Here is a 57,671-nt window from a genome sequence, read left to right on the forward strand (position 1 = left end):
CTGGGTGACGCGGATGTCGATGTCGGTCGTGCCCTCGGCCGTCTTCGGCAGCTCGGCCGTCGCGGTCCAGCGCTGCGGCGCGCGGGTGCTGCGAGCGTCGTAGCCGACGTTGATGTGCTCGCGCGGGATCCCGCCGTTGAGCGGATCGTCGATCAGCGCCTCGACCTGGAGCGGCAGCTCGCTCTTCTCGTCCGGCAGCCGTTCGATCCGGATCTCGAACTTGGAGAGGTTGATGACGCTGATCGTGCCGATCACGTCGGGCTCGGGATCGGCGTCGACGTTGAGCTTCGTCGGCACCGCGACGAGCGCGAGCTGCTTGCGCACGATCTCGCCGCTGGGCGTCTTCAGCTTCGTCACGAACTGGTAGTCGACCGCGTTGTCGCCGCAGCCGATCGTCTCCAGCGTCCCCACCGAGGCGCCGAGCACGGGCTTCAGCACGTCGACCACGCCCTGGGTGAGCGGACAGGTGACGGTCTTGACCTCGTCGAAGGGCTGCTTCGCCCCGGTCAGCACGCCGACCAGGTCGAGCTTGGTCACGGCCGTCAGCGTCTCCGCCAACCCGAGGAACGAGCGCGGCCGGGCCGCGTCCGCTCCCGCTGGCAAGGCCAGCGTCGCTGCTGCGACCGCAGCCGTGGCTGCAGCCCAAGTCCTGCCTGGCATCAGAGGTCCCCCATCTCGCTTGACCGTCCGGCAGGCTAGTGCGGACGACCGAGGCCACGAAACGGTGAGCCGCCCCTAGGTTTACCCCGAACGCCGAACGGCCGGCCCGCAGGAAGCGCGGACCGGCCGTTGGGGTGTGGTCACCGGCCGTGGAGGCCGGAGGCGGTGGGGGATCAGCCGCAGACGTTGGTCACCCAGCTGGCCGCGGGGAAGATGTTGGTCGTCCCCAAGAGCGGCAGCTGGACGGTCGTCACCAGGTGCGACGCGCCGCAGTTGATCTTGTTCGTCGAATCCTCGATGCCGGGCGGCAGCGACAGGTCGGCGAGCATCGTGAACCGTGGCGGCAGACCGGGCGCCCGCGGGATCACCTTCAGCGCCTCGCCCTCGCGGACGTAGTTCGGGTGCGACCCCGTCCAGCCCGCGCGGATGATGTTGAGCTTGTCCGCGGTGGTGTTGCGGATGTTGATGTTGCGGGCCCGGATCCCGGTCGCGTCGGTGACGATGTGCAGCAGCAGCAGGTCGTCCTCCTCCGGACCGTCGCCGCTGCCGTTGCGCTGCGGCGTCTCGCCGGTGAAGACGCCGAAGGTCATGCTCTGGACCTCGAGCCGGTCGATCTCGACCCGGTTCTTGGCCGTGCCCTCGATGCACGAGTCATAGACGGCGCCGCTCGGCGTCCCGTGCTCGGTCGTCGGCACCAGGCAGATCTGACCGCTGATCTCGAACGGCTCGTTGGCCTGGGTGCGGACCGAGGTCGCCAGCGGCAGCTCGACCTGCTTCCCGTTGATCGGGAAGCGACCCATGATGTAGCCGTTCAGGCACTCCTGGCCGCCGGCGGCGCAGAAGAACGCCTGGGTCGGCAGGTCGGTGACGTCGACGTTGGTCCCGATCGCCTCCGTCGACACCCCCAAGTGGAGGTCGGTGCCCGGCTCGTTCGACGTCCAGTCGACCCGCAGGCCGTTGTGGTCGACGAACGCGAACTCCTGCTCCGTCTTGAGGTCGCTGGCCGTCAGCTCGACCCGCGACCGGTCGATGCCGATGCCGCTGCGCAGCACCAGATCGAGCGGCGCCGGGTTGGCCGCGAACTTCGTCTTCACCTTCAGCTTGCCCGCCACCGGACCGGTGCCGGACGGCAGCGTCAGCGTCGCCTCACGCAGGCCCGGCAGCAGCCGCCCCTGGATGTGGAGGCCGGTGCGCTTGTCGAACTCGAGCTTGTTGCGCCCGTCGGCCGGCAGCGCCGGACGCGGGGAGCCCGTGTCCCAGAGTTCGAAGTCGACCTGCCCGAGCGGCCCGTTCGGCGCGACGACCAGGTTCTTCAGGTCGACGTCGAGCAGGGTCGGGACGTCGGTGATCCGCGCCTTGACGTTCTGCGGCTTGCCCTTCAGGTCCTCGCCCGGCTTGCCCTGGGGCAGGTTGCGGGCGTCGACCACGACCTGCGGGATCTTCGTCGACGACGTGAACTTCAGGTGGTTCGCGTCGAGGTCGAGGGTCATGTCGTCGGGGATGTCGTCGATCCGGCCGGTCAGGTTGAGCGGCTGGTCGACGGCGTCGCCGGGCTTGTCGGCCTGGAAGTCCAGGTCGACGTCCTGGCGCTGGCCGCCGGGCAGCGCGCCCAGGTGCAGCTCGGCCGCGACCCGGGTCGACTTCTCCTCGGGCTTGGCGGGATCGGGCGCGTAGCTCTTCAGGCCCACGCGGCCGCCGGCGATCTCGTAGAGCTGGGCGGCGATCGCGAACTGGCCGGGCAGCTTGCGCAGCGCGACCTTCGCCTGGCCGTCGACCAGCTCGGGCGCGGCCGTCGCGCCGTCGGTGATCTTGGCCTTGATCCGCCCCACCCGCTCGTCGGTCGAGACGTCGACGCCGTCGTCGAAGCCCTCGGCCGGCTTGAACCCGACCGTCACCTTCTTCGGCAGCCGGTCGATCCGGGCGTCGATCTTCTTCGCGTCGCCGAACAGCGTCGTGCCGGAGTCGACCCGCGCGCCGAGGCTGTCGATCGGGGCACTGGCGTCGTAGGTGATCGAGCCGGCCGGGCGGTCGAACGTCACGTGGACGTCGTCCGGCACTGCGGTCAGATCGCCGTCGAAGCAGATCCCGGTCGTCGGTCCCGTGTTCGGATCCTCGTCGGCGCAGGCCGGATCGCCGGTGTAGCGGATCACCAGCGGCTGGGCGCCGACCTTCATCCGCGCGTCCAGCTTCTGCATCACGTCCTTGATCGAGCCGTCCTCCTGCTTGACCGGTGCCTTCTCGATCGCCAGCTTCGCGTCGCGCAGGCCGTCGATCCGGGCCTGGGCGACGAACGCGGCGTCGGTGTCGAGCACCGTCGCGCCGCGTTCACCGGCGGCCAGACCGCCGGCCGGACCGCTGCTCAGCAGCGCCTCGGCGCGGCCGATCGGCGCGCTCGTGCTCAGGTCGATCCCGCCGCCGCCGGGAGCGATGGTCAGGTCGGCCTTCGCCGGCAGGCCGCTGATCGCCCCCTCGATCCGGGTCGCGCGGCCGATCAGCGGCTTGCTGGCCGTGGCCTTGGCGGTGATCCGGTCGATCGTGGCGCCGTGCGCGTCGTAGGCGAACTTGCCCGTGCGCGGGGCGAAGCCGACGGTCACGTGCTCGGGCACGTCCTGGATCCCGGCGCTGGCGCTGATCTCATCGGCGGCGTAGCGCAGGACCACCGGCTGCTTGGCGATCTGGAGGTCGGCGTCGAGCTTCTGCAACTCGTCCTTGCTCTCGCCGCCCGGCTGCGGGACCGGCGCCTTGGCGACCGCCAGCGTCACCTCGCGCAGACCGTCGATCCGGGCGTGGGCGACGAACGCGTCCTGGCGATCGACGACGTCGGCACCGCGCTCGTCGGCCTTCAGACCGCCGTCGGGGCCGCTGGAGAGCAGCGCCTCAGCACGGCCGATCGGTGCGCTGGTGCGGAACGTGATCCCCGACGAGTCGGGGGCGATCGTCAGGTTCGCCTGCGGCGGCAGATCGCGGATCTCGCCCTCGACCCGCGAGGCCCGGCCGACGAGCGGCTTGCTCGACGTGGCCGCGACCGCGATCCGCTGGATCGTGTCGCCGTGGGCGTCGTAGTCGATCGTGCCCTTGCGGGGCGAGAACCCGATCTGGACGTGCTTCGGCAGGTCCTCGATCCGGGCGCTGGCCCGCAGGTCGTCGTTGCCGCGGTAGCGGAGCGCGATCGGCTGGGTCGACAGCTCCAGGTTGCCGCGGAGCCCGTCGAACTCGCCTTGGTCGGTCTTGTCGATCGCCACCTGGGCGGCGCGGAAGCCGTCGACCCGGCCGTGGGCGACGAACCGCTCGGTCGTGTCGACGATGTCGGCGCCGGTCTCGCCGGGGGCCAGGCCGCCGTCGGGGCCGCTGGAGAGCAGCGCCTCGATCTGGCCGATCGGCGCGGTGGTCCGCAGGTCGATGCCGCCGTTGCCGGGGCTGATCGTGACGTCGGCCTTCGGCGGCAGGTCGCGGATGGTGCCGTCGACGCGGGTCGCGCGGCCGATGAACGGCTTGTTGCCGGTCGCGGTCACCGAGATCCGTTGGATCGCCTCGCCGAAGGCGTCGTAGTTCACCGTGCCCTTGCGCGGCGAGAAGCCGATCCGCAGGTGCTTCGGCAGGTCGCGGACCTCGGCGCGGGCGTCGATCCCGTCGTTGCCGCGGTAGCGGAGGTCGATCGGCTGGGTGGCCAGCTCGACGTCACCCCGGAAGCCGTCGAACTCGCCCTGGTCGGTCTTGTCGATCTCGAGCTTGACCGCCTGCAGGCCCTTGACGCGGGCGTGGGCGACGAACCGCTCGGTCGTGTCGACGACGTCGGCGCCGAGCTGGTCGGGGGCCAGGCCGCCGTCGGGACCGGACGAGAGCAGCGCCTCGACCTGGCCGATCGGCGCCGTGGTGCGCAGATCGATCCCACCGCCGCCGGGGGTGATCGCGATGTCGGCCTTCGGCGGCAGGTCGCGGATCTCGCCCTCGACCCGGGTCGCGCGCCCGATCAGCGGTCGCGGCGCGGTCGCCTTGGCGCTGATCGCCTGGATCGTCTCGCCGAAGGCGTCGTAGTTGATCGTGCCGGTGGCCGGCGCGAAGCGGAAGCCGATGTGGCGGGGCAGGTCCGAGACCCGCGCGTTCACGTCCAGGTCGGGCGTGTTCACCACGGCGTCGAGCGGCTTGCGCGGCCCGTCACCCAGCTGCAGGTCGGCGACGATCCCGTCGGCGGCGTTGAAGCTGGCGCTGCGCAGGTCGTCGATCCGGCCGGCGAACGAGTGCACCGGGCCGTCGGTCTGGACGTTGACGTAGGGATGGTCGCGGTCGAGCAGCTGCGGATCGCCGTTGGCGAACCCGGCCTCGACCGACCCGAGCGTGCCGCCGCGGGCGGTGAAGCTGGCGCTGCGGGCGCTGGTCTGCTCGACGGTCATCCCGGTCGGCAGGCTGCGGGCCTTGGCCACGACCTTGGTCGTGACCGCGCCACCGACCGTGTCGGTGTAGGTGGCCGCCACGCGCTCGACCGGAGCGCTGGCCTCGTAGCCGATCGTGCGCCGGTCGGGGCCGAGGTCGTCGAGGGCGAAGGAGAGGGTCTCGGGCAGGGCGTTGAGCTGGACGCCGATGTCCTTGCGGCTGGTGCCGTCGTCGAGCACCGCCTCGGCGTCGAGCGCGGTCGGGGTGCCGGAGCCGGCGCGGACGACGGTGCGGGTGGGTCCGAAGCTGAGGCCGACGCGCGACAGCGAGGGGGCGGGCGAGAACTTCAGGCGGCCGCCCATCGGGCGCGTGCGGCGGTCGGCGGTGCCGTCGTAGAGGCCGCCGAGGGTGGTCAGCTCGGGGCCGGCGCCGGTCTGGGTGACGCGGATGTCGATGTCGGTCGTGCCCTGCGCCGTCTTCGGCAGCGTGGCGGTGGCGGTCCAGCGCTGTGGGGCGCGGGAGTTGCGGGCGTCGTAGCCGACGTTGATGTGCTGGCGGGGGATGCCGCCGTTGAGCGGGTCGTCGATCAGGGCCTCGATCTGGAGCGGCAGCTCGGCCTTCTCGCCGGGCAGGCGTTCGATCCGGATCTCGAACTTGCCGAGGTTGATGACGCTGATCGTGGCGATCACGTCGGGCTCGGGGTCGGCGTCGACGTTGAGCTTGGTCGGGACGGCGACCAGGGCGAGCTGCTTGCGGACGATCTCGCCGCTGCCGGTGCGCAGCTTGGTGACGAACTGATAGTCGACGACGTTGTCGCCGCAGCCGATCGTCTCCAGGGTCGCGACCGAGGCGCCGAGGACCGGCTTGAGCACGTCGACCACGCCCTGCGTCAGCGGACAGGTGACGGTCTTGACCTCGTCGAAGAGCTGCTTCTGGCCGGTCAGCACCCCGACCAGGTCGAGCTTCACGACCGCGGTCAGCGTCTCCGCCAACCCGAGGAACGACCGCGGTCGCGCCGCCTCCGCCCCCGCTGGTAGCGTCAGCGCGCCCGTCACCGCCGCCGCCGTCGCGGCTGCGACCCAACTCCTCCTGGCCATCTTGGTCCTTCCCCCCCGGTTGCTCGGTCCGGCGACCGTAGGCCGTCATTCGCTCGCGCGACCCCGACGATTGCCCCAGGGTTGGCGGACCGCCGGGAGGACGAGATCGGCCCGTACGGGGTCCGCGAACGGCGTCCGCCCCAGGCGCGAACGGCGCCCGTAGCCGGCGGCGCCTACGCCTTTCGGATGACGCGATGCCCGTGGGCTAGCCGTCGCCGGGGATCGCCGTCGGAGGGGCGTCGCCCTCCGGGAGACGGCCCGTCAGACGGTCCGCCAAAGCCGGTCGCCGAGCTCGTCGAGGACCGCCAGCAGCTCGTCGAGATGGGCGGTGCGGGTGCGGAAGTTCGTGAAGCAGACGCGCAGGCAGGTGGCGCCGTCGACCTCGGCGGCGGCCAGGTAGATCCGCCCGTCCTCGCGCGCGGCCGCGGCCAGCCGCGCGTTGTGGCGGTCGAGGTCGACCCCCGGCCGGAGCTGCCGGAAGCAGAGCGTCGACAGCTCCGGCTCGTGCAGCAGCTCGTAGTCGTCGCGTCCGCGGAGGGTCGCGGCCAGCGTCCGGGCGAGCGTGATCGTGTGGTCGATCCACTCGCGGTAGGCGGCGGCGCCGTAGGTCCGCAACGCGGCCCAGAGCTTGATCGAGTTGACCGGCCGCGAGTACTCCAGCGTCAGGTCGACCGGGTTGACCTGGCCGGCGTCGTGCGGCATGTAGCCCTCGCGGTGCGAGAACGCCTCGGCCAGCGCCGCCGGGTCGCGGACCAGCAGCAGCGAGCAGCTCTTCTGGACCCCCATCCACTTGTGGGCGTCGACGGTCGCCGAGTCGACCCGGTCGAGGCCGGCGAACGACGCCCGGGCCGCGGGCGCGGCGGCCGCCGGCAGCCCGTAGGCGCCGTCGACGTGCAGCCAGACCCCGCGCTCGCGGCAGACGTCGGCGATCGCGTCCAGCGGGTCGACGGCCCCGGTCAGGGTGGTGCCGGCGGTGGCGATCACGGCGACCGGCACGGCCCCGGCGCGACGGTCCTCGTCGAGCATCGCCGCCAGCCGCTCGGGCCGCATCCGCCGCCGCTCGTCGAGCGCGACCCGGCGGACGCCGTCGGTCCCGATCCCCGCCACCTCGGCGGCGCGGACGACCGACTGGTGGGCCTCGGCCGAGCAGTGGACGGTCAGCCGCGCGTCGCCGACCCCGCGCGTCCGCGTGCCCGGCCGGGCCCGCTCGCGGGCGGCCAGCAGCGCGGTCAGGTTCGAGGTCATCCCGCCGCTGGTGAAGATCCCGTGCGGGGTCGGGAAGCCGACGAACTCGGCCATCCAGCGCAGCGTCTGCCGCTCCAGCGCCTCGATCGCCCCGGCCTGCGAGGCCAGGTTGACGTCGTAGGTGGCGGCCAGCGCCGCCCCCAGCGCGCTCGCCTCCAGGCCGGTCGAGCCGACATAGGCCAGGTACAGCGGCCGGGCGGGGGAGACGCTGGCGTCGAGCACCGCGGTCGCCTCGGCCAGCGTCCCGGCCAGGTCGCCGGGACCGTCGGGCAGCGGTCGCTCCAGGTCGGCCCGGACCGCGTCGTCGAGCCGCGGCTCGGCCGGTCGCGGCCCGCGGAACGAGGTCCAGGCGTCGCCGAGCGCGTCGACCAGCAGCCGCAGCGCGTCGTCGCCGAGGGTGGTCGGTGCGCCCGCGCGCTCGTTCGGCCAGCTCATGCGGTCACCATCGCCGATCGGGTGCGGCGCCGGCGCCGTAGGCCGCTAGACGGTCTGGACCTGGACCAGGCTGGTGGTGCCCGGGGTGCCGCTGGGCAGGCCGGCGGTGATCACCACCCGGTCGCCGGGCCGGCACCAGCCCAGCTCGACCACCTTCGCCGCCGAATCCGCGATCAGCTCCTCGGTCACGCCGTGGTGGGCCATCATCGCGCCCTGCACGCCCCACATCAGGTTGCAGCGGGCGACCGTCTCGCGGCTCGGCGAGAGCGCGATCACCTTGCGGTCAGGGCGGTGGGCGGAGACCAGCCGGGCCGAGCGGCCGGAGAGCGACGGCACCACGATCGCCGCCGCGTCCAACTCCTGGGCGATGTGGACGGCGCTGCGGGCGATCGCCCAGGCCGGATCGGTGCTGTCGCGGCGCACGCGGCGCTGGTTCCAGTCGAAGGTCGGGGCGACCGCCTCGGTCTCGCGTGCGACCGCGGCCAGCGTCCGCACCGCCTCGATCGGGTAGCGGCCGACGGCGCTCTCCTGCGACAGCATCACCGCGTCGGTGCCGTCGAGGATCGCGTTGGCGACGTCGGTCACCTCGGCGCGGGTCGGGCGGGCGCTGCCGACCATCGACTCCAGCATCTGGGTGGCGGTGATCGCCGGCCGGGCGAGCGCGCCGGCCATCGCGATCAGCTCCTTCTGGACCCGCGGGACGCGCGCGATCGGCAGCTCGATCCCGAGGTCGCCGCGCGCGACCATGATGCAGTCGGAGACGCGGATGATCGCCTCGGCGTTCTCGATCGCCTGCGGCTTCTCGAACTTCGCGATCAGCGGACAGCGGGTGCGGGCGCGCAGGGCCTCGATGTCCTCCGGCCGGCGGACGAACGAGACGGCGACCAGGTCGACCCCCATCTGCTTGCCGGCGGCCAGGTGCTCCAGGTCCTCCTGCGGCACCGCCGGCAGCAGGTCGGCGGGACCCGACAGGTTGACGCCCTTGCGGCTGGAGACGGGCCCGCCCAGCTCGACCCGGCAGTCGGCCTCGCCCTCGCCCGCGCGGACCGCCTCGACCCGCAGCCGCACGATCCCGTCGGCCAGGTGGACCTCCTCGCCGGGCTCGACGGCGTCGGCGAAGCGGTCCCAGGCGACCACCAGCCGGCGGGCGTCGCCGACGTCGTCGACCGAGCCCGAGGCCAGGGTCACCGCGTCGCCCTCGCGCAGGTCGACCGGCTCGTCGGCCACCTGGCCGAGCCGGATCTTCGGCCCCGGCAGGTCCTGGAGGATCGCCACCGAGCGGCCGGCGCGGTCGGCGGCGGCGCGGACCCGCTCGACCGTGTCGGCGTGATCCTCGTGCGACCCGTGGCTGAAGTTGAGCCGGGCGACGTCCATCCCGGCGTCGATCATCCGGACGAGGATCTCGGGGTCGCGGCTGGCGGGGCCGATGGTGGCGACGATCTTCGTACGGCGAGCGGGCTGCGACACACCCTCACTCTAGGTCCCGGAGCGCGCGGCACGTGACCTGCCGGTGACGAGCGCCGGCCGTCCGTCGGGGGAGTGGCGCGTCGCCGCTCGCCGGTCAGCCGTCGCCGGCGGCCGAGCGCGCCGCGCCCGGCTCCAGCGCCGGCGGCTCGGGGACCGCCTCGCCGTCGACGTCGGCGACCGGCGTGGGGCCCGGCGCGCCGCCGTCGAGGGCCGGGCCGGACGCTCCGCGCTCCAGCTCGGCCGGGCGTCGCAGGCCGATCCGCTCCAGCAGCCGCCGCCACCAGCGCCTCAGCGGCCCCGGCTCGCGGCCGTCGGCGGATCCCCGCCAGCTGGCCGGCGGCGGGACGGTGGTCCGCACCAGCGCCACCCAGTCGTCGAGCGGCAGCGTGCCGCCGATCAGCCGCACCAGCCCGGTCGTGACCGGGGCCGAGATGCCGTGCCGCTCGAGCGCCGACGCCAGCAGCGGCACCGACTCGAAGGCCTCGACCGCCTGGCCGATCCGGGCCGGGATCTCGCCGGTCGGGACGCCGGCGGCCAGCAGCTCGCCGGCCCGCCGGTTGCGGCTCTGGGGTGCCAGTGCGGTCGCCACCAGGTCGCCGGTGCCGGCCAGGCCGATGAAGGTCGCCGGCTGGGCGCCGAGCCGCTCGGCCAGCCGCCAGACCTCGATGAAGATGTGGCCGGCCGCCGCCCCGGCCGCGTTCAGCCCCTGGCCCTCGGTGGCGCCGGCGGCCAGCGCCGCCGCGTTCTTGGCCGCGCCGGCCAGCTCGACGCCGACCGGGTCGTCGGTGTGCTCGCAGACGACCCCGGCGCGCAGGAAGACGGCGGCGATCGTGGCGGCCAGCTCCTCGTCGGCCGAGGAGGCGACCAGCCCGGCCCCCTGGGTGACCATCTCGCGGGCGTGGGCGGGACCACCGACGCAGGCCACCCGCTGGGTGCCGAAGCGCTCGGCCAGCAGCACCGTCGGCGGCACGCCGAGCGGCGGCACCAGGCCCTTGCTGAGCGAGACGACCTTCGTCCGCTTGTCCAGCCCCTCGCGCTCGAGCCGGTCGACGACGTCACCCAGCTGCGCCGACGGCACGCCCAGGAAGACGAACTCGGCCTTGCCCGGACCGGCGTCGATCGGCTCGATCCGCAGGTTCGGCGGCAGCGGCACCCCGGCCAGGTAGCGCTCGTTCTCGCCCGCCGCCCGCAGCTGCTCGGCCTGCTCCGCGGTCCGGGTCTGGAGCGTCGTCCGGAAGCCGCCGCGCGCCAGCAGCACCGCGACCGCGGTCCCGAACGAGCCGGCGCCGACCACCACGGCGCGGCGCCCGAGCGGGTTGGGCAGGTTGACGCCGCGCAGGGGCGCGGCGAGCGGTCGGGGGCGCTCGGACATCTCAATGGAAGTACTACCCGCCGGCCTCCTCACAGGTACGCCGCCAGCCGTTCGCCGGCGTCGGCGAGCGCGTCGAGGTCGCCCGCTTCGAGCACCACCTGGAGGTCCAGGATCCGCACGCCGAAGGGGTCGAGGGCGTGCTGGCCGACGATCGCGAAGCTCGGCACGCCGCTCTGACGGGCGTCGACGGCGATCTCGCCCGCGATCTTGCCCTCCAGCGTCGTGCGGTCGATCCGGCCCTCGCCGACGACCACCGCCCGCGCCGCCCGCATCCGCTCGCGGACGTCGAGCGCGTCGAGCACGAACCGCGCCCCGGGCTCCAGCCGCGCGCCGTGGGCGGCCCACAGCGCGCCGGCGATCCCGCCCGCGGCGCCGCTCATCGGGGTCCCGCGCGGGTCGCGCGGCAGCTCGCCGGCGATCCGCTCCATCCGCGCCTGCAGCGCGGGCAGCTGCTCGGGGGCGGCGCCCTTCTGGGGACCGAAGACGGCCGCCGCCCGCTCCCACGGGGTCCGCACGTCGCAAAGGCAGACCAGCCGCGCGTCGACCGCCCCGCGGCCGTCGAACCGCAGCCCGGCGTCGGCCAGCACCTCGAGCATGCCGGCGCCGCCGTCGACCGTCGCGCTGCCGCCGCAGGCCACCAGCACCACCGCGGCCCCGGCGGCGACCGCGGCCACGATCAGCTCGCCGGTGCCGTGGCTGGTGGCCCGCAGCGGGTCGGGCTCGTCCTCGGCCAGCAGCGGCAGGCCGCCGGCGGAGGCGACCTCGACGATCGCGGTGCCGCCGTCCTCGATCAGCGCGAAGCCGGCCCGGCGGGGGCGGCCGAGCGGGTCGCGGGCGGTCGCCGCCGCCGTCTCGCCGCCGAGGCCCAGCAGCAGCGCCTCGGCGGTGCCCTCGCCGCCGTCGGCGACCGGGCAGAGGTCGGGCGGGCGGAGGCCGGCGCGCTCCAGCCCGCGGCCGATCGCGCCGGCCACGCGGGCGGCGCCGAAGCTGCCCTTGAAGGCGTCGGGCGCGACCAGCACCGGCTGCTCCGGCACCGCCGCCGGGCGCGGACCGCGACGCGGCGCCGGCGGCGCCGGCGGGTCAGTCACCGCGGTTGGAGAGCAGGCTCCAGAGGACCCAGGCCGCGGCCAGGATCGCGGCGCCCACCAGCAGCGTGCTGACGATCGCGATCGTCGCGCCGATGATCCAGAACACCACCCGCACCAGCACGATCACGGCCACGATCGCGAGCACGATCTTGGCGATGTCGAGGGTGCTCAACCGGGGGTTGGACGAGGATCCGGGCGAGGCCACCGTCCTAGCGTAGTTCATCGGTCCGGCGTTCTCGGCCCCGTCCCAGCTCGGCAGTCGCCGGTGGGTACGATGGGGCCATGTCCCACCCGACCGCTGGCGAAGAGGAGTACCTCGAGACGCTCTACTGGCTGCACGAGGTTCAGCTGCCGCTGACCGCGGCCAACGTCGCGCGGGCGATGCTGCTGTCCGCCCCGACCGTCCACGAGATGGTCAAGCGGCTGGAGGGCGACGGGCTGATCACGCGCGACGAGCGCAAGCGGATCTCGTTCACCGACGAGGGGCTGTCGGTGGCGGAGAACGTCGTCAGCCGCCACCGGCTGGTCGAGCGGTTCCTCACCGACGTGCTCGGGATCCCGTGGCACGAGGTCCACGAGGAGGCCGAGCGGATGGAGCACGCGATGAGCCCCGCGATCGAGCAGGGCATGCGCGACGCGATCGGCGACGCCACGACCTGCCCCCACGGCCACCCGATCGCGGTCGGCCAGCGGGTGCCGGGCGCGCCGCTCGCCGACGTCGAGGTCGGGGCGAAGATCACGATCCTGCGGTTCGAGAACGAGGCCGAGCAGATCCTCCACTACCTCTACGGGGCGGGGATCACGCCGGGCCTGGAGGGCACCGTCGTCGAGCGCGACGACGACCACGTGGCCTTCGACGACGCCGACGGCGTCCGCCACTCGATCAGCCACAGCTCGGCCGAGACGGTCTCGGTCCGCGCCGACCCGTCGCCGCCGGAGCGGGTCGGGCTGCCGGCGGCCGTGGTCCTGGACCAGGTCGCGTTCGGCCGCTAGCGGGCGGCGCCTGGCGTCCGTGGACGCGTCGCATCTCGGGCCGGCCGGCGCTCGGCAGTACGAAGTACAGCTCTCGCGCCGTCCGACCCGACCTGCTCGGTCCACGAACACCAGGCATCCACCCGTGGGCGGGACGCCAGGCGCCGCCCGCTACCAGCGGCTGAAGAGCGGGTCGGTCAGGCCGGCGGGGATGTCCTGCCCCTGGTTGACCAGGTAGAAGAGGATCAGGGCCGCGCCGACGAGGGCGAGGTTCTTGTTGAAGTTGATCTGCTCGCCCTGCTTGGCCTGGGGCTCGTCGACCTTCCAGAAGGCGTGCATCATCACGCTGACCGGGATCAGGAAGACGACCAGCAGCAGCGCGCCGAGGTCGGTCCAGATGCCGAAGATCAGCGAGATCGCGGCCAGCAGCGCGATCACGCCGCTGCCGACCACGCCGGCCTTGGCGGCGGGCACGCCCTTCGACTGGGCGTACTGGGCCATGCCGTCGGCCTGGGTGAAGTGGCCGATGGCGGAGAGCAGGAAGATCGCCGCGAGCAGTACGCGGCCGACGAGGAAGACGATGTCCATGGGAGGGCTCCGAAGATCGTTGCGCGGTTGGCAGTTGCTGTTGCAACGAGCACCATAGCGCAAAAGCGGACCACGGTCCATTTCTCTTCCACGGCCCGGCCCTGAAACGGATCGCGCCCCGCCGGGAAGCCGGCGGGGCGCGAAGGTCCTGCGAACGTCGAGCCCGCCGCGGCGGCGGGCGCGGGGGATCAGCCCTGGGCGGCGGCGACCGCCTCGGCCAGGCGCCGGACGCCCTCGTCGATCCGGTCGGCGGTGACCGCCGAGTAGGCCAGGCGGAAGGCGTTCTGCCCACCCTCCAGCAGGAAGTCGGTGCCCTTGACGATCTGGACGCCGCGCGCGGCGGCCTCGGTGGCGATCTTCGCGCAGTCGTGGCCCTGGTCCTCGGGCAGCTCGACCCACAGGAAGTAGCCGCCCTCGGGCTGCACGAACGACGCCTGCGGCAGGTGCTCGCGGAGCGCCTGGCCGAGGGTCGTCGCCCGCTCCTCGAGCGCCGCCTTGACCGTCTGCAGCGCGGTCGGGAAGCGGTCGCCGGAGACGAACCGGTGGACGATCGCCTGGGCCACCTGGCTGGGGGCGATGTACGTGTTCGTCGCCCGGCGGACGATCCGGCCGATCAGCTCGGGCGGGCCGACCAGGTAGCCGACGCGGACGCCGGGGCAGACCGTCTTCGAGAACGACGACGCGTAGACGACGCGGGTCGCTGAACCGGCGCCCTCGCTCTCCAGCTCCAGCATCCGCGGCAGCGGCTCGCCGGTGAAGCGGACGTCGACGTACGGATCGTCCTCGAAGATCAGGAAGTCGTACTGCTCGGCCAGGGCCAGCAGCGCCCGCCGCTTCTCCAGCGAGAGGGTCGAACCGCCCGGGTTCTGGAAGTTCGGGATCACGTGCGCGAGCTTCGGGCGCAGGCCGCCCTCGAGCGCCTCGCGCAGCTCGTCGACGTCGATCCCGTCCGCCTGGAGGCCGATCAGGTGGACGTCGGCGCCGCGCTCCTTCAGGCCCAGCAGCGTGCGGTCGTAGGTCGGGCGCTCGACCACGACGGCGTCGCCGGCGGCGACCACCTCGTCGAAGAGGAACGCGTCGGCCTGCATCGAGCCGTTGGTGACCAGCACGTGGTCCTCGGGCACGCCGTGCTTCTCGGCGATCCAGCGCCGCAGCGGCACGTAGCCGATCGCGGTGCCGTAGCCGGCGATCCCGGCCGGGTCGGACTCGAAGGCGTCGATCGCCGCCTGCTTCAGCCCGTCGATGTCGACGATGTCGGCGGAGGGTGCCCCTCGGGCGAAGGAGATGGAGTCGGCCATGGGCCGAAGCGTAGAGGGCCGTTCGCCGCGGGCGCGTGCCGGCGCGGCGCCGCGCCCGACGCGTGGGGGAGGGCTCAGTCGCCGCGGCGACGCGCGCGGGCCAGGTCGCGCTCGTCCCCGGCCGGCGGCGCGGGCCGCTCGGGACCGAAGCTGCGCAGGTGGCCGCGGGCGGCGTCGGCGGCGCCGGCCAGCTCGTCGAGCGGGTGACGCGGCGCGGGAGCGCGGCGCCCTTCGAGCGCCGCCAGCATCCCGGCGAAGTCCAGCGAACCGGGCACGAACCACAGAGTAGGCGCCGCTCCGGCGGATCCCGCGGACGGCGCGCGCTACCCTCGCGCGATGGTCCCCTGGCCGGCGCCGACCGCGCGCGACGCCCGCGCCGCCGACGGTGCAGCGGTCCCGCCGGTGCGCGTCACCCGGGTCGCCTCCGGCGGCGGCTGGTGGGCGCTCCACGAGCGGGCTCCCGATCCGCGGCTGGCGCACCTGGTCCACGAGTACCAGGGCTACGAGGAGCACGGCGCCGGGCGGGTCGTGCGGCGGGCGCTGCCGGGCACGCGGATCCCGATGATCGTCAGCTTCGACGCCCCGTGGGAGATCGGCTCTCCCGGGACGGCGGGCGGCCGGATGGTGGCGCGCCGCGCCTTCACCGCCGGGCTCCACGACCGTTACGCGATCAACGCCTCCGAGGGCGACGTGGTCGGGATGCAGTTCGACCTGACGCCGCTCGGGGCGGCGACCCTGCTCGGGGTCCCGATGCACGAGCTGACCGGGCGGGTGGTCGACCTCGACGAGCTGCTCGGCGACGCGGTCGCGCTGCTGATCGAGCGGTTGGCCGACGCCGGCGACTGGCCGGCGCGGTTCGCGATCCTCGACGCGGTGCTGCTGCGGCGGGCCGCGGCCTGCTCGCCGGCCTCGCCCGACGTCGCCTGGGCCTGGCGGCGGTTGCAGGAGAGCGGCGGCACGATCGCCGTCGCGACCCTGGTCGAGGAGCTGCGGTGCAGTCCCCGCCACCTCAGCCAGCGGTTCCGCGAGCAGATCGGGATGTCGCCCAAGCGGGTCGCGCGGGTGCTGCGGTTCGAGCGCGCGATCGCGCTGCTGGCCCGCGACGACGGCCACCGCTTCGGCCAGATCGCCAGCGCCTGCGGCTACTACGACCAGGCCCACATGAACCGCGACTTCCGGGCCTTCTCCGGCGGCTCGCCGGGCGACTTCCTGGCCCGGGTCGGGCCGGCCGGCGACGTCCACGACGCCCCGGCCGGCTGACGCGGCCTCAGCCGCGGGCGGCGGCCCGGGCCTCGGCGTGGAACCGGTTGGTCGCCGCGCACGAGGCGCAGGCGGTGGCGTGCGGCGCCCGCGGCTGGCGGTCCATCTCGCGCGCCAGGTAGCTGCGCTCGCAGCCGTCGCAGCGGACCCGGTCCTCCCACGGATCCTCGACCTCGTCGAGCGGGTCGTGGGGGCGGGCGATCGCGAACCAGGTCGGCCGGGCGGCGGTCGTGATCGCGGCGTAGACGGCGGCCGCGACCACGAAGGTCAGCGGCAGGCCGATCAGCTCCCAGGTCTGCGACGTGGTCGTGTCGGCGATCTTCAGCGCCAGGCCGATCGCGGTCGCCGCCGACCAGGCGACGACGCCGGCCGGGTTCACGCGCGGCACCCGTCCGGGCCGGAACTCGACCGCGTCGAGCGCGATCCGCTGCCGCCGCAGGTACCAGACGTGGGCCAGCGCCACCCCGACCCAGGCCACGATCGCGATCCCCTGGTAGGCGAGCGCGTCGGCGACGTAGCCGAAGACGTTGGTCAGCATCAGTCCGTAGCCGAGCAGGCAGGCCACGATCACCCACAGCGTCCGCGGCAGCGAGACGCCGGTCACCCGCGCCACGAAGCTCTGGAGGTTGGTCGAGGCGACGTACAGGTTGACCGTGTTGATCCGCATCTGGGTGATCACGATCAGGGCGAAGCCGAGGAACCCGGTCAGGCCGACGATCCGCACCGGCAGCGCGCTCTCCTGGCCCGCCAGCTGGTCGAAGGTGATGCCGAAGGTCGACACCAGCAGGATCCCGATCAGGCCGTTGACCCCGAAGGTCAGCGCGTAGTACAGCCAGCCGAAGGTCACGTTGCGGTGGAAGCGCTCGTCCTCGGGCCGCGCCAGGCGGGCGAAGTCCATCGTGTAGAGCATCAGCACCCAGACGCCCATGTAGGCGACGAACGCCTGCAGCCACGGGAGCGTGGTGCCGGCGGCCGCGGTCGAGCCGGGCAGGAAGCCGTGGTAGCCCTCGCTGACCAGCGCCCAGACGATCACGCCGACCATCGCGACGGCGTAGAACGGCAGCATCCAGCCGTTGATCCGGTCGAGCCGCGCGCGGATCCCGCGCCAGACCAGCGGCGCGGTGCTGAAGACGACGATCGCGTACCACAGCTTCAGCGGTCCGCCGATGTAGGTCTGGGCGGCGACGGCGACCACCGCGCCCTCGAAGACCACGTAGTAGATCGCGGTCGCGGCCAGGATCAGGGTCGGGATCGCGGCGCCGGTGACGCCGAACATCGAGCGCGAGAAGAGCGCCACGGTCAGGCCGCTCTGCGAGCCGGTCCGCAGCAGCACCGCGTTGACGGCGGTGTAGGCGACGATCGTCAGGCCGATCCCGATCAGCGCGTTGGTGGTGCCGTAGGCCAGGGCGATGAAGGCGGCGAAGTAGACGTAGAAGAACGCCGTCATCACGCCGTACCAGGCCATCGTCAGCTTGCCGCGCTGCAACCGCCAGCTGCGGGGGACGACGTGGAGCGAGTAGTCCTCGGTGGCCGCCTCCTCGACCACCCGTGGATCGTCGGTGCGGGAGACGTGGAGCGGGGCCGCCGTCGGCGGACGCTCGGGGGCTGCGACGCCCATGGTGGTTCCTCCTGTGCTCGGGCAGGGATGCCGGTGGAGCGGCGCGCCGGACGTGGCGGCCGCCGGTGGAGCGGGCCGGCCGACCGGCCGGCCCGCGGAGAGGGAGGGCGGTGGTCAGGGGGTCGACCACTGCGCGGCGCTGCGGCGCCGGAGCAGGCTGCGGTACTGCTCGGTGGTGCGGGGCAGCAGCTCGCCGCTGCCCCAGTCGAGGATCACGCCGTGGCGGCGGACGAGGTCCAGCACGTCCAGCTCGCCGTTGCGGAAGCGGGTGGCGATCTCCTCCGGGTCCTCGTCGAGCCAGCCGACGCGCTCGACGCGCTGCTCGGCGCGGGCCCGCTCGGTCGCCTCGGCGTCGACCTCGTACTGCGACAGCTCGGCGTCGATCTCGCGCACCACCACCCCGTAGTCGCGCTCGGCGCGGCCGAGGGTGACGTAGCCGTCGATCACGTCCTCCAGCACCTCGGCCGGGTCGCGCTCGAGCGGGTCGCCGAGCCCGCCGCCGCCGGCCGAGGGCCGCTCGAAGCGGTCGCCGCGCTCGACGGCGACGCCCGAGAAGTTGGCGCCCAGGTAGCGCTCGCGGTCGCTGCCGCGGTTCAGCCAGACCCCGTGCGGGAGCGACGGCATCCCGCCGCCGATCCCCCAGGTGACGGCCCGGCCGCGGTCGCAGCAGTAGCTCATCACGCTGTGCTCGACGTCGGTCAGCGTGCCGCCCTTGCGGACGCCGCAGCCGCCGCGGTGGCGGCCGGGGCCGCCGGAGTCGGGGATGATCTCGTGGACCGAGGTCAGCACCGGCGTCAGCCGCTCCTGGCCCTCCAGCGGCTGGACCGCGAGCCCGACGCCGAAGACCGGCGAGGTCGCGTTCTGGCCGTCCTTGCCGTGGCGTCCGCCCCAGCCGCCGGCCATCCAGTCGTACCACATGAAGAACGGCCGATCGTCGCGGCGCGCGTCGCGCCCGCCGACCAGCAGGTACTCGAGGTTGAAGCAGCAGGCCAGGGCCCGCTCGGGCATCAGCTGCGACCACAGCTCGAAGCCGGCGCTCATGATCTTCTCGTAGGCCCCCGAGACGCAGCCGGTGACCGCGTTCGGCCAGCCGGCGTTGACGACCGTGCCCTCGGGCCCGACGTCGACCTTGACCGCGCGGTAGAAGCCGGAGTTGAGCGGGATGTCGGGCAGGAACGTCTTCGCCGACGCGATCGCGCCCGAGAAGGCGACCCCGGCGCCCGAGTTGAGGAAGCTGGAGATCGCCGGGTCCGACCCCGAGAGGTCGTAGTGGATCTCGTCGCCCTCGATCGTCATCTTCAGCCGCACGGCGACCAGGCCCTCGTCGCTGCCGGGGTCGAGGTCGAGGTGGTCCTCGGTCTCCCAGACGCCGTCGGGCAGGTCGGCGATCCGGGCCCGGGTCAGCCGCTCGACGTAGTCCTGGACCGCGCCGAAGGCGGTCGTGACCGTGCGGCTGCCGTACTTGTCGACCAGCCGGAAGACCTCCTGCTCGGCCACCCGCGTGGCCTCGATCTGGGCGTGGCAGTCGCCGACGATGTCGCCCGGCGCGCGGGTGTTGTGGGCCACCAGCCCGATCACGTCGTGGCGGACGACGCCGCGGTCGACGATCCGGACCGGCGGGATCCGCACGCCCTCGCCGAAGTGGTCGGTGGCGCTGACGTCGAACGAGCCGGGGACCGACCCGCCCATGTCCGCCCAGTGGCCGTTGGCCTGGGCCATCGCCACCAGCTCGCCGTCGGCGAAGATCGGGCGGATCACCGAGACGTCGCTGAAGTGCGTGCCGCCGCGGTAGGGGTCGTTGACGGCGAAGACGTCGCCCTCGTTGATGTCGCCGTCGAAGTCCTCCAGCACCGCCTTCGCCTTCAGGTGCAGGGTGCCGACGTGGACGGCGATGTCCTGGCTGCCCTGCATGATCGTGTTGCCCTCGGCGTCGCAGAGCGCGCACGAGAAGTCACGGGCGTAGATCACGAACGAGTGGCAGGTGCGGAGGATCTGCTCCGCCATCTCGTCGACCAGGGTCACGAACGAGTTCTTCAGGACCTCGAACGTGACCGGGTCGAGGGTCGTGGACGGGGTGGTCGTCGCGGGAGCCATCTCAGCTCACCTCCGTGATGTGCATGCGGATGTTGCGCCACTCGTCGATCTCGACCAGCACGCCGGGCGGGACGAGGGTGGTCGAGTCGAGCTGGTCGATCACGGCCGGGCCGACGAACTGGAGCCCGGCCGGCAGGCCGTCGCGGTGGAAGACCGGGGTCCGCCGCGGCTCGTCGTCGCCGTCGAACCAGACGTCGCGCTGCTCGACCGGCTCGGGCAGGGTCGCGTCGGGCCGCTCCTCCTCGCGCGGGAGCGCCACCCGCTGGGTCTCGCCGATCGCGGTCAGCTGCAGCCGGTAGAGCTCGACCGGGGCGTCGTCGCGGCGGTAGGAGAACTCGCGCTCGTGCTCGCGGTGGAACTGCTCCAGCGCGGCGTCGAGGTCGGTCAGCGGCGCCGGCACGGCGACGTCCATCGAGCGCCACTGGCCCAGGTAGCGCATCGCGATCGAGCGCTCCAGGCGGATCTTCTCCGGCGGCACGTTCTCGGCCTCCAGCATCGCCCGGCCCTCGGCCTCCAGCGCGGCGAACGCGGCCTCGATCTCGGCCGGGTCGGCGTCGCCGGCGGCGGCCAGGAACATCGTCGAGAGGTCGTGCTTGATGTCGACCATCAGGCAGCCGAGCGCCGACCAGGCGCCGGGCCGCGGCGGCACCACGACGGTCGGGATCGACAGCTCCTTGGCCAGCGCCGCGCCGTGCAGCGCGCCGGCGCCGCCGAAGACCACGAGTGCGAACTCGCGCGGGTCGTAGCCGCGCTGGAGCGAGATCAGCCGCACCGCGTCGGCCATGTTGGCGTTGGCCACCTGCAGCATCGCGCTGGCCGCCTCGTGGACCCCGAGGCCCAGCGGCTCGGCGATCTTGGTCCGGATCGCCTCCTCGGCGGGGACCGGGTCGAGGGTCATCTCGCCGCCGGCCAGCTGCGCGCCGAGCCGGCCGAGGACGACGTTGGCGTCGGTGTTGGTCGGCTCGACGCCGCCCTGGCCGTAGGCCGCGGGGCCGGGGATCGAGCCGGCCGACTGGGGCCCGTTGCGGAGCGACCCGGCGGCGTCGATCGTGCCCAGCGAGCCGCCGCCGGCGCCGATCGTCAGGACCTCGATCGAGGGGAAGCAGATCGGGTAGCCGTACTCGACGAACCACTCGTTGGTGGTCCGCAGCTGGCCGTCGTGGACGAGCGAGATGTCGGTGCTCGTCCCGCCCATGTCGAGCCCGATCGCGTTCGGGTAGCCGCAGAGGCTGGCGGTGTGCTGGCAGGCCACGGCGCCGGCGGCGATGCCCGACGCGGCCAGCCGCACCGACAGCTTCTGGACCGCCTCGGGGGTCATCACGCCGCCGCCGGAGTGGAGGATCAGCAGGTCGCCGTCGTAGCCGTCCTGCTCCAGCCGCTCGCCGAGCTGGTTGACGTAGCCGGAGACCAGCGGCGAGAGGACCGCGTTGGCGACGGTGGTCGAGAACCGCTCGTGCTCGAACAGCTCCGGCAGCACCCCGCTCGAGGTCGAGATCGCGACGTCGGGCAGGACCTCGCGCAGGATCTCCGCCATCCGCTCCTCGTGCTCGGGGTTGGCGTAGGCGTTGATGAAGCAGACGGCGACCGCCTCGACCTCGCGGCGGGCCAGGATCCGGGCCACCTCGCGGGCGCCCTGCTCGTCGAACGGCTCGACGACGTTGCCCTCGCAGTCGATCCGCTCGCCGACCTCGAACCGGTCGCGGCGGCGGACGTACGGCTCGGCGTTGTCCTTGTAGGCGTCCCAGAGGTCGTCGCGGGTGCCGCGGCGGATCTCGATCACGTCGCGGAAGCCCTTGGTGGTGACCATCGCCGCCTTCGGCAGCCGGCGCGTGATCAGGGCGTTGGTGGCGACCGTGGTGCCGTGGCAGAAGAGCGCCACCCGGTCCAGGTCGACGCCGGCGTGGCCGACGCCCGAGAGGACGCCGTCGATCGGGTTGGCCGTCGACGGCACCTTCGCCACCTGCAGCTCGCCGCTGTCCTGGTCGAGCACGCAGACGTCGGTGAAGGTGCCGCCGACGTCGACGGCGACCACGGTGCGGCGGTCTCGTTCGCTGTTCATCCGTTCCATCTCCTCGTCGGGAGCGCCCGCCGGGCCGTCCGTCGGCGCCGGCGGTGCGGTTCGGGGCCAGTCTCCGGCGCGGGGCTCTGGTGGAACCCACGAACCGTTCGTGCGCTTCACGGCGGACCGAACCGGCAGCCTGCACGTCAGCGACCGATCAGACTGCGCAGGGGAGCGCCGCGCCCGCGCCCGCTTCCCCTTCCCGACGGTCCGCCGAGCCGTGATCACCCTCTCCGACCTCCTCGCCCGCCGCGAGCTGGGCCTGCGCCTGCTGAGCGGCCCCGACGACCCGTCGGCGGTCCGGATCGAGACCGCCGAGGTCTGCGACCTGCCCGACCCGCGGCCGTGGCTCGACAGCGGCGCGATGCTGCTGACGACCGGGGTCGCGATCGGCCCCGGCGCCCACGTCCAGCGGCTGCTGGTCGAGCGCGCCTTCGAGGCCCGGGCGGCGGCGATCGGGTTCGCGGTCGGGCTGGCCCATGCGGCCGTCCCGCGCGGGATCCGCGAGGCCTGCGAGCAGCTCGGCGTGCCGCTGGTGGCGGTGCCGGCGGCGACCCCCTTCCGGCTGCTGGTGGCGGCGGTCGCGCAGCAGGCGACCCCGCACGAGCTGCAGGTCGCCCAGCGCACGCTCTCGATCCAGAACCACCTGATGGAGGCGCTCAGCGCGCCCGATCCCGAGGCCGAGGTGCTGCGGCGGTTGGGCTCGCTGCTGACCGGCACGGCGCTGATCGCCGACGAGGCGGGGACGGTCACCGGCGCGCCCGACAGCGCGCTGCCCGACGAGCTGTGGGGACCGCTGCGCGGCGGCAAGGGCGTCGGGCTGCACCACGTGCGCGGCCAGCGCTACGTGACCGCGCCGATCAGCGACCGGGTCGGCACCCGCCGCTGGCTGGTGGTGGTCGGGGCCGGTGCTGCGCTGCCCGACCACCTGGCCCGCCAGGCGCTGCTGAGCGCCGAGCGGCTGGTGCGGCTGATCGACCGCGCGCGGCCGCCGCGGCCGGTCGAGGCGCGGACGGTGCGGGCCGAGCTGTGCGAGGAGCTGCTGGGCTGGCGGACCCCGACCGGCGGCCGTCGCCACGTCGCCCAGCGGGCCTCGGCGCTGGGGCTGAGCATCGACGCCGGCCTGCAGGTGGCGGCGGTCCGGGCCCAGCGGACGCCGGCCGCCGGCGACGGCGAGCCGGGCCGGACCGGCGGTCGCGAGGCGGGCCCGCAGGTGCTCGGGCGGGTGCGGGCCGAGCTCGAGGCGTGGCTGACCTCGGACGACGTCCCGTTCCTGCTCACCACCCGCGACCTCGACCTGGTGCTGATCGGGCCGGTGCCGCTCGGCGACGCGCTCGAGCCGGCGCTCCACGACCTGGCCTCGGCCGCCGGCCCGCTCGACGCCGGGGTCGGCCGCGCGACGGCCAGCGTCGAGCAGCTGCCGCGCAGCCACCAGGACGCCCGCTTCGCGCTCCAGCAGCTGGCCAACGCGGCCGGCGACGGGCGCTCGCGGCTGCTCCGCCACGAGCAGCTCGACCTGGTCACCGCGCTGGTCTGCGACGCCGACCCGCGCCTCTACGCCCCCCGTCGGCAGGCGGTGATCGACGCCCTCGGCGGCCCGCCGCTGGAGGACACGCTGCGGGCCTTCCTGGAGCACCGGCTCGACGTCACCGCGACCGCCCAGGCACTGCACCTGCACCCGAACTCGCTCCGCTACCGGCTGAGCCGGATCGAGGAGCGGCTGGGCCGCTCGCTCCGCGATCCGGGCACGATCGCGATGCTCCACGTCGCGTTCCGCTTCGGCTGGGCCTTCCGGGAGTAGGGGGCGGCGGGGGAGCGAGGCGGGGCCAACGTCACACGCCCGTGCCTCCACCGCCGCCGTGTCACGAACCCCGCCGCCGGCGGTGGCGAACGTCGCACGGCTGAGAAAGGCCCGGCGGCGTGCGACGTTCACCCCCCAACCCTGACGCCTCCGTCACGTCGGGCCGCAGCGCTGGAGATCGCCTTCGGCGCCGCCTACCCTTGGAGCCCATGCCGCTGCGTCACGTGGTCAAGCCGTGGGCCCGGATCGTCTCCCCGGTCGCCCGCGCCGTGACCACCGCGCCGGCGCGGCTGGTCGGCCGCGTGCCCGGCGTCAGCGACGACGCCGCGACGGCGATCGCGATCGCCGACGTCTTCCCGGCCCTGGCCGGCCACCGGCTGCTGCTGCTGACGACCTTCGCCGCCGACGGCGCCGCGATCTCCGACAGCGCCTGGTTCGCCGCCGCCGGCGACCGGATCGTCGTCGCCACCCGCGACGAGGCGAAGCTGGCCCGGATCGCCGCCCAGCCCGACGTCCGGATCGCCCCCGCCGACGCCGCCGGCCGCCGCCAGGGCCCCGACCTCGACGCCGTCGCCACCGTCCTCGCCGGCCAGGAGGACGCCGACGCCCAGGCCGCGCTCAGCGCCCGCTACGGGGTCGAGCTGCGGGCCGTGCGGCTGGCGTCGCTGGCCGGCAGCCGCGCCGCGCGGACGGCGATCGCGCTGCGGCCGGCCTCCGTGGACTAGGCGGCCGCGCCGCTCTCGAGCGCGGCGATCAGGGCGTCCAGCTCCGGCTTCCGCTCCTCCTCGACGCTGAGCGCGAAGAACGCCGCCATCGCGATCAGCACCTCGTAGCGGCCGGGCTTGCCGCGCTTGCCCGGCTTGTGCTTCACCTGCGCCTCGCGGAACGTCGACAGCGGGTTGCGCGCCGCCTCCTCGCGCCCGCCGTGGCGGAACTTCGCCAGCGTCGCCCCGTCGTGGATCAGCGACTCGCCGTTGAGACCCTTGAGCTCGATCATCGGCCGCAAACCTAGCCGGCCGGCGGGCGACGGGTCCCGGAACGACGACGGGGCGGCCGCAGCCGCCCCGTCGAACGAGGAACCGGGGTTCCCGCCGCGATCAGGCCGCGGTCGGGGCGCCCAGGATCTCCATCGCGATCTCGGCGGTCTGGGTCGGGGTGCGGCCGACCCGCACGCCCTTCGCCTCGAGCGCGTCGGCCTTCGCCTGCGCCGTGCCGGCCGAGCCGGAGACGATCGCGCCGGCGTGGCCCATCTGCTTGCCCGCCGGGGCGGTGAAGCCGGCGATGTAGCCGACGACCGGCTTGGTGACGTTGGCCGCGATGTAGTCGGCGGCCTCCTCCTCGGCCGAGCCGCCGATCTCGCCCGAGAGCACGATCAGCTCGGTCTGCTCGTCCTTCTCGAACAGCTCGATGATGTCGACGAACGAGCTGCCCGGGACCGGGTCGCCGCCGATGCCGACGATCGAGCTGTTGCCGAAGCCCTTCTGGGCCAGCTCGTTGCCGATCTGGTACGTCAGGGTGCCGGAGCGCGAGACGACGCCGACGTTGCCCGGCTTGAAGAACGAGGCCGGGATGATGCCGACGTTGGCCTTGCCCGGCGACAGCAGACCGGGGCAGTTCGGACCGATGATCCGGGTGCCGGGGTGGTTCTGCTTGACCTCGTTGTAGAGCTTCAGCTCGTCGTGGGCCGGGATCCCCTCGGTGATGATCACGACCAGCTCGACGCCGGCCTGCGCGGCCTCGAGCGCCGACTGGGCGGCGAACGGCGGCGGCACGAAGATCATCGCGACGTTGGCGCCGGTCTCGGCGACGGTCGTCTGCCAGTCGGCGAAGACCGGGATCCCCTCGACGTTCTCGCCGGCCTTCTTCGGGTTGATGCCGCCGACGACGTTGGTGCCGTACTTGCGGTTGTTCAGCGTGTGGAACGAGCCCTCGCGGCCGGTGATGCCGGCGACGGCGAGCTTGGTGTTCTCGTCGATCAGGATCGACATGATCAGGCCCCCTTGGCCAGGGCGACGACCTGCTCGGCGGCGCCGTCCATCGTCTTCGCCGCGTACACGTTGGGCAGCGCGGCCTGCTCGAGGATCTCACGGCCCAGCACGTCGTTGGTGCCGTCCAGGCGGACGACGAACGGGACGCTCGGCTTGAGGTCGTTGAACGCGGCGATCAGGCCGTTGGCGACCTCGTCGCAGCGGGTGATGCCGCCGAAGATGTTGAAGAGGACGGCCTTGACGTTCTCGTTGGCGAGGATCAGCTCGACGGCCTGCTTGACCTTCTCGGCGTCCGATCCGCCGCCGGCGTCCAGGAAGTTGGCCGGCTCGCCGCCGTGCTGGGCGACGACGTCGAGGGTCGACATGACCAGCCCGGCGCCGTTGCCGAGGATGCCGATGTCGCCGTCGAGCTTGACGTACGTGACGCCCTGCTCCTTGGCCTTCAGCTCGATCGGGTCGGCGTTGGCCGAGTCGCCGAGGTCGGCGTGGTCGGGGTGGCGGAAGGCCGCGTTGCCGTCCAGCGAGACCTTCGCGTCGAGCGCCTTCACCTGGCGGTCGGGCGTGACGATCAGCGGGTTGATCTCGGCGAGGCTGGCGTCCTCCTCGATCCAGACCTCGTAGAGCGCGACGAGCGCGTCGGCGACGCCCTCGATCACGTCGGCGTCGGCGCCGCCCTTGGTGGCGATCCCGACGGCCTGCTCCTTCGTCAGCCCGACCAGCGGGTCGACGTTCTCCTTGATCAGCTTCTCGGGCGTCTCCTCGGCGACCTGCTCGATGTCGATGCCGCCCTCGACGCTGAACATCACCAGCGGCTTCTTCGCCGACCGGTCCAGCAGCACCGACGCGTAGTACTCGGTGGCGATGTCCGAGGCGTGCTCGATCCACACCGTGCGGGTGATGTGGCCCTTGATGTCGAGCCCGAGGATGTTCGACGCGTGCTCGCGCGCCTCGTCCTCGTTCGCCGCGAGCTTCACGCCGCCGGCCTTGCCGCGGCCGCCGATCAGCACCTGCGCCTTGACGACGACCGGGTAGCCGATCTCGTTCGCCGCGGCGACGGCGTCCTCGACGGTGGTGACCGGCTTGCCGTCGGAGACAGCCAGCCCGTGGCGCCCGAACAGCTGCTTGCCTTGGTACTCCAGCAGGTCCATGGGGTCCGTTCCTGAGTCAGTGGGAATGACGCGACGGCGGACGATGCCCAGTCGAGACGCCGCTCACTGGTCGCGCGTGGGGCGGGCGCCGGTCGGCCGGGAGGTCGGCGACGTCCACGCGCGGGGATGCTAGTCCTCTGCTGGGCTGCGCGCGTTCGCCCCGGGACGTCCCGCCCGGCCGGGGGGTGACCGAGTACGCAGGACTCGAACCCGCGCCCGCGCGAACGACGCTTCACCGAAACGTCCAAGACGAACGCCGTCGCGCCAGGTAGCGTGCGCGACCGTGGTGGAGAACGACGTAGCTATCGAAGTCCGAGGGCTCGTCAAGTCCTTCGGCGACGTCCATGCCCTGGCCGGCATCGACCTGACGGCCCCGACCGGATCGGTCCTGGGGCTGCTGGGGCCGAACGGCGCGGGCAAGACGACGGCCGTGCGGATCATGACGACCCTGCTGCCGCCCGACGAGGGCACCGTCCGCGTGGCGGGGCTCGACGTGCTCCAGGATCCGCAGGCGCTGCGGTCCCGGATCGGGCTCGCCGGCCAGTACGCGGCCGTCGACGAGTACCTGACCGGGGCGGAGAACCTGACGATGGTCGGGCGGCTGTACCGCCTGTCCCCGCGCGAGGCCAAGCAGCGCGCCCACGAGCTGCTGGAGGAGTTCTCGCTGACCGACGCGGCCGACCGCACCGCCAGCACCTACTCCGGCGGCATGCGGCGGCGGCTCGACCTGGCCGCGGCGCTGGTCGTGCGGCCGCCGGTGATCTTCCTCGACGAGCCGACCACCGGCCTCGACCCGCGCAGCCGGCTGGCGCTGTGGGAGACGATCGAGGAGCGGGTCGCGGGCGGCACCACCGTGCTGCTGACCACCCAGTACCTGGACGAGGCCGACCGCCTGGCCGACCGGATCGCCGTGATCGACCACGGCCGCGTGATCGCCGAGGGCACCTCCGAGCAGCTGAAGGCCCAGGTCGGCGGCGAGCGGGTCGAGGTCCGCTTGGTCGATCCGACCCGGGCCGCCGCCGCGGTCGAGGCGCTGGCGCCGCTGACCGACGGCGCCGCCGGGCCCGACGACGGTCCCGCCGAGGACGGGCTGGTGCGGCTGCCGCTGCGCGGCGACGCCGGTGGCGTGGCCGCCGCGGTCCGCCGGCTCGACGCCGCCGGGATCGAGATCGCCGACATCGGCGTCCACCGCCCGACCCTCGACGACGCCTTCCTGACCCTGACCGGCCGTCCCGCCGAGGACGCCGACGCCGACGCGGAGGAGCCGCGATGAGCCTGGCCGCCACCTTCAGCGACACCCGGGTGCTGGCCGGCCGCCAGCTGCGCCGGGTCCCGCGCCAGCCCGATCTGCTGATCGGCTACACGATCCAGCCGATCATGTTCGTGCTGCTGTTCCGCTACGTGTTCGGCGGCGCGATCCAGACCCCGGGCTTCGACAACTACGCCCAGTTCCTGATGCCGGGCATCATCGTCCAGTCGATCGCGTTCGGCGGCTTCGTGACCGCGCTCGCCGTCGCGGACGACATGAGCAAGGGCCTGATGGACCGCTTCCGGTCGCTGCCGATGTCGCGCAGCGCGGTGCTGGCGGGCCGGGCCGTGGCCGACATCGTCCTCAACAGCCTCCAGCTGGTGCTGCTGATCGTCGTCGGCCTGGTCGTCGGCTTCTCGTTCGGCTCCGGCGTCGGCCAGGTCGTGCTGGGGATCGTGCTGCTGCTGATGATCGGCTACGCCTTCAGCTGGGTCTTCGCCCTGATCGGCCTGGCCGGCGGCTCGGCCGAGAGCGCCAACGCGATCGGCTTCACGGTGATCTTCCCGCTGACCTTCGCCTCCGGCATCTTCGTCCCGCCGGCGACGATGCCGGACGGCCTGCGCCAGTTCGCCGACGCCAACCCCTTCACCACCTGGGTCGACGCGATCCGCCACCTGTTCGTCGGCGGCCCGGCCGCGCCGGCCAACAGCGACGTCTGGGTCTCGTTCCTGTGGGTGATCGGGATCACCGTCGTGGCCGCCTTCTTCGCGGTCCGCAAGTTCCGCAGCTCGGTCGGGCACTGAGCCCCGTCAGGACGTTCCCGCCCGCGCGATAGCGGGCGGGGCGGACGGCGTGCGTGCGTTTACGGCGTCCACAATGATTCAATGGTGGGGATGCCGCTTCCCAAGCAGATCGACTTCGTCACCCTCGACGTCTACGGCACCCTGATCGACTGGGAGTCGGGGATCGTCGACGCGTTCGTGCGCGAGGCCGGGCGCGACGGGTTCACGATCGACCGCGACCTGGTGCTGCGCCTCTTCCACGAGAAGCACCGCGAGATCGCCGGCGGCAGCTACGAGCTGTACGCCGAGGTCCTGCGCCGCGCCGCGCGCGAGGTCGCCGAGGAGATCGGCTGGGACGATCTCCGCCAGGAGCCGGCCCGCGCCAACTTCCTGCCCAACTCGGTCGAGCGCTGGCGTCCCTTCCGCGAGACCATGCCGCAGCTGCGCAAGCTCGGCAAGGAGTACAAGACCGGCCTCGTCTCGAACATCGACGACAAGCTGCTGGGCCAGACCCGCCGCCACATCCCGCACGAGTTCGACCTCGTCGTGACCGCGCAGCAGGTCCGCTCCTACAAGCCCGACGCGGCCCACTTCACCGAGATCGCCCGCCGCCAGGGCAGCAAGAAGAACTGGGTCCACATCGCGTCCGGCTACCACAGCGACATCGAGCCCTGCCTGAAGGCGAAGATCCCGGTGATCTGGATCAACCGCACCGGCGAGGAGCTGGATCCGAAGGCGAAGCGTCCGACCGAAGAGGTCAAGACGCTGCTCGACGCGATCCGGATCCTCGGCCTGAAGTAGCGGCGGGCGGCCCGCGGTGCGCGCCCTCGCCGTCCACCCGGACGTCCTCGTCGTCGTCTCCCGCGTCTGGCAGACGACCGCCGCCGTCGTCCGGGCCCCGGCCGGGCCCGACGACGCGGCGGGCGCCCGCGAGGCGTTCCTGATCGACTCGCCGGTCTACCCCGACGAGCTGGAGCTGACCGCCCAGGTGGCGAACCAGGCCGGGTTCGCCGTCGCCGGCCTGCTGGCCACCCACGGCGACTGGGACCACCTGCTCGGCCGCTTCGCCTTCCCGCAGGCCGCGCTCGGCGTGGCCGAGACGACCGCCGCCCGGATCACTGGCCAGCCGGGCGACGCGGTCCGCAAGCTGCGCGGCTTCGACACCGAGCACTACGTCGCCCGCGACGGCACCCTCGGCCTCGGCGAGCTGCAGGCGCTGCCGGTGCCGGGCAAGATCGAGCTCGGGTCGGCCGCGCCCGGCGGCGAGCGCCACGAGCTGGAGCTGCACCCCGCGCCCGGCCACACCGCCGACGGGATGGCGATCTGGGTGCCGTGGGCGCGGGTCCTGATCTGCGGCGACTACCTGTCCCCGGTCGAGATCCCGACCTGGAGCGACAACGACGGCTCGCGCAGCGCCTACCGCGCGACGCTCGCCGGCCTCGAGCCGCTGGTCCAGCAGGCCGACTGGGTGATCCCCGGCCACGGCGGGCCGATCGACGGCCAGCGGGCGCTGGCGATCTGGCGCGAGGACGTCGCCTACGTCGAGGACTGGAAGCTGCCGCTCGCCCGCAACGACGAGCGGCAGAAGCAGATCCACGACGCCAACCGCGCCGCCGGCTCCTCCTAGTCGACCGCGCGGCGGCGGAAGCCGAGCAGGCCGAGGGTGCCGAAGATCGCGATCGCGGCCACCACGCCGACGGCGATCGCCCAGGTGGCCAGGTGCTCGCTGGCGCCGAGGCTGGCCCGCGAGCCCTCGCTGACGTAGGTCAGCGGGTTGATCAGGGTCACCACCTGGAACCAGCGGAGGTCGTCCAGCGACGCCCACGGATAGAACGTCGCGCCGGTGAAGAGCAGCGGCGTCAGCACGATCGCGAACATGATGTTGATCCGGTGCGGCGGCACCGCGGTCCCCAGCAGCATCCCCAGCGAGGCGCCCGCGATCGCCCCGGCCAGGATCACCAGCACCAGCGCCAGCGGCTGGGCACCGGGGAAGTGCAGGCCGCCCGGCAGCACCAGCTCGCCCAGCGGCAGCAGCAGCGCCGCGGCCACGATCGCCCGCAGGCTGGCGTGGACGATCTTCTCCATCCCGACCGCCCAGACCGGCAGCGGGGCCAGCAGCCGATCCTCGATCTCCTTGGTGAACGAGAAGTCGATCACCAGCGGGAAGGCGGTGTTCTGGAGCCCGACCGTGACCGCCGTCATCGCCATGATCCCCGGCAGCAGCTGGCCGCCGTAGCCGCCCTGGGCGGCGCCGATCTCGGGCAGCACGCGGCCGAACACGAACAGGAAGAAGAGCGGCTGCAGCAGCGCCTGGGCCAGGAAGGCGACCGGCTCGTGGTGGACGGTCACCCACAGGTCGCGGCCGAGGATCGCCAGGAACGCGCGCCGCTGGGTGCCGGGCGGCGAGCCGCCCGATCCGACGGCGATCGCCGGCCCGTCGCCGAGCGGCGTGGTGGTCGTCGTGGTGCTCATCGCATCTCCCGTCCGGTCAGGTGGACGAAGACGTCCTCCAACGATCCCTCCAGCCGTCGCAGCTCGACGACGGTCAGCCCGGCGTCGCGCAGCGCGCCGCCGAGCGCCAGCCCGTCGGCGTCGCCGAACGCCCGCAGCGTGATCCGGCCGCCGTCGCTGGCGACCACGTCGATCCGGCCGACCCCGTCGGCGCCCTCGATCACCGCCGCCGGGTCGATCGCCGCCGCGTCGGCGCCTTCGACCACCAGCTCGACGCCCTCCTCGGCCGGCAGCAGCCGCCGCAGCCCGCGCGGGGTGTCGAGCGCGATCACCTTGCCGTGGTCGACGATCGCGATCCGGTCGCAGAGCTGGTCGGCCTCGGCCATGTCGTGGGTGGTCAGGATCAGCGTCGTGCCCTGCTCGCGCAGGCTCCGCATCGTGTCCCAGAGGAACAGCCGCGACTGCGGGTCGAGGCCGGTCGTCGGCTCGTCGAGGATCAGGATCTGGGGCCGGTGCATCAGCGCCCGGGCGATCATCAGCCGCTGCGCCATCCCGCCCGAGTACTGGTCGACGCGGTCGTCGGCGCGGCCCTCCAGCCCGACCCGCGCCAGCAGCTCCAGCGCCCGCTCGCGCCGCTCGCGGCGGCCGAAGCCGAAGTAGCTGGCGTGGAAGGTCAGGTTCTCCAGCGCCGACAGCGCCCGGTCGAGGTTGCTGCGCTGGGGGACGACGGCCAGCCGCAGGTTGACCGCCACCCCGTCGCGGGTGACGTCGATCCCGTCGACCAGGACCCGGCCGCCGGTCGGCGTGACGCGGGTGGTGATGACGCCGATCGTGGTCGTCTTGCCGGCGCCGTTCGGGCCCAGCAGGCCGAAGATCTCGCCGCGGGCGACGTGGAAGTCGATCCCCGCCACCGCCTCGACGGGGGCGTTGGGGTAGCGCTTGCGGAGCCCCTCGACGACGATCGCGGCGTCGCCGGGCGGCGGGTCGGGGGTGGAGGCCGAGCCGCGGGCGGCGGGGCTCGGCTGGAGGGACGGGACGTCGGGAGCCACGCGGCACAGCGTAGGGCTCCGAGCGAGCGTTGGCACGCCAAAATTTGGGCGCACGACTCCCTATGTAGCCAGGACTATAGCAGCTCTCCGGCGAGCGCGAGTCGGACGTCGTCACCCGCCACACTGGAGGGGATGGCCCGCTCCTCCTCCACCGCTCCCTGGCGTCCGCTGCTCGACGCCGGCGCCGAGGACGAGCGGCTGGTGGCGCGGTCGCTGGAGCGGGCCCGCGACCCACGGCTGGAGCCGGTCCCGGGCGACCTCCACCCCGAGCTCGTGGCCAGCCTGGCGCGGCGCGGGATCGAGCGGCTCTACGGCCACCAGGCCCAGGCGGCGGCGCTGCCGCGGACGCAGCCGTTCGTCGTCACCACCGGCACCGCCTCGGGCAAGTCGCTCTGCTTCCAGCTGCCGGCGATCGACGCGCTGCTGCGGGCGCCGCGGGCGCGGGCGCTGTTCCTCTACCCGACCAAGGCGCTGGCCCAGGACCAGGCCCGATCGCTGCACGCGTTCGGGCTCGGCGACCGGCTGCGGGTGGCGATCTACGACGGCGACACCCCGCGCGAGGCCCGCCGCGATGTCCGCCGGCGGGCCAACGTCGTGCTGACCAATCCCGACATGCTGCACGTCGGGATCCTGCCCCGGCCCGACCTCTGGAGCGAGTTCCTGACCCACCTGCGGGTGGTGGTGATCGACGAGGCGCACGTCTACCGCGGCGTCTTCGGCTCGCACGTCAGCAACGTCCTGCGGCGGCTGCGGCGGCTGGCCGAGCGCCAGCAGGCGGGCCGGGCGGCCGGGCCGCGGTTCCTGATGGCCAGCGCCACGATCGCCAACCCGGTCGAGCACGCCCAGGCGCTGACCGGGCTCGACGACGTCGCCCTGATCGACGAGGACGGCTCGCCCGGGGTCGACCGCCAGATCGCGATGTGGAACCCGCCGCTGTTCGACGAGGACGACGACGCGGTCGCCGTCGCCCGCCGGGTCCGGCGCGAGGACGGGGTCGCCGACGCGCCGGCGTCGAACCCCGACGCCGAGCTGCTCGACGCCTCCGAGCTGATCGCCGGCCGCCGGCGTCGCAGCGCGCTCGGCGAGGCGGCCGACATGCTCGCCGACCTGGTCCTGGCCGGGGTCCGCACGATCTGCTTCGTCCGCAGCCGCAAGGGCGTCGAGGTGGTGGCGCGGATGGCCGCCGAGCGGCTGCGCGAGGAGGACCGCCCCGACCTGGCCCGGCAGGTGATCGCCTACCGCGCCGGCTACACCACCGGTCAGCGCCACGAGCTGGAGCAGCGGCTGGTCGACGGCGAGGTCCGCTGCGTGGTCACCACCACCGCGCTCGAGCTGGGGATCGACATCGGCCAGCTCGACGCCTGCGTGGTCGTCACCTTCCCCGGCACCGTCGCCTCGCTGCGCCAGATGTGGGGCCGGGCCGGCCGCCGCGGTCGCGGACTGGCGGTCTACGTCGCCGGCGAGGACGCGCTCGATCAGTACTTCTGCCGCCACCCGGGGGAGTTCCTGGGGCGGCCGGTCGAGGCGGCGATCCTCCACCACGAGAACGAGCCGATCCACCTGGCGCACCTGCTCTGCGCCGCCCACGAGGCGCCGCTCGACGACCGCGACGCGCCGGTGCTCGGGCCGCGCTGGCGCACGTTCGCCGACCAGCTGGCCGAGCGCGGCGACCTGCGCGAGCGCGGCGGCGTCTTCCGGCCCGCCGGCGGCGACCGCTTCCCGGCCGGCGAGCTGGGGCTGCGCAGCGCCACCTCGCGGCGGGTGGTGATCGTCGACGGCAGCACCGGCGAGGAGCTGGGCCACGTCGAGCACGACAAGGCCCCGTCGACCGTCCACCAGGGCGCCGTCTACCTGCACCTGGGCGAGCAGTACGAGGTCCAGGACCTCGACCTGGAGCGCGGGTTCGCGGTCGTCGAGCCGTTCGCGGGCCACTGGTGGACCGCGCCGAAGCGCGAGATCGACGTCAGCTTCGAGCAGCTCCTCGACCACCGCACCGTCGCGACCGCCGCCGGGCCGCTGCCGCTCTCGTTCGGGGTCGTGACCGTCACCGACACCGTCCTCGGGTACCAGCGGCGCAAGGTCGGCAGCGGCGAGATGATCGACCTGATCACGATCGACCTGCCGTCGGTCTCCTACCGCACCGAGGCGGTCTGGTACGAGCCGGGGATCCTGCTCGGGATCGACCCGCGGATCGGCCCGGCGGCGGTCGCGGGCGAGGTCGCGCTCGACGGCGGCGGGGCGGTGCCGTGGGGCGCGTTCCCCTCCGAGCACCTGCTGGGGTCGCTGCACGCGGCCGAGCACGCCCAGATCGCGGTCCTGCCGCTGCTGGCGATGTGCGACCGCTGGGACGTCGGCGGTCTCTCGACCAACCTCCATCCGCAGGCGGGCGGGCCGGCGATCATCGTCTACGAGGGCCACGTCGGCGGGGTCGGGATCGCGCGCCAGGGGTTCGACCGCTTCGAGCACTGGGTGGCCGACGCCGGTCGCCTGATCGCCGAGTGCCCCTGCGACCGCGGCTGCCCCTCGTGCGTCCAGTCGCCGAAGTGCGGCAACCTCAACGAGCCGCTGCACAAGGCGGGCGCGCTCGAGCTGCTGGCGCGGCTGGCGACGGTGCCGGCCGGCTGATCGCGGCGGGGTGTGGCCGCGCGGCGAGCTGCCACGATGCTGCCCGTGGTGGCCGATCCCCCCAGCGGCTCCGCCGCTCCCGCCCCCGACGGGTCGACGCTGCTCGGCCGCGGGCCCGAGCTGGCCCGGATCGACGCCGCGCTCGACCGGATGCTCGACGGCGTCGTCGGGCGGCTGCTGGTGGTCGAGGGACCGGCCGGCGCCGGCTGCACCAGCCTGCTCGACGCGGCCGCCGCGCGGGCCCGGGCGCGGCAGGTGCCGGTGCTGCGGGCGGTCGCCGACGAACGTTCGCGCGACGTCCCGTTCGGGGTCGCGGTCGACCTCTTCGACGATCCGCTGCGGGCCGCCGACCCGGCCCGGCGGGCGGCGCTGCTGGCCGACCGCGCCGCATTGGCCGCCCCGCTCTTCGCTCCCGACGGCGGCCCTGGTCCGGTCGAGGCCGACGGTGCCGGGCTGGTCGAGGGGCTGTACTGGCTGGCCGGGCAGATCGCCCGCTTCGATCCCGAGCACCGCCCGGCCGGCCTGCTGATCGCGATCGACGATGCCCACTGGTGCGACCACGCGACGCTGCGGGTGCTGGCGCGGATGGCGCTGCGGATCGCACAGCTGCCGCTGGTGGCGGTGCTCGGCGTGCGCGAGGACCTGACCGGCGACGACCTGCTGGAGCGGCTGCGCCACCACCCGCGGGCCGAGCGGCTGCGGCCGGCGCCGCTCGACCGGGCTGCGGTCGCGGTCCTCGCCGGCGAGCGGCTGGGAGCGGCGGCCGACGAGCGGCTGGTCGCGGCCTGCGTCCGGGCGACCGGCGGCAACCCGTTCCTGGTCCACGAGTTCCTGGCCGCGGTCGCCGACGGCAGCCCGACCCCGACCCCGACCCCCGACCCCGCGGCCGACGTGGCCGAGGCGGCGGCGCGGGCGGTCGCGCTGCGGCTGGCCGCCGTCGACCCCGACGCCCGCCGGCTGGCCCGGGCGACGGCGATCCTCGGCGACGGGGCGCGGCTGCGGCAGGCGGCGGCGCTGGCCGACCTCTCGATCGACCGCGCCGAGGCGGCGGCCGACGCGCTGGCCGCGGCCGGGCTGCTGCAGGCCGGCGAGCCGCTGCGCTTCGGCGACGGCCTGGTGCGGGCGGCGGCCGAGGCCCAGGTCCCGGCCGCCGAACGGGCCCGCGGCCACCGGCGCGCGGCGGCGATCCTGCAGGGCGAGGGCGCCCCGGTCGCCCGCGTGGCCAGCCACCTGCTGCAGGCCCCGGCCGCCGGCGACGCCCAGGTGGTGACGGCGCTGCGGCGGGCCGCGGCCGAGGCGCGCGAGCAGGACGAGCCCGGCGTCGCCGTCCGCGCGCTGCGGCGGGCCCTGGCCGAGCCGCCGACCGCCGACGAGCGCCGCGCGGTGCTGGTCGAGCTGGCGACCGCCGAGGCGGCCGCGGGCGAGCCGGACGGCGACGCGCGGCTGGAGGACGCGATCGCCGCGACCCCTGATCCGCGCGCGCGGGCCGCGCTGCTGCTGGCCCTGGCGCGGCTGCGCGCCGGCCGCGGCGCCCCGGAGGCGGCGATCTTCGCGGCCACCCAGGCGCGGGCGCTGCTCGATCCGGCGCCGCTCGGTCGCGATCCGCTGGTCGACGGCCTGCTCAGCGTCGAGCTGGACGCGATGGCGCTCCGGCCCTCGCGCTGGCCGGTCCGCCAGGAGCGGGCCGACGCCGCCTGCGCCGACCTGGTCGCCGGCGCCGCGCCGCCCGCGGACGATCCGATCCTGGGGGCGCAGCTGGCGGTCGAGGCGGCGCTGCGCGGCCAGCCGATCGACCGCGTCGTCGCCCTCGCCCGCGCCGCGGTCGCCGACTCGCCGCTGGTCGATCCCCGCCACGGCGAGGGCTTCGGCCTGGTCGCCCAGGCGCTGCTGCACGTCGACCAGGCCGAGCTGGCCGTCGCGCTGGCCGAGGACGCGATCGCCGAGGCCCGCACCCGCGGCGCGCCGGTTGCGTTCGCGGTCGCCAGCGGCTGGCGGGCGGCCGCCCACTACCGCCGCGGCGACCTGGTGGCGGCGATCGCCGACGCCGAGGCCGCGCTCGAGCTGCACCCGGAGGCGTCGGCCGTCGTCGCGCTGCTGGCGCGGCTGCGGATGGAGCGGGCGGAGACCGACGCTGCCGCGCTGCTGCTGGAGCGGGTCGCCGGCAGTGGACCCGACGATCCCGGCCACGGCGAGGTGCTGCTGGCCCGCGCCGCGCTGGCGACCGCCCGTGGCGAGGGCGCGGCCGCGATCGACGCGCTGCTGACCGCCGGCCGCCACCTGGTGGCGCGCTACGGCAGCGCGCGGCCGACGCTCGGGGCTTGGTGGTCGTGGGCGGCGCTGCTGGCGGCCCGGATCGGGCGCGACGACGACGCGCGGGCGTGGGCGGCCGAGGGCCTGCGGGTGGCGACCGCCGCCGGCCTGCCCGGCTGGACGGGGCTGGCGCTGCGGGCGCGGGCGGCGCACGAGTCGCCGGCCGAGCGGGTGGCGACGCTGCGCGCGGCGGTCGCGCTGCTCGACCGCTCGCCGGCCCGGCTGGAGCACGCGCGGGCCCAGATCGACCTCGGCGTCGCGCTGCTCGCGGAGGGCGAGCGGACCGCCGCCCTGACCATGCTCTCGACCGCGCTCGACGCGGCCGACCGCTGCGGGGCGACGGCGACGGTCGAGCGGGCGCGGGTCGAGCTGGCCGCCTCCGGCGTGACGGTCCCGCCGGCGACCCCGCGCGGGGCCCGCGCGCTGACCCCGGCCGAGCGGCGGGTCGCCGAGCGCGCCGCCGCCGGCCAGACGAACCTGCAGATCGCCCAGGACCTCTTCGTCACCACGAAGACGGTCGAGGGCCACCTGCGCAACGTCTACCGCAAGCTCGCGGTCGACTCGCGGCGGGCGCTGGCGCCGATCCTGGCCGAGGCCAGCGACGGCGGCACCACCGGCCGCGGGGTCCGGGCGCGGGCTCGCTCCTGACCGACGGCCAGGCAGCCGATCGCGCCGATCGCCAGCCCGACCGCGGCGAAGGTCCAGCCGTGGTCGAAGGCCCGCAGCGCCTCCTCGGGCCGCGGCGTCCCGACGATCGCGACCACGATCGCCACCCCGATCGCGGCTCCGAGCTGGCGGGCGACGGCGTTGAGCGCGGTGGCGGTCGCGAAGCGCGAGCCGGGCGCGGCGACGACGGCGGCCCCGCTGACGTTGGGGAAGAGCGTGCCGGCGCCGAGGCCCAGCAGCACCATCGCCGGCAGCCAGACGCCGAGGAAGTCGGGGGTCGCCTCGACCCGCTCGATCAGCCACACCAGGCCGCCGCACCAGAGCAGGCCGCCCGGCAGCGCCACCGCCCGCAGGCCGAAGCGGTCGACGATCCGGCTGGTCGGGCCGGCGATCGCCACCGCCACCAGCGGGCCGGGGGTCAGCGCCAGGCTGGCGTCGACGATCGAGTAGCCCCAGACCGAGGTCAGGAAGAGCACGTTGCAGAGCGTGTAGGCGTAGAAGCCGGCGGCGCCGACGATCGTCATCGCGTTGGCGATCGAGAAGTTGCGGATCCGCAGCAGCGACGGGTCGACCAGCGGCTCGGCGTGGCGGCCGTTGCGGAGCGCGAAGCCGAGGCCGAGGACGAGCGCGGCCGCGGCGGCGCCGAGCACCGGGGCGCTGGTCCAGCCCCACGCCTCGCCCTGGACGATCGCCAGCACCAGGCCGCCGAGGGCGGCGGCCAGCAGCAGCGCGCCGAGCAGGTCGGGGGCGCCGCGGTGGCCGCGCTCGCGGCTCTCGCGGAGCACGACCGAGGCCGACAGCCAGGCCAGCAGGCCGACCGGTACGTTGACCAGGAAGACCAGCCGCCAGTCGGAGGCCGAGACGAGCAGCCCGCCGAGGGTCGGCCCGACGCCGGCGGCGAGCGCGGCCGACGCGGTCCAGAGGGCGACGGCGCGGGCGCGGCGGGCGAGCGGGACGGCGTGCAGCACGATCGCCAGCGAGGAGGGGACGAGCATCGCGGCGCCGGTCGCCTGGACCACGCGCGCGGCGACCAGCGCCTCGACGGTCGGGGCGGCGGCGCAGGCGACCGAGGCGGCGGTGAAGACGCCGAGGCCGGCGAGGAAGAACCGCTTGCGACCGGCGCGGTCGGCGAGGCGGCCGGCGGCGACCAGGAACGCGGCGAAGACGATGTTGTAGGCGTTCAGCACCCACTGCAGCCCGTCGAGCCCGGTGGTCGGGAACGAGCGCTCGATGTCGGGGAAGGCGATGTTGACCACCGTCGCGTCGACGAAGGCCATGAAGACGCCGAGCGAGGCGACGGCCAGGACCAGTCCCGGCGGATGCTCGGCCCGGGGTGAGCGGGACGATCGCCGGCGCGGTCGGCGGTCGGTGGAAGCACGGTCGAGGCCGTCGGCGATCGCGGGCACGATCCGGGTGGCGGCGGGGTGGGGCACGGGGTCGGTCCTTCGGCAGGGGTGATCCACGGGGCGCGACGGTGAGCCGTCGTGCGGCGCCCGGCATCGGGCGATTCCCGATCCAGCGGGCCCGGGGTGCGGGCCGTGGCGCGCGACCGTGGCGGTCGTGCATCGCATCGTGGGACAGGTCCGCGTCCCGCACCACGGGGAGCCCTCCGCAGGTCGACCCCAACGTTTTCGTGCGCGGGACCCCCTAGATGGGGCCAGAACCCGCAGGCGATCCTGCAGGACGCCAGCCGCCGTGCAGGATCGCCCGAACCTGCACCGAACCTGCGCCGCCGTCGCCACGGGGGCCGGAAATCCTCCAGCGAACCTGCAACGGGCCGGCGTCGGGCCCGGCAGTCGCCAGGCTCACCGAGCCATGTCGCGGGCTCAACCACGCATCGCGGTGCATCGCACCTCGGTGCTGCAGACGGCAGCGGTCCTTCTTGCCGCCGTGACCCTGCCGTTGCTCGCCGGCGTCCGCCCCTCGGCTGCCCATGCCGACGAGCGGACGCCGGCGACGACCGGTTCCGCTGCCTCCGGCGGCGTGATCCCGGGCGCGACGACGGCCAGCGCGCCGCCCGTGACCCCGACCGCGACGGCCGGGGAGGCCGGGGGGACGCCGCCCGAGGCGCCGGCTCGCGTGCGCGCGACGATCACCCGCTTCCGCCTGACCACGCAGACCTGGCGCAAGGGCGCGGCCGCTCCGCAGGTCCAGGTCCGGATCGACGCCCGCCGGCGGACGGCGGCGCGGGTCCAGCTGCGGATCGAGGATCGGGCGACGCGCAAGCTGCTGTTCCGCCAGTCCTTCGGCACGGTCCCGTCCGGCGTCGACGTGGCCCGGCACGTGACGGCGCGGCTGGCGGCGAAGCCGGGGCGGTATCGGTTGCGGCTGGTGGTGAAGGACGCGACCGGCCAGCGGGCCCGGCGCGACGGCGTGCCGGTGGCGTGGGGACTGCGGGTGACCGCGCCGGCGACGGCCACGCCGACGGCGACCCCGACCCCGATCGCCGGCGGCAACTACGTCTTCCCGGTCCAGGGCCGGTGCAATTTCCGCTCGGTTCCGGCACAGCGCTTCCACGCCGGTCGCAGCGGCGGGCGGCTGCACAACGGCCAGGACATCGGCACCTACGACGCGTTCCCGCCGGTGGTGGCGGTGACCGCGGGCACGATCAGCCGGGTCTGGTACGACGACTACGGCGGCGGCTGGACCCTGACGATCGACGGCGACGACCGGATCGCGTACGGGTACCTGCACCTGAAGCAGGGCTCGATCCTCGTCAAGGCCGGCCAGCGCGTGACGCCGGGCCAGCGGGTGGCGAACGCGGGCAACACCGGCGGCGACTACGAGCCACACTTGCACTTCGAGATGCGACCGATCCCCTGGGAAGCGAACCGCGACCGCGCGATCGACCCCCTGCCGTTCCTCTCCAAGCTGCCGAACCCCTGCGACGGATAGCCGTCCGGCGTGCGAGCCGCGCGTCGCGACCGGCATGGCGGTGACCGGCCGGGCGCGCGGCCGCCGCGCGCCCCACGAGCGAGGCTGCCTCTCGCTCGATGCCAAGGGCGTGCCCATTGGCCGCCGGGGCCGGGCCCGAGACCCCGCGATCCGACCCGCACCGCCGCCCCAGCGCCCACCCGGTACCCTGTCCCACCTCGGCGAGATAGCTCAGCTGGTAGAGCACACGACTGAAAATCGTGGTGTCCCGGGTTCGAGTCCCGGTCTCGCCACCTCCGAGAAGGCCCTGCAAAGCGGGGCCTTTTTCTTTGTCTACGCCACCGTCAAGTTAGAAGCGTCTACGCGCCAGTAGATCGGTTCGTGGCCTAATCGTGGCCAAATCAGCGCCGATTCGGCGTGGTCCCGACGCGTCCCGCGGCGCGGCTCGGCAAGCTCGCGAAGCTCTGAGGTCTCCCATCTGGCTCCGGTTCGTGCGCGTCACGGCGCGCGGACGCCGCCGCGAGGTCGTTCGCTCGCTCTTGCGGAGGGGGCAGCCAAGGTCTCAGGGGCGGCGGCGGTCGACCGCCACCTGGGACCCGGGCCGGCTCTTGGCCAGCCGCTTGACGTCGGCTGCGACATCGGCGACGGCCTCGGTGGTGGCCGGGTGGTCCGGTGTCCAGATGGTCACGCCGATCGAGACCGATACCAGGGGATGCTTCCGTGCGGTACCGCTGCGGTCGACGATCGAGATTCCGCCGCGGGCGATGTCCTCGGGGTCGTGGAAGCTCGGCGCGAGGTGGTCGAAGCGCGTGACGATGTCTTCGGCCAGCGGCACCGCCAGGTCGGCGGGCGTGACGGCGCCGAAGTCGTCGCCTCCGATGTGGCCGAGCATCAAGCCGGTCGCGTCCGCTGCGTCGGCGGCTTCGAGCAGGACGGACGCCAGGGCGCGGATGACCTCGTCGCCACGAACGTAGCCGTAGCGATCGTTGAACGCCTTGAACTGGTCCAGGTCCACGTGGAGGAACCCGAACGTCTCGCGCCGATCCAGCCGCTCCTGGACGGCGCGGGTCAGCAGGACGTTGCCGGGCAGGCCGGTCAGGGGACTGACGCCGCCGAGGACGGCGCGGCGACGGATCGCGGTCAGGATCCGCGCCTCGAGCTCGTCGACGTCCAGCGGCTTGGTGAGGTAGTCGTCGGCGCCGGCGGCGAGCAGTTCCATCACGGTCTGGACCCGTCGATCGCCGGTGACGCAGATCACGGGCAGGAGCGCGGTGCGGTGGTCGGCCTGCAGTCGCCGCAGCACCTCGACGCCATCGACCGGCGTCATGTGGACGTCGAGCAGGAGCACGTCCGGTCGCGTTGCCAGGGCCTCGGCCTGGGTCCGCTCGCCGTCGCTCAGGACGTTGCAGCGGAAGCCGCGCGCGCTCAGGACCCGCGCGACCGCTCGGCTGCTGAGCGCGTCGTCGTCGGCGATCAGCACCTGGAGATCCCGTCGCTGGAGATCTCTCGACCCCGCGGTGCGCGGCAGGTTCATGCGCCTTCGTCCCTGCCGGGCAGGCGGCGACCCGTCGCCGGGCCGGTAAGCACCTCGCGGATCCGCGTCAGCAGGCCGGTCGCGTCGAACGGCTTCTCGATCAACGCATGGTCGGGCCCGCCACTGGGCTTGGCGACCAGCTCGTCGCTGTACCCGGACATCATCAGCACGCGCAGGTCGGGGCGGGCGAGCACCGCCCGCGCGGCAAGCTCGGTCCCGAGCATGCCGGGCATGATCACGTCGGTCAGCAGGAGGTCGATCGGACGCCCGTCCTCCAGCAGGGAGAGGGCCGCCGCGCCGCTGCCCACGGCGGTCACGTCGTAGCCCCCGCGCTCGAGGATCCGCCGCACGATCGCCAGGCCGCTCGGCTCGTCCTCGACCAGCAGCACGGTCTCGCCGCGCGCTCCCGGACCGCGTGCCGCGGTGGTCGGGACGGCGCTCACCGGTTGACCGGTGGCCGGCAGCTGAACCCGCACCGTCGTTCCCTCTCCAACGCTGGACTCGATCCGCACTCGTCCGTCGTGCTGCGTCACGATGCCGTACACGGTGGCCAGGCCGAGCCCGGTTCCACCGCCATCGGCGCGGGTGGTGAAGAAGGGCTCCATCGCGCGCTGCGCGACCGCGTCGGTCATGCCGATGCCGGTATCGGCGACCGCGAGCTCGACCAGCGGACCAGCCAGCGTCTCGTCGCCGTCGACGGTGCGGGTGGTGATCGTGAGCATCCCGCCGCTCGGCATCGCGTCGCGGGCGTTGACCGCCAGGTTGAACAGCACCTGCTCCAGCTGCCCTCGGTCGGCGCGGACCGTCGCGTCGCGGCTCTCGAATCGGGTCACCAGCGCGATGTGCTCCCCGAGCGCGCGGCGCAGGAGGTTCTCGACGGTGCGGACGACGTCGGCTGGGTCGAGGATCTCGGGCGCCGTCAGCTCGCGGCGACCGAAGATCAGGAGCTGTCGCGTGAGCGCGGCGCCGCGCTCCGCCGCTTCGCGGATCTGCTCGACATCGGCGGCCAGGTCCGGCCGGTCCCGGAGCTCGTCGCGCACGAACCCCGCGTAGTTGATGATCACGCCGAGCAGGTTGTTGAAGTCGTGGGCGACGCCACCCGCCAGCTGCCCGAGGCTCTCCAGACGCTGCGCCTGGGCCTCGCGCGCCGCTCGTCGCATCGCGTCGCGCTCGCGTTCCGCCTCGAGCCGTTCGGAGATGTCGCGGACCGCGGCCCACGCCACCACGCCGGTGTCGGTCCGGGTGCTCGAGAGGCTGATCTCCGCCGGGAACTCGGAACCGTCCTTCCGCCTTCCGGAGAGCTGCAGCCGGGCGCCCATCGGCCTCGTGCGCGGGTCGCGGAAGTAGCCCTCGCGGTGATGCGCGTGCGCCTCACGGAAGCGGTCCGGCACCAGCGCGTTGATCGGCAGGCTGATCAGCTCCTCGGCGGCGTAGCCGAACAACCGCTCCGCCTGCGCGTTGGCGAGCACGATCGTGCCGCTGCTCGTCACCCCGACGACGGCGTCGGGCAACGAGCCGAGGAACTGCTCGAACCCGGATGCACCGATGTGCATGGGATCGTGCGGATCAGCGGTGCTCACCGGCGTTCCTCACGGCTGACGCTCGGTGGTCTGGGCATGCCTCTCCATCGTCCGTTGGAGCTCCGATCTTGATCGCCGGACGGGATGCCGGACACGATCGCGGCGCGCGCACCTGCGGGGAGCCGTAGTCCGCACGGAAGGGCCTGCCGCGCTTCCACGGATCGGGGTCGTCGGAAACGCCCGATGACCGACGCCGTGCCCGAGCCTACGGTTCGCCCATGGACCGCGAACCTCCGCACCACGTCGTCGTCGCGGGCGGCGGGATCGCCGCGCTGGAGCTGGTGCTCGCGCTGCGGGCCGCGGTCGGCGACCGCTGCGCCGTCACGATCGTCGTGCCCGATCCCGTCCTCCGCTACCGCCCCGAGGCGGTGGCCGAGCCCTTCTCCGGGCCGCGTCCCCGGACGCTGGCGTGGCCGCCGGTCGCCGACGCGCTCGGGGTCGAGCTCGTGACCGGCCGGGTCCGCGCCGTCGACGGCCGGACGGTGGTGGTCGACGGTGATCGCGCGCGAATCGACTTCGACGAGCTGGTGGTGGCCGCTGGCGCCCGCGCGGTCGACGCGATCCCGCACGCCTCGACCTTCCGGCCCGAGTCGGCGGAGGAGCTGCACTGGGCGATCGAGGAGCTGGAGCGGGAGCAGATCGGCCAGCTGGTGCTGGTGGCCCCGCGCGGATGCGGTTGGACGCTGCCGCTCTACGAGCTGGCGCTGATGGCGGCCCGACGTGCCGCCGACGCCAGCGGCGATCGGGGGCGCGTGACGGTGGTGACCCACGAGGCCCTCCCGCTGGAGGCCTTCCGCGGCGCCGGCTCGGACGCGGTCGCGGCGCTGCTCGACGCCGCCGGAGTGCGACTGATCGCCGGCCACGAGGTGGTCCGCTACGACGGTGCCCGGCTGACGCTCCATCCGTCCGCCGAGCTGCCGGCGGGCCGGGTGATCGCCCTCCCCGCGCTGGTCGGGCCCGGCATCCACGGGCTGCCGCTCGACGGCCACGGGTTCGTGCGAGTCGACGAGCGGTTCGCGGTCCCGGGACACGAGCGGGTCCACGCGATCGGCGACGCGGCCGCCTACCCGCTCAAGCAGGGCGGACTGGCCACGCAGCAGGCCGACGCCGTCGCCGCGGCGATCGCGGCCCGCGTCGGCGCGCGCCGCCCGCCGTACGTGCTCGCGCCGCGGCTGCGCGCGATCCTCTGGACCGGCGGCGAACCGCTGTACCTGCTGGCGACCATGATCGGGGCCGACACCGTCGACTCGCAGGTCGCCCGCCGCTGCCCGTGGTGGCCGCCGGAGAAGATCGCCGCCGTCCACGCCGCGCCGTTCCTGGCCGACGTCGACGAGCTCGGCGTCGCCGGGGCGATCGACCAGCTGCCGCCGGCCGGCCGCGTGCCGCTCGCCGCGCCGGTGATCCACGCTACCGCCGGCGACCCGGGGATCGACCTGCTGGCCCGGGAGGGGTGAGCGGGCGATGCACGCCACCGCCACGCCCCGCTGCGGTCCGACCGCGGCGGCCCTGCAGGCGATCGCGGCGGCGGCCGGCGTCGCCGACCCGGGCGCGCTCGAGCGGCGGGACACGCACATGTCGGTGGTGCTGCTGACGCCCGACCGGGCGTACAAGGTCAAGCGTGCCCACCGGTTCGCGTTCGCCGACCACCACCGGCGGGCGGCACGGCTGCGTGCCTGCCGCGAGGAGCTGCGGGTCAACGGCGAGCTGGCGCCGGGGGTCTACCGCGCCGTCCACGCCGTCGTGCCGGCCGGCGACGGCTTCCGGCTGGCGGCGGCGGACGACCCGGCCGCGGTCGAGTACGTGGTCGAGATGGAGCGCTTCGACGAGGCGACGAGCCTCCGCGAGCGGCTCGCGCGCGACCCCGGCGACCGGGGCCCGGTCGCCGCAGCTGCGGCCGCGATCGCCGCCTTCCACGCTCGCGCGCGCCCGGTCCGTCGCCCCGGCCCGGCGGCGATGGCGGTCGCGGACGAGAAGCGCCGGTTGGCGGCGGAGGACGTCGAGCTGACCGGGCTGCTGCCGGGACCGGTCGACCTGCGCCGCCTGCACGTGATCGATCGCCGTCTGCGGGCGTTCCTGCGCGACGCCGGCGAGGAGCTGGCCGAGCGTGGCCGCGCCGGGCTGGTGCGCGAGGGCCACGGCGACCTGCGGGCCGAGCACGTGCTGGTCGAGGGCGATTCCGTGCGGATCGTCGACCGGATCGAGTTCCGGGCCGACCTGCGCGAGGTCGACGTCGCCGACGACCTGGCGTTCCTGGTGATGGACCTGGTGGCGCTCGGGCATCCCGGCGCCGCGCGCGAGCTGGTCGCGGCCTACCGCGACCAGCACGGCGATCCCGGACCCGACGCGCTGCTGGCCTTCTACGCCGCCCGCCGGGCGCTGATCCGCGCCAAGGTGGCGCTGCTGCGCGAGGGCACGGTCGGCGAACGGGACGCCTCCCGCGACGAGGCACGGCACCTGCTCGACGTGGCCGAGCGGTTCGCGTGGCGGACCCACGGACCGCTCGCGCTGGTCGTCTCGGGCCCCTCGGGAGTCGGCAAGAGCGTGCTCGCGGCCGCGCTGGCCGAGCGGTCCGGCTTCGCCGTGCGCGCGTCGGACGTCGTCCGCAAGCGTGCCGCGGGCCTGGCCCCGGAGGAGCGCGGCGGCGCTGAGCTGTACGCGCCCGGCAGCGGCCCCCGCACCTACGCCGAGCTGGGCCGCCAGGCGGCCGCGGCGCTGGCCCGGGACGGCGGCGTGGTGATCGACGCGACCTGCCTGCGGCGGGCCGACCGCGACGCCTTGCTGCGGGAGCTGGGGGGCTGGCGGCGGGCCGTCGTCCACGTGGCCTGCAGCGCACCGGCCGTGGTGCTGGAGGAGCGGCTGCGGCGACGGGCGCTGGAGCCGATGCGGATCTCGGACGCGACGCTGGCCGTCGGCCGGCGCCAGGCGGCGACCGCCGAGCCGCTCGACGAGGTCCCGGCCGACCGCCTGCTCCTGCTCCGCACCGACCGGCCGGTCGCTGCGCTGGTCGAGGCGGTCGCGGCCGCGCTCGACGCCTGACCGCGCTCATGGCACCACCACGGCGGCCCCGACCAGCCGCCCGGACCGCAGGTCGTCGAGCGCCCGCTCGGCCCCGTCGAGCGGGTAGCGGGTGACGTGGGTCCGGAGCGGGACCGTCGCCGCCAGGGCCAGGAACTCGCGCGCGTCGTCGCGGGTCAGGTTCGCGACCGAGCGCAGGGTCCGTTCGCCCCACAGGTCGGCGTAGGGGAACGACGGGATGTCGCTCATGTGGATGCCGCCGCAGACGACGACGCCGCCCGGCGCGACGGCTCGCAGCGCCAGCGGCACCAGCGCCCCGACCGGCGCGAAGACGATCGCCGCGTCGAGCGGCTCCGGCGGGGCCTGCTCGGAGGCGCCGGTCCAGACCGCTCCCAGCTCGCGCGCGAGCGCCTGGGCGGGTGCGTCGCCGGCGCGGGTGAACGCCAGCACCTCGCGGCCCTGGGCGACCGCGACCTGGGTCAGGACGTGGGCCGCGGCGCCGAAGCCGTAGAGCCCGAGCCGGCGCGCGTCGCCGCACATCCGCAGTGCGCGGTAGCCGATCAGGCCCGCGCAGAGCAGCGGCGCGACCTGGTCGTCGGGCAGCCCGTCGGGGAGCGGGAAGCAGTAGCGGGCGTCGGCGACGGCGTACTCCGCGAAGCCGCCGTCGAGGTCGCGTCCGGTGAAGCGCGCCCGCGGGCAGAGGTTCTCGCGCCCGCTGCGGCACCAGCGGCAGCGACCGCAGGTCCATCCCAGCCAGGGGACCCCCAGCCGGCGTCGATCCCCGTCGACGGCCGTGCCGACGATCTGGTGGCCCAGCACCCGCGGCAGCGGCAGCTCGAGCTCGCCGTCGCGCAGGTGCAGGTCGGTCCGGCAGACCCCGCAGGCCGCGACCCGCAGCAGCACCTGCCCAACGCCGGGCCGTGGGCGGGGGCGCTCGACCAGCCGCAGCGGGCTTCCGGGACGCTCGAGCACGGCGGCGCGCATGGGACGACCGTAGCCCCCGCCGGCGGCGCGGCGATCCGTGGGAGCTACGGACGACGAGGGGCGGCGACCGCGGATGGCGGCCTCGCGCGCGGGACCTAGCGTCGCTGCCATGCCCACTTCCGCCCTCGCCCCGAACCCCCCGGCGGTGCGCCTGCGGCCGGTGTCGCCCGCCGACGAGCCGCTGCTGCGCGGCCTGCTCGACCGCGTGACCGGAGAGTCCCGCTGGACCCGCTTCTTCACCGGCGGCGTCGACCTGGACCGCGTCGCGCGGATGGAAGCCCGCTGCGACGAATCGCGCCGGTTCGGCGTCCTCGCGCTCGATCCCGACGGTGCTGTCGTCGGCCACGGGATGTGCGTGCCGCTGAACGACGGCAGCGGCTGCGAGATCGCCTTCGAGGTCGCCGACGGCCACCACCGCCAGGGGATCGGGAGCGCGATGCTGCGGCAACTGGTCGCCGAGGCCCGGCACCGCGGCGTCGGGCGGCTGGTCGCCGAGGTGCTGCCGGCCAACCGCGACATGACCGACCTGCTGCGCGACTCCGCGCTGCCGCTGACCCATCGCGTCGAGGGCGGGGTCGCCCACTACGAGATCGCGCTCGGAGGCGACGACGGCGAGGCCCCGGCGTGAGCGGCGTCCGGACCGACGTGCTGATCGCGGGTGGCGGCACGGCCGCGATCGAGACGCTGCTCGCCCTCCACGCACGCGCCGCCGGCGCCCTCCACGTGACCCTGCTGGCGCCCGACGCCCGCTACCGCTACCGCCCGCTGGCCGCCTACGCCGGCCTCGTCCCCGACCTGGCGCAGACCGTCTGCCTCGACGACCTGACGGCGGAGCACGGCTCCGGGCTGGTCGTCGATCGGGTCGCCACGGTCGACGGTGATCGCCGCGAGCTGACCACGGCCGAGGGCGGACGGATCGGCTATCGGGCGCTGGTGCTCGCCACCGGCGCGGTGCCGCACGCCGCGGTCGGCGGCGCGATCACGCTCGGCGACCGTCGCGACGAGCCGGCGTTCGCTCGCCTGGTCCAACGCGTCCGGGCCGGTCGGGTCGGCCGGCTGGCGGTCGTGGTCCCCGCTGGCGTCGGCTGGTCGCTGCCGGCCTACGAGTGCGCGCTGCTGCTGGACCACGAGGCCCCGGAGACGATGGAGACGGTGGTCATCACCGCCGAGCCCTTGCCGCTCGCGGCCTTCGGCGAGGCCGTCGGCGAGGCGATCGAGGCGCTGCTCGGGCGCCGCGGGATCGCGTTGCGGACCGGCAGCCACCCCGATCGCTTCGTCGACGGGACCGTCTGGATGCCGACCGAGGGCGCGTTCGACGCCGACGCCGTGGTCGCGCTGGCCCAGCCGCGAGGGCCGTTCCTCGTGGGCCTGCCGCACGACCCGCGCGGCTTCGCGCCGGTCGACGACGCGGGCCGGGTCGTCGACGCGGCGGACGTCTGGGCGGTCGGCGACGGCGCCGACCACGAGGTCAAGCAGGGCGGACTGGCGGTGCAGCAGGCGGACGTCGCCGCGGCCGACGTCGTACGGGCGCTCGGGGTCGCCGATCGGCTGCCCCCGCCGTCGCGGATGACGACCCTGCGGGCGGCGCTGCTCGACGGCCGCGGAACGCTCTACCTGCGAGCCGAGCGCGCCGGTGCCGACGGCCGCTGGCGCACGATCACCTCGCGCGAGGCGCTGTGGTGGCCGCCAGCCAAGATCGCCGGCGGGCACCTGGCCGGCTACCTCGCCGACCGCGAGGCCGCTGCGTAGTTCCCCGCACACGGGCCTCGGGCGCTCCGCAGACCGCTGGCGGAGCGCCCGCACCACCCCGCGGGCGACCGCCGATGGAGCGCCGTCGCGGCGCTCGTAGCGTCCCCGCCACACCCGTTCGCGACGCTCCGGCGCCGCCCGACCCGCACCAGAACGATGCTCCTGGAACTCGCGCGCTGGCAGTTCGCCTTCACCACCGTCGTCCACTTCCTGTTCGTCCCGCTGACGATCGGGCTCTCCGGTCTCGTCGCGCTGATGCAGACCCGCTGGGTCCGGACGCAGGACGAGCAGTACCTGCGGATGACGAAGTTCTGGGGCAAGCTGCTGCTCGTCAACTTCGCGATCGGGATCGCGACCGGCATCGTCCAGGAGTTCCAGTTCGGGATGGCCTGGAGCGCCTACAGCCGCTACGTCGGCGACGTCTTCGGCGCCCCGCTGGCGATGGAGGGCCTCGCCGCGTTCTTCCTCGAGTCGACCTTCCTCGGGCTCTGGATCTTCGGCTGGACCCACCTGCCCAAGAAGCTCCACCTGGCCTCGATCTGGCTGGTCTTCATCGGAACCAACCTGTCGGCGTACTTCATCCTCGCGGCCAACGCCTGGATGCAGAACCCGGTCGGGTTCAAGATCGATCCGGAGACCGGCAACGCCGTCCTGACCTCGATCTGGGCCGTGATGAGCAGCCCGACCGCCGTCTTCGCCTTCCTCCACACGATCCCGGCGGCCGTCCTGACCGCATCGGCGCTGGTGGTCGGCATCTCGGTCTGGCACCTCGGCCGCCGCCCCGGGCACGAGACGGCGTTCTTCCGCCGCTCCGCTCAGTGGGGCCTGCGCGGGATGCTCGTCGCCTCGCTGGTGACGATCGTCGTCGGCCACTTCTTCGGCCAGGTGATGACCGACAAGCAGCCGATGAAGATGGCCGCCGCCGAGGCGCTCTACGACAGCGAGAGCGGCGCCGGCCTGTCGCTGATGGCGATCTCCGCCTTCGAGAAGAAGCCGGACCGGGTCGCCTTCGACGTCAAGATCCCGAAGCTGCTCTCGTTCATGGCCACCGACGACCCGAACGGGCGCGTCGAGGGGATCAACGACCTGCAGGCCGCCGCGCAGCGCAAGTACGCCCAGTACGAGCGCGACCACGGGCGCGACCCGGCCAAGGCCGAGTACTACCCGATCATCGGGCTCACCTACTGGACCTTCCGGCTGATGATCGGGTTCGGCGGGTTCATGCTGCTGTTCGCGATCGCCGGCCTGCTGGTGGCCCGCCGCGGCCGCGACGGGCTGGCGGGCCTGGCCGCGCGGCCGTGGTTCCGGCGGCTGGCGCTGGCCACGCTCGGGTTCGGCTTCGCCGCCCACGCGATGGGCTGGATCTTCACCGAGGTCGGCCGCCAGCCGTGGGTGGTGACCGGGCTGCTGAAGACCGAGGACGCGGTCTCGAAGCTGGGGGTGCCGACGCTGGTGATCTCGCTGAGCGTGTTCGTCGCCCTCTACCTCGTGATCACCGCGATCGAGGTCTGGCTGTTCGCCCGCCTGGCCAAGCAGGGGCCGGAGCCCGAGCGCCACAGCGACGACCCCGACGAGGACGCGGCCGTGCCCGCGCTCGCCTACTGACCCGCCCCTTCGACGAGGACGACGACGATGGACCTCCCGACCCTCTGGTTCCTGCTGATCGCGCTGCTCTGGACCGGCTACCTGATCCTCGAGGGCTTCGACTTCGGCGTCGGCATGCTGCTGCCGGTGCTGGGACGCCGCCCCGAGGAGCGCGACGCGCTGGTGCGGACCTTCGGCCCCGTCTGGGACGGGAACGAGGTCTGGCTGCTGGTGGCCGGCGGCGCGATGTTCGCGGCCTTCCCCAACTGGTACGCGTCGATGTTCAGCGCCATGTACCTGCCGCTGCTGATCCTGCTGGTGGCGCTGATCGTGCGGGTGCTGGCGATCGAGTACCGCCGCAAGCACGACGGACCCCGCTGGACGGCCCGCTGGGACCGGGTGCTCTTCGTGGCCTCGGTGGCCGCGCCGCTGATGGCCGCCGTCGGGCTGGCGAACGTCGTCCACGGGATCCCGATGGACGCCAACCACGACTTCACCGGCAGCCTGCTCGACCTGCTCAACCCCTACTCGCTGCTCGGCGGCGTCGCCGTCCTGGCCCTCTTCGCGCTCCACGGCGCGACCTTCCTCGGCCTGCGGACGGCGGGCGACCTGCGGCCGCGGGCCCGTGCGCTGGCGCTGCGGATCTGGCCGGTCGCGACGCTGCTGGTGGCTGCCTTCGGACTCTGGACGCTGCTCGGCGCCAGCGACGTCGCCCGCGATCCGTCGGCGATCGGGGCGCTGGCCGTGGCGCTGGCCGTGGTCGGGCTGGTGGCCACCGGCGCCGCCCTGCGGCTCGACCGCGAGGCCGTCGCCTTCGCCGGCACGGCGCTGACGATCGCCGCCGCCGTGGTGCTGCTGTTCGCGCAGCTGTGGCCGAACGTGCTGCCGTCGACCGACGATCCGGCCGGCACGCTGACGATCGCCGCCACCGCCTCGCAGCACTACACGCTGAAGGTGATGACGATCGTGGCGATCCTCGTCACCCCGGTGGTGCTGCTCTACCAGGGCTGGTCGTACTGGGTCTTCCGTCACCGGGTCTCGGCGGAGGGGTTCCCGGAGGGCGGAGCAGGGGCCGCGCTCCGCTCGCTGCACCCCGGCGGAGACTCCTGAGATGGCGCGGCGGGTCGACCTCGGCGCGCTCGCCCCCGACCTGCGGGGACGGGGGCGCCGGGTCGCGCTGCTCGGCACGCTGACCGCGGCCGCGGCGGTCGCCCAGGCCGTGCTCCTGGCCCACGCGATCGCGATCGCGGTCGCAGGGGTGCCGGACCGTGGCGCCGTGGCGCCGGCGCTCGCGGCGCTGGCTGCGGTGGTCCTGCTGCGCGCCGGGCTCGCCGCGGCCGCCGAGGTCGACGGCGGCCGCGCCGGCCGCCGGGCCGTTGCCGCGCTCCGCGAGCGGGTGGTCGACGGTGCGCTGGCGGGAGCCGCAACGGGGGAGGAACGGCCGGGCGCGCTCGCCGCGACCGCCGTCCACGGTGCCGACGCGGTCGGACGCTACGCGGGCGGCTATCTGCCGCAGCGCGCCGTCGCGACCGCCGGGCCGCTGCTGGCGCTGGCGGCGGTCGCCGCCGCCGATCCGCTCAGCGCCGGGCTGCTGGCGGTCGCGCTGCCGGTCGCCGTCGTCTTCCTGATCCTCGTCGGGCTGCGGGCGCAGGCCGCGACCGACCGCCGCCACGCGGCGCTGCGGCTGCTCGACGGGCATCTGCTCGACGTGCTGCGCGGGCTGCCGGTGCTGCGGGCCCACGGTCGCGAGCGGTTCCAGGTCGAGCAGGTCCGCCGGGCCGGCGAGGGCTACCGCCGGGGGACCGTGGCCGTCCTTCGCGAGGCGTTCCTGTCGAGCTTCGTGCTGGAGCTGGTGGCGATGCTCGGCACGGCGCTGGTGGCCGTCGCCTGCGGCATCCGCCTGGCCGGCGGGTCGATGGCGTTCGCGCCCGCGATCACCGCCCTGGTGCTCGCGCCCGAGGTCTTCGCCCCGCTCCGCCGCCTGGGCGCCGAGTACCACGCGGCCGCTGACGCCGAGCCGGTGCTGCGCGAGCTGGCCGCGGCCGCCGCCCGCCCGCCCGCGGTGCCGGTCGGCGTGCCCGGGGCCGGCAGCGCCGACGCTGGGCGCCACGACGTGGTCGTGACCGCCGTCGTCACCGCCGCCGGTGATCGCGAGCGGCCGGCGCTCGACGGCGTCGATCTGGTGGTCCCGGCCGGTCGCACGACCGTCGTGACCGGCCCGTCGGGCTCCGGCAAGACCACGCTGCTGCGGCTGCTGGCGGGGCTGCGGGCTCCGGCCGCCGGCACCGTCGCCTGCGGCGGCCGCGATCTGGCGAGCCTCGACCTCGAGCGCTGGCGGGCCGACGTCGCCTGGATCCCCCAGCACCCGGTGCTGCTGCCGGCGTCGCTGGCCGACAACCTGCGGATGGGTCGTCCGGCGACCGAGCACGCGCTGCGGGCCGCCCTCGACGCGGCCGGGTTCGGGCCGCTGCTGGCGGCGCTCCCGGACGGCCTGGAGAGCCGGCTCGGCGACGGCGGGCTGCCGCTCTCGGCCGGCGAGCGGCGGCGGCTGGCCGTCGCCCGGGCCGTCCTCCGGCAACCGCGACTGGTGCTGGTCGACGAGCCGACGGCGAACCTCGACCGGCTCGCCGCCGAGCAGGTGGTCGACGCGCTCCGTCGGCTGGTGGCCGGCCGGACCGCGGTGATCGCCACCCACGACCCGCTGCCGTTGGCGCTGGCCGACGAGCGGCTGCGGCTGCGCGGCGGCCACGTCGCCCCCGATCCCGCGTCGGCCTCGTTCCCGTCCCTGGAGCTGCTGGCATGACGACCGCCTCCGCCGCCGAGAACCGGGCGCTGCCGCTGGTGCGCCGCGCCCTGCGGCTGGCGACCCCGGTCGAGCGCCGGCGGGTCGCGGCCGCCGCCGCACTGGGCACCCTGGCCGGAGCGTCGGGGACCGCCCTGCTCGCGCTCTCCGGCTACTTGATCGCGCGCGCGGCCGAGCAGCCGCCGGTGCTCTCGCTGACCGTCGCGATCGTCTGCGTGCGGGCCCTGGGCCTGGTGCGTGCGGTCGCCCGCTACGGCGAGCGGCTGGTCGGCCACGACGCGGTGCTGGGCATCCTCGCCCGGATCCGCGCGTCGGCCTTCGCCGGCCTCGCCGCCGGTCCGCCCTCGGACGCGGCCAGCACCGACCTGCTCGACCGGGCCGTGGCCGACGTCGACCGGGTCCAGGACGCGTTCCTGCGCTCGCTGGCGCCGCTGGCCGCCGCGGCCGCCGTCGGGGTGGCGGCGGTCGCGGCGGCCGCGCTGCTGCTGCCGAAGGCGGCGCTGGCGCTCGCCGCGACCGTGCTGGTGATCGGCGTCGTGCTGCCGGTCGTCGCCCAGGCGGTCGGCCGCGGCGCCGCGCGCGCTCGCGGGACGCGTCGGAGCGAGCTGATCGGCGACCTGGCCGCGACCCTCGACGGGGCCGAGGAGCTGGTGATGGCCGGTGCCGGCGCGGCGCAGCGGGGACGGGTGCGGGAGCGGGGCCGCTCGCTGGCTCGGGTCGAGGACCGCGAGGCCGCGCTCGACGCGGTGGTCGCCGCCGGCGCGTCGGCGGCCGCGGGACTCGGGACGGTGGCGGTGCTGGCGGTCGCGCTCGCGGCGGTCGCCGACGGGGTCCTCGCAGCGACCGCCGCCAGCCTGCTGGCGTTGCTGGCCCTCGGGGTCGGCGAGGTGCTCGGCGGGGCGCCGGCCGCGGCGCGCGAGCTGCACCGCACCGCCGGCGCCGTGCGCCGGGTCGAGCAGCTGCTGGCGGCTCCGACGGCGGGCGGTCGTCTCGCTCCGGCCGACGCGACGGTGCGCATGCGGGGGGTCTGCATCGTGCGCGGCGGGCGGACGGTGGTCGACGGCCTCGACCTCGACCTCGCCGCGGGCGAGCGGCTGGCGCTGCTCGGCCCGAGCGGCGCGGGCAAGAGCACCGTCGGCGAGCTGCTCGTCGGCGGGCTGCCGGTCGAGGCGGTCGCCGCCGGCCGGGTCGAGGTCGGCGGGGTGGCTCTCGCCGACCTCGACCCGCGGGCGCTGCGGCGGCGGGTGCTGCACGTGCCGCAGGACCCCTACCTGTTCGACGCGAGCCTGCGGGCGAACCTCGCGCTCGCGCGTCCCGACGCCGACGACGCGACGTTGACCGCCGCGCTCGAGGCGGTCGGCGCCGGTCCCTGGCTGGCCGGGCTCGAGCAGGGACTCGACGCGCTGCTCGGCGAGCGCGGGGCTCGCTGCTCGGGCGGCGAGCGCCAGCGGATCGGGCTGGCGCGGGCGCTGCTGGCCCGCGGCCACAGCCTGGTCGTGCTCGACGAACCGGCGAGCCATCTGCCGGAGGACGAGGCGGTCGCGATCCTCCGAACCGTCCTGGCCGCGGTCCCTGGCCGCGCGGCGCTGCTGATCGCCCACCGTCCCGGCGAGGCCCGGCTGGCGGAGCGGACCCTGCGGCTGACGGGCGTGTGACGGCCCCCGGCCGCTCAGGGGCTGCGGAGCGGCAAGCGGACGCTGAGCACCGTGCCGCCCTGCTCGCCGGGCCGCAGCTCGAGCGTGCCGCCGGCCAGCTCGACCCGCTCGCGCATGCCGGTGACGCCGAAGCCGCTGCGGCCGTGGAGGCGTTCCTCGTCGATCCCCACGCCGTCGTCGCGCACGGTCACGCGCAGCTCACGATCGCCGGCCAGGACCTGGATCAGCGCGTGCTCGGCCGCTGCGTGCTTGACGACGTTGGTCAGCGCCTCCTGCACGATCCGGTAGATCCCGGTCTCCAGGTCGGCGGACAGACGGTCCTGTCCCGGCTCGACGGCGTCCTTGAGGTCGATCGCGACATCGATCGACAGCCCGGTGGTGGCGCCGACATCGCGAGCCAGGCTCTCGACGGCTGGCGCCAGCCCGAGTTCGTCGAGCGTCGCCGGCCGCAGTTCGGTGATCAGCGTCCGCAGCTTCTGGATCTCGAGCGAGATCTGGTCGACGACCTCCCGTGCGGCGTCTCCGAGGCCGTCTCCGTGGGCATCCTGCCGGATCGCTGAGGAGAGGCGAACCTGCAGGCCGCCGAGGCCCTGCAGCGTCTCGTCGTGCAGCTCGCGGGCCCAGCGGCGGCGCTCGCGCTCGGAGCTCTCCAGCGCCTCGCGCAGCCGCTGCTCGCCGACGGTCTGGGCGGTTGCGACGGCGGTGGCGGCGCTGGCCGCGACGGCGACCAGCGTCGCCTCGTCACGAGCGGTGAACCCGCTGTCGTCACTTGCGCCGAGCCGGTCGAACGCGGCGAGCACGCCGAGGCCCTCGCCGCGGAAGGTCATCGGGACCAGCAGGGCTGCCGCTGCCTCGCGTACGCCGAAGCGCTGGGCCGGGATCCGCAGATCGCGGGCGGCGAGGCGCAACGGTCGCCCGCTCATCAGCACCTGGCCGGCGGTCGACTCCTCGACCCCGAGCCGAATCTCCTCGATCCCGCGGTCGATCTCGCCCGCCACCGCCGCGGTGGTCAGGTGATCGCCCCCGGCCAACAGGACCACCATCGCCCGTGCTTCGATCAGTGCGCGGCCGCGCTTGGCCACCAGCTCGAGAACGCGATCGAGCGCGGTCTCGGCGCCGATCGCGCGAGCGATCGCGGTGGTCGTCGCGAGGCTCTGGTGCGCGCGTTGCAGCTCGTCATGGCGGTGGCGGACATCCTCGTAGAGGCGCGCGTTCTCGACCGCGACCGCGGCCCAGTCGGCGAGGATCCCCACTGCTTCCTCGTCGGCGGCGGTGAACTCGCCGCCCTCCTTCTCGGTCAGGTACAGGTTGCCCCAGGCCTCGCCGCGGACGACGATCGGCGTGCCGAGGAAGGTGGTCATCTCCGGATGCCCGGCCGGGAAGCCGTACGACTGCGGGTGATGGTGCAGGTTGGGCAATCGCAGCGGCTCGGGCTCGCGGATCAGGACGCCGAGCAGGCCGCGCCCGTGCGGCAGGTCCCCGATCGCCCGGCGGGTCGGCTCGTCGACGCCGTGGGTGAGGAAGCGAGCCAGGTGCTCACGGTCGCCGTCGAGGATCCCGAGCGCCGCGTAGCGGGCGCCGGTCAGCTCCTGGGCGGCGGTCAGGATCTGGTCGAGCAGCGTCTCGCGGTCGAGTTCCTGGACCAGGCTGCGTCCGACCGCGATCAGCCGGCGCAAACGGGGTTCGTCGAGGGTGGCGTCGTCCATCGTCCAACACCCGGTAGACCGGGCCGGGCGCGACGATTCTCCCCCTTCGGCGGCCCCGCCGCCACCCCCGATGTCCGCCGCCGTACGCGTACGGCGGCTCAGCCGCTGGGGGCCGGCGCGACGGCGGCATCGGCCGGCACGACGGCGTGTTCGGGAACGACGACGACCGGGCAGGTGGAGCGGCGGACGACGCGGCTGGAGACGCTGCCCAGCAGCAGCCGCAGGAGCCGGCCGTTGGGACGGGCGCCGAGCACCAGCAGGTCGACCTCGCGACCGAGCGCGAGGATCTCGTGGACCGGGTCGCCCTCGTGCAGCTGGCGCTCCACGCGCGTGACCCCGCGGACCGTGCGCAGCGCGTCGCTGGTCAGCTCGCGGGCTTGGTCGCGGAGATCGCCGTAGCCGCCGGCGGGGCCGAAGCTCGCGTAGACGTGGCGGGTGTCGACCACGGACAGGACCGTCAGCGCGGCATCGCGATCGGCGGCGATCTCGCCGGC

Annotated in this window: 43 protein-coding genes and 1 tRNA gene (2 of these 44 running past the window's edge); 20 read left to right on the forward strand and 24 right to left on the reverse strand. The window is 74.6% G+C overall.

From position 1 onward, the window contains the following. The 7 genes from SH587_RS00490 to SH587_RS00520 form a co-directional block, all read right to left on the reverse strand. Positions 1-537 carry the beginning of a hypothetical protein gene (locus SH587_RS00490; RefSeq protein WP_320668576.1) on the reverse strand. 3,693 nt of this gene lie to the left of the window's left edge, so the window shows 537 of its 4,230 coding nt (coding positions 1-537); its start codon is at positions 535-537; its stop codon lies off the left edge, out of view. 296 nt (positions 538-833) lie between these two features. Continuing rightward, positions 834-6,128: an RHS repeat domain-containing protein gene (locus SH587_RS00495; protein WP_320668577.1), complete on the reverse strand. Its 5,295-nt coding sequence runs from the start codon at positions 6,126-6,128 to the stop codon at positions 834-836. Positions 6,129-6,389: 261 nt separating this feature from the next. Next, positions 6,390-7,808 (reverse strand): pyridoxal phosphate-dependent decarboxylase family protein, encoded by a 1,419-nt coding sequence (locus tag SH587_RS00500; RefSeq protein ID WP_320668578.1) that lies wholly within the window; start codon positions 7,806-7,808, stop codon positions 6,390-6,392. A 45-nt stretch (positions 7,809-7,853) separates the two neighbouring features. Next, entirely contained in the window at positions 7,854-9,275 is a 1,422-nt protein-coding gene (gene pyk, locus SH587_RS00505; protein WP_320668579.1) for a pyruvate kinase, read from the reverse strand. A 94-nt stretch (positions 9,276-9,369) separates the two neighbouring features. Continuing rightward, positions 9,370-10,647 carry an NAD(P)H-dependent glycerol-3-phosphate dehydrogenase gene (locus tag SH587_RS00510; RefSeq protein WP_320668580.1) on the reverse strand — a complete coding sequence of 426 codons (1,278 nt, stop codon included), beginning with the start codon at positions 10,645-10,647 and terminating at the stop codon, positions 9,370-9,372. A gap of 29 nt (positions 10,648-10,676) precedes the next feature. Then, on the reverse strand, positions 10,677-11,735 hold the full coding sequence (locus tag SH587_RS00515; protein WP_320668581.1) for a glycerate kinase family protein: 1,059 nt from the start codon (positions 11,733-11,735) through the stop codon (positions 10,677-10,679). Further along, positions 11,728-11,940: a hypothetical protein gene (locus tag SH587_RS00520; protein ID WP_320668582.1), complete on the reverse strand. Its 213-nt coding sequence runs from the start codon at positions 11,938-11,940 to the stop codon at positions 11,728-11,730. The genes SH587_RS00515 and SH587_RS00520 overlap by 8 nt, the downstream gene beginning before the upstream one ends. A 77-nt stretch (positions 11,941-12,017) precedes the next feature. Between SH587_RS00520 and SH587_RS00525 the strand changes: the two genes are divergently transcribed. Then, positions 12,018-12,728 (forward strand): metal-dependent transcriptional regulator, encoded by a 711-nt coding sequence (locus SH587_RS00525; protein ID WP_320668583.1) that lies wholly within the window; start codon positions 12,018-12,020, stop codon positions 12,726-12,728. A 150-nt stretch (positions 12,729-12,878) separates the two neighbouring features. Here the strand turns inward: SH587_RS00525 and SH587_RS00530 are convergent, their stop codons facing one another. From SH587_RS00530 to SH587_RS00540, 3 genes are all read right to left on the reverse strand, one after another. After that, positions 12,879-13,295 (reverse strand): DoxX family protein, encoded by a 417-nt coding sequence (locus SH587_RS00530; RefSeq protein ID WP_320668584.1) that lies wholly within the window; start codon positions 13,293-13,295, stop codon positions 12,879-12,881. 188 nt (positions 13,296-13,483) lie between these two features. Continuing rightward, entirely contained in the window at positions 13,484-14,593 is a 1,110-nt protein-coding gene (locus SH587_RS00535) for an aminotransferase-like domain-containing protein (protein WP_320668585.1), read from the reverse strand. Positions 14,594-14,667: 74 nt separating this feature from the next. Further along, on the reverse strand, positions 14,668-14,868 hold the full coding sequence (locus SH587_RS00540; RefSeq protein WP_320668586.1) for a hypothetical protein: 201 nt from the start codon (positions 14,866-14,868) through the stop codon (positions 14,668-14,670). Positions 14,869-14,929: 61 nt separating this feature from the next. Here SH587_RS00540 and SH587_RS00545 point away from each other — a divergent pair, with 61 nt between their 5' ends. Then, positions 14,930-15,853, forward strand: a complete 924-nt coding sequence (locus tag SH587_RS00545) for a helix-turn-helix domain-containing protein (RefSeq protein WP_320668587.1) — start codon at positions 14,930-14,932, stop codon at positions 15,851-15,853. Positions 15,854-15,860: 7 nt separating this feature from the next. Here the strand turns inward: SH587_RS00545 and SH587_RS00550 are convergent, their stop codons facing one another. The 3 genes from SH587_RS00550 to SH587_RS00560 all read right to left on the reverse strand — a co-directional run bounded on the left by SH587_RS00550 (position 15,861) and on the right by SH587_RS00560 (position 21,624). Beyond that, entirely contained in the window at positions 15,861-17,471 is a 1,611-nt protein-coding gene (locus tag SH587_RS00550) for a purine-cytosine permease family protein (RefSeq protein ID WP_320668588.1), read from the reverse strand. A 114-nt stretch (positions 17,472-17,585) separates the two neighbouring features. Then, complete coding sequence (locus SH587_RS00555) at positions 17,586-19,565, reverse strand: hydantoinase B/oxoprolinase family protein (protein ID WP_320668589.1); 1,980 nt, start codon at positions 19,563-19,565, stop codon at positions 17,586-17,588. A gap of 1 nt (position 19,566) precedes the next feature. Beyond that, complete coding sequence (locus SH587_RS00560; protein WP_320668590.1) at positions 19,567-21,624, reverse strand: hydantoinase/oxoprolinase family protein; 2,058 nt, start codon at positions 21,622-21,624, stop codon at positions 19,567-19,569. A gap of 220 nt (positions 21,625-21,844) precedes the next feature. Between SH587_RS00560 and SH587_RS00565 the strand changes: the two genes are divergently transcribed. Both SH587_RS00565 and SH587_RS00570 read left to right on the forward strand, forming a co-directional pair. Continuing rightward, on the forward strand, positions 21,845-23,425 hold the full coding sequence (locus SH587_RS00565; protein WP_320668591.1) for a helix-turn-helix domain-containing protein: 1,581 nt from the start codon (positions 21,845-21,847) through the stop codon (positions 23,423-23,425). 209 nt (positions 23,426-23,634) lie between these two features. Next, complete coding sequence (locus SH587_RS00570; protein ID WP_320668592.1) at positions 23,635-24,150, forward strand: PPOX class F420-dependent oxidoreductase; 516 nt, start codon at positions 23,635-23,637, stop codon at positions 24,148-24,150. Here the strand turns inward: SH587_RS00570 and SH587_RS00575 are convergent. The 3 genes from SH587_RS00575 to sucC all read right to left on the reverse strand — a co-directional run bounded on the left by SH587_RS00575 (position 24,147) and on the right by sucC (position 26,561). After that, a complete protein-coding gene (locus SH587_RS00575; RefSeq protein WP_320668593.1) occupies positions 24,147-24,422 on the reverse strand; it encodes a hypothetical protein in 276 nt (91 codons plus the stop codon). The genes SH587_RS00570 and SH587_RS00575 overlap by 4 nt on opposite strands. A gap of 100 nt (positions 24,423-24,522) precedes the next feature. Beyond that, positions 24,523-25,413, reverse strand: a complete 891-nt coding sequence (gene sucD, locus SH587_RS00580) for a succinate--CoA ligase subunit alpha (protein ID WP_320668594.1) — start codon at positions 25,411-25,413, stop codon at positions 24,523-24,525. Positions 25,414-25,415: 2 nt separating this feature from the next. Continuing rightward, entirely contained in the window at positions 25,416-26,561 is a 1,146-nt protein-coding gene (sucC, locus tag SH587_RS00585; protein ID WP_320668595.1) for an ADP-forming succinate--CoA ligase subunit beta, read from the reverse strand. Positions 26,562-26,844: 283 nt separating this feature from the next. Between sucC and SH587_RS00590 the strand changes: the two genes are divergently transcribed. The 4 genes from SH587_RS00590 to SH587_RS00605 all read left to right on the forward strand — a co-directional run bounded on the left by SH587_RS00590 (position 26,845) and on the right by SH587_RS00605 (position 30,219). Continuing rightward, positions 26,845-27,834 (forward strand): ATP-binding cassette domain-containing protein, encoded by a 990-nt coding sequence (locus tag SH587_RS00590; RefSeq protein ID WP_320668596.1) that lies wholly within the window; start codon positions 26,845-26,847, stop codon positions 27,832-27,834. Beyond that, on the forward strand, positions 27,831-28,613 hold the full coding sequence (locus SH587_RS00595; RefSeq protein ID WP_320668597.1) for an ABC transporter permease: 783 nt from the start codon (positions 27,831-27,833) through the stop codon (positions 28,611-28,613). Before SH587_RS00590 ends, SH587_RS00595 begins: the two co-directional genes overlap by 4 nt. Before the next feature lie 90 nt (positions 28,614-28,703). Continuing rightward, positions 28,704-29,393, forward strand: a complete 690-nt coding sequence (locus SH587_RS00600) for an HAD family hydrolase (RefSeq protein WP_320668598.1) — start codon at positions 28,704-28,706, stop codon at positions 29,391-29,393. 16 nt (positions 29,394-29,409) lie between these two features. After that, a complete protein-coding gene (locus SH587_RS00605) occupies positions 29,410-30,219 on the forward strand; it encodes an MBL fold metallo-hydrolase (protein ID WP_320668599.1) in 810 nt (269 codons plus the stop codon). Here SH587_RS00605 and SH587_RS00610 read toward each other — a convergent pair. Together SH587_RS00610 and SH587_RS00615 are read right to left on the reverse strand one after the other, a co-directional pair. Next, entirely contained in the window at positions 30,216-31,064 is an 849-nt protein-coding gene (locus tag SH587_RS00610; RefSeq protein WP_320668600.1) for an ABC transporter permease, read from the reverse strand. The two genes, SH587_RS00605 and SH587_RS00610, sit on opposite strands and share 4 nt — an antisense overlap. Further along, the gene (locus tag SH587_RS00615; RefSeq protein WP_320668601.1) at positions 31,061-32,092 is read right to left on the reverse strand and encodes an ABC transporter ATP-binding protein; all 1,032 of its coding nucleotides are present in this window, start codon (positions 32,090-32,092) and stop codon (positions 31,061-31,063) included. Before SH587_RS00615 ends, SH587_RS00610 begins: the two co-directional genes overlap by 4 nt. 132 nt (positions 32,093-32,224) lie before the next feature. Between SH587_RS00615 and SH587_RS00620 the strand changes: the two genes are divergently transcribed. Both SH587_RS00620 and SH587_RS00625 read left to right on the forward strand, forming a co-directional pair. Further along, positions 32,225-34,717, forward strand: coding sequence for a DEAD/DEAH box helicase (locus tag SH587_RS00620; protein WP_320668602.1), 2,493 nt, complete (start codon positions 32,225-32,227; stop codon positions 34,715-34,717). A 48-nt stretch (positions 34,718-34,765) separates the two neighbouring features. Next, entirely contained in the window at positions 34,766-37,675 is a 2,910-nt protein-coding gene (locus SH587_RS00625) for an AAA family ATPase (RefSeq protein WP_320668603.1), read from the forward strand. Here the strand turns inward: SH587_RS00625 and SH587_RS00630 are convergent. Further along, positions 37,567-39,126: an MFS transporter gene (locus SH587_RS00630; RefSeq protein ID WP_320668604.1), complete on the reverse strand. Its 1,560-nt coding sequence runs from the start codon at positions 39,124-39,126 to the stop codon at positions 37,567-37,569. The two genes, SH587_RS00625 and SH587_RS00630, sit on opposite strands and share 109 nt — an antisense overlap. A gap of 409 nt (positions 39,127-39,535) precedes the next feature. Between SH587_RS00630 and SH587_RS00635 the strand changes: the two genes are divergently transcribed. Continuing rightward, positions 39,536-40,588, forward strand: coding sequence for a M23 family metallopeptidase (locus SH587_RS00635; protein ID WP_320668605.1), 1,053 nt, complete (start codon positions 39,536-39,538; stop codon positions 40,586-40,588). A 199-nt stretch (positions 40,589-40,787) separates the two neighbouring features. After that, positions 40,788-40,860 (forward strand) — tRNA-Phe (locus SH587_RS00640). A gap of 269 nt (positions 40,861-41,129) precedes the next feature. Here the strand turns inward: SH587_RS00640 and SH587_RS00645 are convergent. Then, positions 41,130-42,101, reverse strand: a complete 972-nt coding sequence (locus tag SH587_RS00645; RefSeq protein WP_320668606.1) for a GGDEF domain-containing response regulator — start codon at positions 42,099-42,101, stop codon at positions 41,130-41,132. Further along, positions 42,098-43,654, reverse strand: coding sequence for an ATP-binding protein (locus SH587_RS00650; protein WP_320668607.1), 1,557 nt, complete (start codon positions 43,652-43,654; stop codon positions 42,098-42,100). The genes SH587_RS00645 and SH587_RS00650 overlap by 4 nt, the downstream gene beginning before the upstream one ends. A gap of 245 nt (positions 43,655-43,899) precedes the next feature. Here SH587_RS00650 and SH587_RS00655 point away from each other — a divergent pair, with 245 nt between their 5' ends. Both SH587_RS00655 and SH587_RS00660 read left to right on the forward strand, forming a co-directional pair. Beyond that, the gene (locus SH587_RS00655; protein ID WP_320668608.1) at positions 43,900-45,135 is read left to right on the forward strand and encodes an FAD-dependent oxidoreductase; all 1,236 of its coding nucleotides are present in this window, start codon (positions 43,900-43,902) and stop codon (positions 45,133-45,135) included. Between the two features lie 7 nt (positions 45,136-45,142). After that, positions 45,143-46,717: a bifunctional aminoglycoside phosphotransferase/ATP-binding protein gene (locus SH587_RS00660; RefSeq protein WP_320668609.1), complete on the forward strand. Its 1,575-nt coding sequence runs from the start codon at positions 45,143-45,145 to the stop codon at positions 46,715-46,717. Positions 46,718-46,723: 6 nt separating this feature from the next. Here the strand turns inward: SH587_RS00660 and SH587_RS00665 are convergent, their stop codons facing one another. Beyond that, the gene (locus SH587_RS00665) at positions 46,724-47,680 is read right to left on the reverse strand and encodes a zinc-dependent alcohol dehydrogenase family protein (protein ID WP_320668610.1); all 957 of its coding nucleotides are present in this window, start codon (positions 47,678-47,680) and stop codon (positions 46,724-46,726) included. 109 nt (positions 47,681-47,789) lie between these two features. Here SH587_RS00665 and SH587_RS00670 point away from each other — a divergent pair, with 109 nt between their 5' ends. From SH587_RS00670 to cydC, 6 genes are all read left to right on the forward strand, one after another. Continuing rightward, on the forward strand, positions 47,790-48,308 hold the full coding sequence (locus SH587_RS00670) for a GNAT family N-acetyltransferase (RefSeq protein ID WP_320668611.1): 519 nt from the start codon (positions 47,790-47,792) through the stop codon (positions 48,306-48,308). Further along, positions 48,305-49,429, forward strand: coding sequence for an FAD-dependent oxidoreductase (locus SH587_RS00675; RefSeq protein WP_320668612.1), 1,125 nt, complete (start codon positions 48,305-48,307; stop codon positions 49,427-49,429). The genes SH587_RS00670 and SH587_RS00675 overlap by 4 nt, the downstream gene beginning before the upstream one ends. A 156-nt stretch (positions 49,430-49,585) precedes the next feature. After that, the gene (locus SH587_RS00680) at positions 49,586-51,034 is read left to right on the forward strand and encodes a cytochrome ubiquinol oxidase subunit I (RefSeq protein ID WP_320668613.1); all 1,449 of its coding nucleotides are present in this window, start codon (positions 49,586-49,588) and stop codon (positions 51,032-51,034) included. Positions 51,035-51,061: 27 nt separating this feature from the next. Continuing rightward, entirely contained in the window at positions 51,062-52,123 is a 1,062-nt protein-coding gene (gene cydB / locus SH587_RS00685; RefSeq protein WP_320668614.1) for a cytochrome d ubiquinol oxidase subunit II, read from the forward strand. A 1-nt stretch (position 52,124) separates the two neighbouring features. Then, positions 52,125-53,816, forward strand: coding sequence for a thiol reductant ABC exporter subunit CydD (cydD, locus tag SH587_RS00690; RefSeq protein WP_320668615.1), 1,692 nt, complete (start codon positions 52,125-52,127; stop codon positions 53,814-53,816). After that, entirely contained in the window at positions 53,813-55,471 is a 1,659-nt protein-coding gene (gene cydC / locus SH587_RS00695) for a thiol reductant ABC exporter subunit CydC (RefSeq protein WP_320668616.1), read from the forward strand. The genes cydD and cydC overlap by 4 nt, the downstream gene beginning before the upstream one ends. A gap of 14 nt (positions 55,472-55,485) precedes the next feature. Here the strand turns inward: cydC and SH587_RS00700 are convergent, their stop codons facing one another. After that, complete coding sequence (locus SH587_RS00700; RefSeq protein ID WP_320668617.1) at positions 55,486-57,177, reverse strand: GAF domain-containing sensor histidine kinase; 1,692 nt, start codon at positions 57,175-57,177, stop codon at positions 55,486-55,488. 98 nt (positions 57,178-57,275) lie between these two features. Further along, positions 57,276-57,671, reverse strand: partial view of a universal stress protein gene (locus SH587_RS00705; RefSeq protein WP_320668618.1) — the 3' end only. The gene runs 486 nt beyond the window's last position; only the last 396 of its 882 coding nucleotides appear in the window; its start codon lies beyond the right edge, outside the window; it ends in the stop codon at positions 57,276-57,278.

The sequence above is a fragment of the Patulibacter defluvii genome (assembly GCF_034096925.1).
In the GTDB taxonomy this organism is placed as follows: domain Bacteria; phylum Actinomycetota; class Thermoleophilia; order Solirubrobacterales; family Solirubrobacteraceae; genus Patulibacter; species Patulibacter defluvii.

What these genes read in the sequence shown, in the direction of transcription:
- SH587_RS00700 (WP_320668617.1), bottom strand. Translation starts at nt 57,177, where the DNA reads ATGGACGACGCCACCCTCGACGAACCCCGTTTGCGCCGGCTGATCGCG.
- SH587_RS00650 (WP_320668607.1), bottom strand. Translation starts at nt 43,654, where the DNA reads ATGCACATCGGTGCATCCGGGTTCGAGCAGTTCCTCGGCTCGTTGCCC.
- cydB (WP_320668614.1), top strand. Translation starts at nt 51,062, where the DNA reads ATGGACCTCCCGACCCTCTGGTTCCTGCTGATCGCGCTGCTCTGGACC.
- sucD (WP_320668594.1), bottom strand. Translation starts at nt 25,413, where the DNA reads ATGTCGATCCTGATCGACGAGAACACCAAGCTCGCCGTCGCCGGCATC.
- SH587_RS00560 (WP_320668590.1), bottom strand. Translation starts at nt 21,624, where the DNA reads ATGAACAGCGAACGAGACCGCCGCACCGTGGTCGCCGTCGACGTCGGC.
- SH587_RS00550 (WP_320668588.1), bottom strand. Translation starts at nt 17,471, where the DNA reads ATGGGCGTCGCAGCCCCCGAGCGTCCGCCGACGGCGGCCCCGCTCCAC.
- SH587_RS00555 (WP_320668589.1), bottom strand. Translation starts at nt 19,565, where the DNA reads ATGGCTCCCGCGACGACCACCCCGTCCACGACCCTCGACCCGGTCACG.
- SH587_RS00620 (WP_320668602.1), top strand. Translation starts at nt 32,225, where the DNA reads ATGGCCCGCTCCTCCTCCACCGCTCCCTGGCGTCCGCTGCTCGACGCC.
- SH587_RS00575 (WP_320668593.1), bottom strand. Translation starts at nt 24,422, where the DNA reads ATGATCGAGCTCAAGGGTCTCAACGGCGAGTCGCTGATCCACGACGGG.
- cydD (WP_320668615.1), top strand. Translation starts at nt 52,125, where the DNA reads ATGGCGCGGCGGGTCGACCTCGGCGCGCTCGCCCCCGACCTGCGGGGA.
- SH587_RS00500 (WP_320668578.1), bottom strand. Translation starts at nt 7,808, where the DNA reads ATGAGCTGGCCGAACGAGCGCGCGGGCGCACCGACCACCCTCGGCGAC.
- SH587_RS00510 (WP_320668580.1), bottom strand. Translation starts at nt 10,647, where the DNA reads ATGTCCGAGCGCCCCCGACCGCTCGCCGCGCCCCTGCGCGGCGTCAAC.
- SH587_RS00680 (WP_320668613.1), top strand. Translation starts at nt 49,586, where the DNA reads ATGCTCCTGGAACTCGCGCGCTGGCAGTTCGCCTTCACCACCGTCGTC.
- SH587_RS00495 (WP_320668577.1), bottom strand. Translation starts at nt 6,128, where the DNA reads ATGGCCAGGAGGAGTTGGGTCGCAGCCGCGACGGCGGCGGCGGTGACG.
- SH587_RS00645 (WP_320668606.1), bottom strand. Translation starts at nt 42,101, where the DNA reads ATGAACCTGCCGCGCACCGCGGGGTCGAGAGATCTCCAGCGACGGGAT.
- SH587_RS00665 (WP_320668610.1), bottom strand. Translation starts at nt 47,680, where the DNA reads ATGCGCGCCGCCGTGCTCGAGCGTCCCGGAAGCCCGCTGCGGCTGGTC.
- cydC (WP_320668616.1), top strand. Translation starts at nt 53,813, where the DNA reads ATGACGACCGCCTCCGCCGCCGAGAACCGGGCGCTGCCGCTGGTGCGC.
- SH587_RS00530 (WP_320668584.1), bottom strand. Translation starts at nt 13,295, where the DNA reads ATGGACATCGTCTTCCTCGTCGGCCGCGTACTGCTCGCGGCGATCTTC.
- SH587_RS00655 (WP_320668608.1), top strand. Translation starts at nt 43,900, where the DNA reads ATGGACCGCGAACCTCCGCACCACGTCGTCGTCGCGGGCGGCGGGATC.
- SH587_RS00660 (WP_320668609.1), top strand. Translation starts at nt 45,143, where the DNA reads ATGCACGCCACCGCCACGCCCCGCTGCGGTCCGACCGCGGCGGCCCTG.
- SH587_RS00535 (WP_320668585.1), bottom strand. Translation starts at nt 14,593, where the DNA reads ATGGCCGACTCCATCTCCTTCGCCCGAGGGGCACCCTCCGCCGACATC.
- SH587_RS00595 (WP_320668597.1), top strand. Translation starts at nt 27,831, where the DNA reads ATGAGCCTGGCCGCCACCTTCAGCGACACCCGGGTGCTGGCCGGCCGC.
- SH587_RS00545 (WP_320668587.1), top strand. Translation starts at nt 14,930, where the DNA reads ATGGTCCCCTGGCCGGCGCCGACCGCGCGCGACGCCCGCGCCGCCGAC.
- sucC (WP_320668595.1), bottom strand. Translation starts at nt 26,561, where the DNA reads ATGGACCTGCTGGAGTACCAAGGCAAGCAGCTGTTCGGGCGCCACGGG.
- SH587_RS00670 (WP_320668611.1), top strand. Translation starts at nt 47,790, where the DNA reads ATGCCCACTTCCGCCCTCGCCCCGAACCCCCCGGCGGTGCGCCTGCGG.
- SH587_RS00570 (WP_320668592.1), top strand. Translation starts at nt 23,635, where the DNA reads ATGCCGCTGCGTCACGTGGTCAAGCCGTGGGCCCGGATCGTCTCCCCG.
- SH587_RS00610 (WP_320668600.1), bottom strand. Translation starts at nt 31,064, where the DNA reads ATGAGCACCACGACGACCACCACGCCGCTCGGCGACGGGCCGGCGATC.
- SH587_RS00525 (WP_320668583.1), top strand. Translation starts at nt 12,018, where the DNA reads ATGTCCCACCCGACCGCTGGCGAAGAGGAGTACCTCGAGACGCTCTAC.
- SH587_RS00600 (WP_320668598.1), top strand. Translation starts at nt 28,704, where the DNA reads ATGCCGCTTCCCAAGCAGATCGACTTCGTCACCCTCGACGTCTACGGC.